The organism is Pseudomonas marginalis (genome assembly GCF_001645105.1).
Classification (GTDB): Bacteria; Pseudomonadota; Gammaproteobacteria; order Pseudomonadales; family Pseudomonadaceae; genus Aquipseudomonas; species Aquipseudomonas petroselini.
In genome coordinates this window covers 50,229-107,033 of sequence record NZ_LKEG01000022.1, presented here as the reverse complement: position 1 = coordinate 107,033, position 56,805 = coordinate 50,229, and the positions used below count along the sequence as shown (strand labels likewise).

54 protein-coding genes and 2 pseudogenes (1 of these 56 cut by a window edge) are annotated in these 56,805 nt (G+C 59.8%); 32 read left to right on the top strand and 24 right to left on the bottom strand.

Features of this window, described 5'->3' with window-relative positions:
• On the top strand, positions 1-469 hold the 3' portion of the coding sequence (locus tag AO064_RS02975) for a LuxR family transcriptional regulator (protein WP_012722917.1). The gene continues 296 nt to the left of window position 1, outside the view; only the last 469 of its 765 coding nucleotides appear in the window; its start codon lies beyond the left edge, outside the window; the stop codon is at positions 467-469.
• Between the two features lie 92 nt (positions 470-561).
• A complete protein-coding gene (locus AO064_RS02970) occupies positions 562-1,494 on the top strand; it encodes a proline iminopeptidase-family hydrolase (protein WP_012722916.1) in 933 nt (310 codons plus the stop codon).
• A gap of 115 nt (positions 1,495-1,609) precedes the next feature.
• Here the strand turns inward: AO064_RS02970 and AO064_RS02965 are convergent, their stop codons facing one another.
• Complete coding sequence (locus AO064_RS02965) at positions 1,610-3,112, bottom strand: nucleobase:cation symporter-2 family protein (RefSeq protein WP_012722915.1); 1,503 nt, start codon at positions 3,110-3,112, stop codon at positions 1,610-1,612.
• A gap of 158 nt (positions 3,113-3,270) precedes the next feature.
• Between AO064_RS02965 and AO064_RS02960 the strand changes: the two genes are divergently transcribed.
• On the top strand, positions 3,271-4,104 hold the full coding sequence (locus tag AO064_RS02960) for a hypothetical protein (RefSeq protein ID WP_064052327.1): 834 nt from the start codon (positions 3,271-3,273) through the stop codon (positions 4,102-4,104).
• Positions 4,105-4,217: 113 nt separating this feature from the next.
• Here AO064_RS02960 and punC read toward each other — a convergent pair whose 3' ends face one another.
• Positions 4,218-5,408 carry a purine nucleoside transporter PunC gene (gene punC, locus AO064_RS02955; protein ID WP_064052326.1) on the bottom strand — a complete coding sequence of 397 codons (1,191 nt, stop codon included), beginning with the start codon at positions 5,406-5,408 and terminating at the stop codon, positions 4,218-4,220.
• A 122-nt stretch (positions 5,409-5,530) separates the two neighbouring features.
• On the opposite strand from punC, the gene punR reads away from it, so the two are divergent.
• On the top strand, positions 5,531-6,445 hold the full coding sequence (gene punR / locus AO064_RS02950) for a DNA-binding transcriptional activator PunR (RefSeq protein WP_064052325.1): 915 nt from the start codon (positions 5,531-5,533) through the stop codon (positions 6,443-6,445).
• Positions 6,446-6,504: 59 nt separating this feature from the next.
• Here punR and AO064_RS02945 read toward each other — a convergent pair whose 3' ends face one another.
• Positions 6,505-7,674 (bottom strand): aspartate aminotransferase family protein, encoded by a 1,170-nt coding sequence (locus tag AO064_RS02945; protein WP_064052324.1) that lies wholly within the window; start codon positions 7,672-7,674, stop codon positions 6,505-6,507.
• Between the two features lie 102 nt (positions 7,675-7,776).
• On the opposite strand from AO064_RS02945, the gene AO064_RS02940 reads away from it, so the two are divergent.
• The gene (locus AO064_RS02940; protein WP_012722910.1) at positions 7,777-8,682 is read left to right on the top strand and encodes a LysR family transcriptional regulator; all 906 of its coding nucleotides are present in this window, start codon (positions 7,777-7,779) and stop codon (positions 8,680-8,682) included.
• Between the two features lie 275 nt (positions 8,683-8,957).
• Entirely contained in the window at positions 8,958-10,199 is a 1,242-nt protein-coding gene (locus AO064_RS02935) for a CyaA/EF/ExoY family adenylyl cyclase toxin (protein ID WP_244159462.1), read from the top strand.
• Positions 10,200-10,265: 66 nt separating this feature from the next.
• Here the strand turns inward: AO064_RS02935 and fabV are convergent, their stop codons facing one another.
• Complete coding sequence (gene fabV, locus AO064_RS02930; RefSeq protein WP_012722908.1) at positions 10,266-11,459, bottom strand: enoyl-ACP reductase FabV; 1,194 nt, start codon at positions 11,457-11,459, stop codon at positions 10,266-10,268.
• A gap of 310 nt (positions 11,460-11,769) precedes the next feature.
• Between fabV and AO064_RS02925 the strand changes: the two genes are divergently transcribed.
• The 5 genes from AO064_RS02925 (at position 11,770) to AO064_RS02905 (ending at position 15,489) form a co-directional block, all read left to right on the top strand.
• Positions 11,770-12,594, top strand: a complete 825-nt coding sequence (locus tag AO064_RS02925; protein WP_012722907.1) for an aspartyl/asparaginyl beta-hydroxylase domain-containing protein — start codon at positions 11,770-11,772, stop codon at positions 12,592-12,594.
• A gap of 150 nt (positions 12,595-12,744) precedes the next feature.
• Entirely contained in the window at positions 12,745-14,118 is a 1,374-nt protein-coding gene (gene ppnN, locus AO064_RS02920) for a nucleotide 5'-monophosphate nucleosidase PpnN (protein ID WP_064052323.1), read from the top strand.
• Positions 14,119-14,394: 276 nt separating this feature from the next.
• Entirely contained in the window at positions 14,395-14,652 is a 258-nt protein-coding gene (locus tag AO064_RS02915; RefSeq protein WP_064052322.1) for an AbrB/MazE/SpoVT family DNA-binding domain-containing protein, read from the top strand.
• A complete protein-coding gene (locus AO064_RS02910) occupies positions 14,649-15,044 on the top strand; it encodes a PIN domain-containing protein (protein ID WP_064052321.1) in 396 nt (131 codons plus the stop codon). The genes AO064_RS02915 and AO064_RS02910 overlap by 4 nt, the downstream gene beginning before the upstream one ends.
• 70 nt (positions 15,045-15,114) lie before the next feature.
• Positions 15,115-15,489, top strand: coding sequence for a hypothetical protein (locus AO064_RS02905; protein WP_046035083.1), 375 nt, complete (start codon positions 15,115-15,117; stop codon positions 15,487-15,489).
• Between the two features lie 7 nt (positions 15,490-15,496).
• On the opposite strand, the gene AO064_RS02900 is transcribed toward AO064_RS02905, so the two are convergent.
• Positions 15,497-15,826, bottom strand: a complete 330-nt coding sequence (locus AO064_RS02900) for a YXWGXW repeat-containing protein (RefSeq protein ID WP_064052320.1) — start codon at positions 15,824-15,826, stop codon at positions 15,497-15,499.
• 176 nt (positions 15,827-16,002) lie between these two features.
• A pseudogene (locus AO064_RS02895) lies at positions 16,003-16,502 on the bottom strand (LysR substrate-binding domain-containing protein).
• Between AO064_RS02895 and AO064_RS02890 the strand changes: the two are divergent.
• Positions 16,493-16,726: pseudogene (locus tag AO064_RS02890) on the top strand (NADP oxidoreductase); the annotation flags it as partial. The pseudogenes AO064_RS02895 and AO064_RS02890 sit on opposite strands and share 10 nt — an antisense overlap.
• Before the next feature lie 85 nt (positions 16,727-16,811).
• Here the strand turns inward: AO064_RS02890 and mqo are convergent.
• Entirely contained in the window at positions 16,812-18,458 is a 1,647-nt protein-coding gene (gene mqo, locus AO064_RS02885) for a malate dehydrogenase (quinone) (RefSeq protein WP_012722900.1), read from the bottom strand.
• A 381-nt stretch (positions 18,459-18,839) separates the two neighbouring features.
• Between mqo and AO064_RS02880 the strand changes: the two genes are divergently transcribed.
• Genes AO064_RS02880 through AO064_RS02855 form a run of 6 tightly spaced genes read left to right on the top strand, consistent with a single transcriptional unit; the run spans position 18,840 to position 24,653 of the window.
• A complete protein-coding gene (locus tag AO064_RS02880; protein ID WP_064052319.1) occupies positions 18,840-19,418 on the top strand; it encodes a fimbrial protein in 579 nt (192 codons plus the stop codon).
• 58 nt (positions 19,419-19,476) lie between these two features.
• Positions 19,477-20,175: a fimbrial biogenesis chaperone gene (locus tag AO064_RS02875; RefSeq protein ID WP_064052318.1), complete on the top strand. Its 699-nt coding sequence runs from the start codon at positions 19,477-19,479 to the stop codon at positions 20,173-20,175.
• A 30-nt stretch (positions 20,176-20,205) separates the two neighbouring features.
• Positions 20,206-22,782 (top strand): fimbria/pilus outer membrane usher protein, encoded by a 2,577-nt coding sequence (locus tag AO064_RS02870; protein ID WP_064052317.1) that lies wholly within the window; start codon positions 20,206-20,208, stop codon positions 22,780-22,782.
• 2 nt (positions 22,783-22,784) lie between these two features.
• On the top strand, positions 22,785-23,687 hold the full coding sequence (locus tag AO064_RS02865; RefSeq protein ID WP_244159461.1) for a fimbrial protein: 903 nt from the start codon (positions 22,785-22,787) through the stop codon (positions 23,685-23,687).
• Between the two features lie 10 nt (positions 23,688-23,697).
• A complete protein-coding gene (locus AO064_RS02860; RefSeq protein ID WP_064052316.1) occupies positions 23,698-24,168 on the top strand; it encodes a fimbrial protein in 471 nt (156 codons plus the stop codon).
• Complete coding sequence (locus AO064_RS02855; RefSeq protein ID WP_064052315.1) at positions 24,165-24,653, top strand: fimbrial protein; 489 nt, start codon at positions 24,165-24,167, stop codon at positions 24,651-24,653. The genes AO064_RS02860 and AO064_RS02855 overlap by 4 nt, the downstream gene beginning before the upstream one ends.
• Here the strand turns inward: AO064_RS02855 and AO064_RS02850 are convergent, their stop codons facing one another.
• From AO064_RS02850 to AO064_RS02835, 4 genes are all read right to left on the bottom strand, one after another.
• A complete protein-coding gene (locus AO064_RS02850; protein ID WP_064052314.1) occupies positions 24,654-25,301 on the bottom strand; it encodes a response regulator in 648 nt (215 codons plus the stop codon).
• Positions 25,301-28,216 carry a hybrid sensor histidine kinase/response regulator gene (locus AO064_RS02845; protein WP_064052313.1) on the bottom strand — a complete coding sequence of 972 codons (2,916 nt, stop codon included), beginning with the start codon at positions 28,214-28,216 and terminating at the stop codon, positions 25,301-25,303. Before AO064_RS02845 ends, AO064_RS02850 begins: the two co-directional genes overlap by 1 nt.
• A gap of 124 nt (positions 28,217-28,340) precedes the next feature.
• Positions 28,341-29,540, bottom strand: coding sequence for a response regulator cyclic di-GMP phosphodiesterase PvrR (gene pvrR, locus AO064_RS02840; protein ID WP_064052312.1), 1,200 nt, complete (start codon positions 29,538-29,540; stop codon positions 28,341-28,343).
• Positions 29,537-32,359: an ATP-binding protein gene (locus AO064_RS02835; RefSeq protein WP_064052311.1), complete on the bottom strand. Its 2,823-nt coding sequence runs from the start codon at positions 32,357-32,359 to the stop codon at positions 29,537-29,539. The genes pvrR and AO064_RS02835 overlap by 4 nt, the downstream gene beginning before the upstream one ends.
• Positions 32,360-32,515: 156 nt before the next feature.
• On the opposite strand from AO064_RS02835, the gene AO064_RS02830 reads away from it, so the two are divergent.
• Positions 32,516-33,703 carry an MFS transporter gene (locus AO064_RS02830; RefSeq protein WP_012722889.1) on the top strand — a complete coding sequence of 396 codons (1,188 nt, stop codon included), beginning with the start codon at positions 32,516-32,518 and terminating at the stop codon, positions 33,701-33,703.
• 193 nt (positions 33,704-33,896) lie between these two features.
• On the top strand, positions 33,897-34,553 hold the full coding sequence (locus tag AO064_RS02825) for a Wzz/FepE/Etk N-terminal domain-containing protein (RefSeq protein WP_064052310.1): 657 nt from the start codon (positions 33,897-33,899) through the stop codon (positions 34,551-34,553).
• Positions 34,554-34,927: 374 nt separating this feature from the next.
• Here the strand turns inward: AO064_RS02825 and AO064_RS02820 are convergent, their stop codons facing one another.
• The gene (locus tag AO064_RS02820) at positions 34,928-35,149 is read right to left on the bottom strand and encodes a hypothetical protein (protein ID WP_046035094.1); all 222 of its coding nucleotides are present in this window, start codon (positions 35,147-35,149) and stop codon (positions 34,928-34,930) included.
• 145 nt (positions 35,150-35,294) lie between these two features.
• Positions 35,295-35,585 carry a DUF6124 family protein gene (locus AO064_RS02815; RefSeq protein ID WP_064052309.1) on the bottom strand — a complete coding sequence of 97 codons (291 nt, stop codon included), beginning with the start codon at positions 35,583-35,585 and terminating at the stop codon, positions 35,295-35,297.
• A gap of 321 nt (positions 35,586-35,906) precedes the next feature.
• On the opposite strand from AO064_RS02815, the gene AO064_RS02810 reads away from it, so the two are divergent.
• A complete protein-coding gene (locus tag AO064_RS02810) occupies positions 35,907-36,149 on the top strand; it encodes a hypothetical protein (RefSeq protein ID WP_064052383.1) in 243 nt (80 codons plus the stop codon).
• A gap of 42 nt (positions 36,150-36,191) precedes the next feature.
• Here the strand turns inward: AO064_RS02810 and AO064_RS02805 are convergent, their stop codons facing one another.
• The gene (locus tag AO064_RS02805) at positions 36,192-36,482 is read right to left on the bottom strand and encodes a hypothetical protein (RefSeq protein ID WP_244159459.1); all 291 of its coding nucleotides are present in this window, start codon (positions 36,480-36,482) and stop codon (positions 36,192-36,194) included.
• A 66-nt stretch (positions 36,483-36,548) separates the two neighbouring features.
• Between AO064_RS02805 and AO064_RS29960 the strand changes: the two genes are divergently transcribed.
• Complete coding sequence (locus AO064_RS29960) at positions 36,549-37,274, top strand: LexA family protein (protein WP_082893855.1); 726 nt, start codon at positions 36,549-36,551, stop codon at positions 37,272-37,274.
• A 23-nt stretch (positions 37,275-37,297) separates the two neighbouring features.
• On the opposite strand, the gene AO064_RS30615 is transcribed toward AO064_RS29960, so the two are convergent.
• Positions 37,298-39,091: an NACHT domain-containing protein gene (locus tag AO064_RS30615; RefSeq protein WP_167355305.1), complete on the bottom strand. Its 1,794-nt coding sequence runs from the start codon at positions 39,089-39,091 to the stop codon at positions 37,298-37,300.
• 449 nt (positions 39,092-39,540) lie between these two features.
• Between AO064_RS30615 and dusA the strand changes: the two genes are divergently transcribed.
• Complete coding sequence (dusA, locus tag AO064_RS02790; protein WP_064052306.1) at positions 39,541-40,527, top strand: tRNA dihydrouridine(20/20a) synthase DusA; 987 nt, start codon at positions 39,541-39,543, stop codon at positions 40,525-40,527.
• Positions 40,528-40,779: 252 nt separating this feature from the next.
• On the top strand, positions 40,780-41,706 hold the full coding sequence (gene tal / locus AO064_RS02785; RefSeq protein ID WP_012722872.1) for a transaldolase: 927 nt from the start codon (positions 40,780-40,782) through the stop codon (positions 41,704-41,706).
• 188 nt (positions 41,707-41,894) lie between these two features.
• Here tal and rssC read toward each other — a convergent pair whose 3' ends face one another.
• Both rssC and rssB read right to left on the bottom strand, forming a co-directional pair.
• A complete protein-coding gene (rssC, locus tag AO064_RS02780) occupies positions 41,895-42,377 on the bottom strand; it encodes an anti-sigma factor antagonist RssC (protein WP_003172602.1) in 483 nt (160 codons plus the stop codon).
• Entirely contained in the window at positions 42,377-43,558 is a 1,182-nt protein-coding gene (rssB, locus tag AO064_RS02775; RefSeq protein ID WP_064052305.1) for a two-component system response regulator RssB, read from the bottom strand. Before rssB ends, rssC begins: the two co-directional genes overlap by 1 nt.
• Before the next feature lie 276 nt (positions 43,559-43,834).
• Between rssB and AO064_RS02770 the strand changes: the two genes are divergently transcribed.
• A complete protein-coding gene (locus AO064_RS02770; protein WP_012722870.1) occupies positions 43,835-44,131 on the top strand; it encodes a PilZ domain-containing protein in 297 nt (98 codons plus the stop codon).
• A 62-nt stretch (positions 44,132-44,193) separates the two neighbouring features.
• On the opposite strand, the gene AO064_RS02765 is transcribed toward AO064_RS02770, so the two are convergent.
• A complete protein-coding gene (locus tag AO064_RS02765) occupies positions 44,194-44,883 on the bottom strand; it encodes an MlaA family lipoprotein (protein WP_012722869.1) in 690 nt (229 codons plus the stop codon).
• Positions 44,884-45,078: 195 nt separating this feature from the next.
• Between AO064_RS02765 and pcrP the strand changes: the two genes are divergently transcribed.
• Together pcrP and AO064_RS02755 are read left to right on the top strand one after the other, a co-directional pair.
• Complete coding sequence (pcrP, locus tag AO064_RS02760; RefSeq protein ID WP_012722868.1) at positions 45,079-45,687, top strand: HAD superfamily inactivated hydrolase PcrP; 609 nt, start codon at positions 45,079-45,081, stop codon at positions 45,685-45,687.
• Positions 45,688-45,797: 110 nt separating this feature from the next.
• Complete coding sequence (locus AO064_RS02755) at positions 45,798-46,064, top strand: DUF4404 family protein (protein ID WP_064052304.1); 267 nt, start codon at positions 45,798-45,800, stop codon at positions 46,062-46,064.
• 62 nt (positions 46,065-46,126) lie between these two features.
• Here AO064_RS02755 and queF read toward each other — a convergent pair whose 3' ends face one another.
• Entirely contained in the window at positions 46,127-46,957 is an 831-nt protein-coding gene (queF, locus tag AO064_RS02750) for an NADPH-dependent 7-cyano-7-deazaguanine reductase QueF (protein ID WP_012722866.1), read from the bottom strand.
• 69 nt (positions 46,958-47,026) lie between these two features.
• Positions 47,027-47,539, bottom strand: coding sequence for a copper-resistant cuproprotein CopI (gene copI, locus AO064_RS02745; protein ID WP_043204967.1), 513 nt, complete (start codon positions 47,537-47,539; stop codon positions 47,027-47,029).
• Between the two features lie 154 nt (positions 47,540-47,693).
• Here copI and AO064_RS02740 point away from each other — a divergent pair, with 154 nt between their 5' ends.
• Both AO064_RS02740 and AO064_RS02735 read left to right on the top strand, forming a co-directional pair.
• Positions 47,694-48,374 (top strand): heavy metal response regulator transcription factor, encoded by a 681-nt coding sequence (locus AO064_RS02740; protein WP_012722864.1) that lies wholly within the window; start codon positions 47,694-47,696, stop codon positions 48,372-48,374.
• Positions 48,371-49,717 carry a heavy metal sensor histidine kinase gene (locus AO064_RS02735; protein ID WP_064052303.1) on the top strand — a complete coding sequence of 449 codons (1,347 nt, stop codon included), beginning with the start codon at positions 48,371-48,373 and terminating at the stop codon, positions 49,715-49,717. Before AO064_RS02740 ends, AO064_RS02735 begins: the two co-directional genes overlap by 4 nt.
• A 106-nt stretch (positions 49,718-49,823) precedes the next feature.
• Here the strand turns inward: AO064_RS02735 and AO064_RS02730 are convergent, their stop codons facing one another.
• The 3 genes from AO064_RS02730 to AO064_RS02720 all read right to left on the bottom strand — a co-directional run bounded on the left by AO064_RS02730 (position 49,824) and on the right by AO064_RS02720 (position 53,071).
• Positions 49,824-51,068 carry a lipoprotein-releasing ABC transporter permease subunit gene (locus tag AO064_RS02730; RefSeq protein WP_012722862.1) on the bottom strand — a complete coding sequence of 415 codons (1,245 nt, stop codon included), beginning with the start codon at positions 51,066-51,068 and terminating at the stop codon, positions 49,824-49,826.
• A 61-nt stretch (positions 51,069-51,129) separates the two neighbouring features.
• The gene (gene lolD, locus AO064_RS02725) at positions 51,130-51,813 is read right to left on the bottom strand and encodes a lipoprotein-releasing ABC transporter ATP-binding protein LolD (RefSeq protein WP_012722861.1); all 684 of its coding nucleotides are present in this window, start codon (positions 51,811-51,813) and stop codon (positions 51,130-51,132) included.
• Between the two features lie 7 nt (positions 51,814-51,820).
• Entirely contained in the window at positions 51,821-53,071 is a 1,251-nt protein-coding gene (locus AO064_RS02720) for a lipoprotein-releasing ABC transporter permease subunit (RefSeq protein WP_064052302.1), read from the bottom strand.
• Between the two features lie 94 nt (positions 53,072-53,165).
• On the opposite strand from AO064_RS02720, the gene AO064_RS02715 reads away from it, so the two are divergent.
• Entirely contained in the window at positions 53,166-53,750 is a 585-nt protein-coding gene (locus AO064_RS02715) for a PilZ domain-containing protein (RefSeq protein ID WP_012722859.1), read from the top strand.
• A 46-nt stretch (positions 53,751-53,796) separates the two neighbouring features.
• On the top strand, positions 53,797-54,519 hold the full coding sequence (locus AO064_RS02710) for a glycerophosphodiester phosphodiesterase (RefSeq protein WP_012722858.1): 723 nt from the start codon (positions 53,797-53,799) through the stop codon (positions 54,517-54,519).
• A 42-nt stretch (positions 54,520-54,561) separates the two neighbouring features.
• Here the strand turns inward: AO064_RS02710 and sthA are convergent, their stop codons facing one another.
• Positions 54,562-55,956: a Si-specific NAD(P)(+) transhydrogenase gene (gene sthA / locus AO064_RS02705; RefSeq protein ID WP_012722857.1), complete on the bottom strand. Its 1,395-nt coding sequence runs from the start codon at positions 55,954-55,956 to the stop codon at positions 54,562-54,564.
• Between the two features lie 260 nt (positions 55,957-56,216).
• Here sthA and AO064_RS02700 point away from each other — a divergent pair, with 260 nt between their 5' ends.
• Positions 56,217-56,750 carry a chalcone isomerase family protein gene (locus tag AO064_RS02700; protein ID WP_064052301.1) on the top strand — a complete coding sequence of 178 codons (534 nt, stop codon included), beginning with the start codon at positions 56,217-56,219 and terminating at the stop codon, positions 56,748-56,750.
• The last annotated feature ends 55 nt before the right edge of the window (positions 56,751-56,805 follow it).

Genomic DNA, 56,805 nt, shown 5'->3' with positions numbered 1-56,805 from the left:
CAAGGTCGACACCCCCCTGCAAAAGATCATCGATCCCTGCCACGCCCCGGTGTCGACCTACCTGCATGACCAGCAGTTGACCTGCGGCGTCAGCGTGCCGATCCACCTGCCACGCGGCGGCTTCGCCTCGCTGACCGGCTTGCGCACCGGCAAGGCCCACAGTGTGCTGCAGGATGCGCAGCAGACCTTGTCGGATTTCAGCCTGATTTCCCACGCCTTGCAGGAAGCGGCCTACCCGCTGTTCAGCAAGGAACTGCGCACTTACCCGCATATTCACCTGACCAAACGCGAACGCGAGTGCCTCAAATGGGCCGCCGACGGCCTGACCGCCGCTGAAATAGCCACGCAACTGAGCCGCTCATTGGCGGTGGTCACCCTGCACCTGGCCTCGGCGATGCACAAGCTGGGGGCCAAGAACCGCGTACAGGCGGTGGTTCGCGCCACTCATTACCGCCTGCTGGAGGACTGACCGTCCGGCAAAACCTAGCTGTTTTGCTAGTTACTTAAATTTCCGTGACGCCTTATCGTGTCCCTGATCCTTTTTTCAGAGCAGGGCACGAAATGGAATTCATCGAAAAGATCCGCGAAGGCTATGCGGCGTTTGGCGCCTATCAAACCTGGTACCGCGTCACCGGTGACCTCTCCAGCGGCCGCACCCCCTTGGTGGTTATCCACGGCGGCCCCGGATGCACGCATGACTATGTAGATGCCTTCAAGGACGTCGCCGCCAGCGGCCACGCCGTGATCCACTACGACCAGTTGGGCAACGGCCGCTCCACCCATCTGCCTGACAAAGACCCGTCTTTCTGGACCGTGGGCCTGTTCCTCGAAGAACTGAATAACCTGCTGGACCACCTGCAGATCAGCGATAACTACGCGATCCTCGGCCAGTCCTGGGGTGGCATGCTCGGCAGTGAACATGCGATTTTGCAACCCAAGGGCCTGCGCGCCTTCATCCCGGCCAACTCGCCGACGTGCATGCGCACCTGGGTCAGCGAAGCCAACCGCCTGCGCAAATTGTTGCCGGAAGGTGTGCATGAAACCCTGCTCAAGCATGAAGCCGCCGGCACCTATCAGGACCCGGAATACCTCGCGGCGTCGCGGGTGTTTTATGACCATCACGTGTGCCGGGTCAACCCGTGGCCGGAAGAAGTAGCACGCACTTTCGCCCAGGTCGATGCGGACCCGACGGTGTACCACGCCATGAGCGGCCCGACCGAATTCCATGTGATCGGGAGCTTGAAGGACTGGAAATCCATTGGCCGCCTGTCGGCCATCAACGTGCCGACGCTGGTGATTTCCGGCCGGCACGACGAAGCGACGCCGTTGGTGGTCAAACCGTTCCTGGATGAAATCGCAGATGTGCGTTGGGCGCTGTTTGAAGACTCCAGCCACATGCCGCATGTGGAAGAACGCCAGGCGTGCATGGGGACGGTGGTGAAGTTTCTGGATGAGGTGTGTTCAGTACCGCACAACGTGCTCAAGGCGGGCTGAATGCTCAAGCTGGATGCATTCCAATTGTGGGAGGGGGCTTGCCCCCGATAGCGGTGTGTCAGGAGCCAATCACTCAGCTGACACACCGTAATCGGGGGCAAGCCCCCTCCCACATTCAGGCCTCGCTAGCCTCGGGCTTGGTGACCTTCCTCGACACCTCCGCCACCAACGGGATCTCCCTGCCCTCGGCATCAAACAGCTTGCCGCCTTTGAAGTAATCCCCATCACGCAGTTCCGACACATCACGGAAGCACAAACTGCGCTCAGTCCCCGCCACAAACACCGATTGCTGGTCCGAATTACCCACGGTGAAATGGTTGAACGCCAGGTTCAGCAGGATCGCCATGATCGCCGAGGAGCTGATCCCCGAGTGAAAGATGGTCGCAAACCAACTCGGGAAGTGATCGTAGAAGCTCGGCGCAGCAATCGGGATCATGCCAAAACCGATGGATGTCGCCACGATGATCAAGTTCATGTTGTTGCGGTAATCGACCTTGGACAAGGTGCGGATACCGCTGGCTGCCACAGTGCCGAACAGCACAATCCCCGCCCCGCCCAGCACCGAGGTGGGCACCGCCGCGATCACACGCCCCATAAAGGGCAGCAGGCCGAGGACCACCAGGAACAGCCCGCCCGTGGCCACCACAAAGCGGCTCTTGACCCCGGTAACCGCGACCAGGCCGACGTTCTGGGCGAAGGCACTCTGGGTGAAGGACCCGAAGATCGGCGCAAACATACTCGACAGCATGTCGGCGCGCAGGCCATTGCCGAGGCGTTTGGAATCGACCTTGGTGTCGATGATTTCACCCACGGCCAGGATGTCCGCCGAGGTCTCGACCAGGGTCACCATCACCACGATGCACATGGAAATGATCGCGGCGACATGGAAGGTGGGCATGCCGAAATGGAATGGCGTGGGGAAACCGAACATCGGCCCCTGGGTCACGCCGGAAAAATCGGCCATGCCGAGGAACACTGCAATCACGGTGCCGATCACCATCGCCAGCAGGATCGACAAGCGCGAAATGGTCGCGCTGCCGATCTTGCTCAGCAGCAACACCAGCACCAGGGTCAATGCCGCCAGGCCGATATTTGACATGCTGCCGAAATCCGCGGCGCGGCTGTTGCCGCCCATGGCCCAGCGCGCCGCAACGGGCATCAGGGTCAGGCCGATAGTGGTGATCACAATACCCGTCACCAGCGGCGGGAAAAACTTGGTGATCCGCGAAAACACCGGGGTAATCAGTAGCCCGATAAACGACGCGGCCATCACCGCCCCGAGAATCGCCGGCACCCCGCCAGCGCCATCGCTGCCGACAATCGCCACCATGGTTGCCACACCGGCAAACGAGACGCCCTGCACCAGCGGCAACTGACAGCCGAAAAACGGCAGCCCCAAGGTCTGCAATAGCGTGGCCAAGCCACCGGCAAACAATGACGCAGCAATCAGCAAGCCGATGTCTGCCGGCGACAACCCGGCTGCCTGGCCGACGATCAACGGTACCGCGACGATACCGCCGTACATGGTGAGCACATGTTGCAGGCCGTAAGCCATGTTGGCGGCGACGCCGAGATTCTCATCTTCTGGCCGCTGCGGTGACGCCTTCGGGATAGTCATGGTGAGGGGTTCTCTGTTTTTGTTGTGCGGCCACTGTATGCAATGTTCAGACTGGATGTCCATAGAGTTGTATACAATCAATCGAACAAGATACCCTCCATCGGCGTTACAAAAACAATCCGGCCGAGATGAGCCAGAACGCCAAAGGACCTAGAACAATGAAAAAGGCATTACAGGGCGCCACCGTTGCACTCACGCTCCTCGGCGGTGGGGAGGCCGTCGCGCTGGAATGGATGAACAACAGCATAGGATTTCGCTACGGCCAGCAGTTCACCAACCCGAATAACCCCGACGCGTTCAGCAAGCGCATCTACAGCTTTACCCACGCCAGCGGCTACCGGTACGGCAGCAATTTCCTCAACCTTGATGTGTTCCTGTCCGACAGCCGCGACCCGCGCAAGGGCACCGATCATGGTGGGAGTGAGGTGTACGCGGTGTATCGCCACCAGTTGTATGCGTCGCGGATGTTCGATAGGCCGCTGGGCACCGGGCTGATCAAGGATTACGCGCTGACCCTGGGCTTCGATGCCAACCGCAACAACAACTTCGCCTCAGCCAATAAGCGCGCGCTGGTGATCGGCCCGACCTTGAAGTTCAACACCGTCGGCGTGCTGGACCTGAGCCTGATGTACTACAAGGAAAGGAACCACACCGGCATCCCCGGTGCAAAAGAGTCGAACCACACCTTCGACGACACCTACTTGCTCAACCTGACGTGGATGCGCCCGTTCGAAATCGCCAACCACGCGGCAAAATTCCAGGGTTTTATCAATTACGTCGGCGAAAAAGGCGAGGACTACCACGGCCGCGACACCGCGCCGGAAGCCCTGATGCGCACCGCGCTGATGGTGGCGGTGCGACCGGGCAAAAGCGTCAAGTCGAACCTGTACCTGGGGGTGGGTTACGAGTACTGGCATAACAAGTTCGGCGTGGATGGCGGCCGGGGTAGCCGCACCTCAACGCCGACGGTGAACATGGAAATCACGTTCTAACTGAAGATACCCAATCAAACTGTGGGAGGGGGCTTGCTCCCGATAGCAATGGGTCAGCCAGCACATCTAGTACTGAGACTCCGCCATCGGGAGCAAGCCCCCTCCCCCATTTTTCAGCGTATTGCGCTGGCCAGTTCCGACTGTTTCGCCTTCGGCCGCGCCAGCCAGTAACCCAACACCGCCAACGGCGCGGTCGCCAACATCACGATCACCGTAATCAGCAGCGGCTCATCGATCATCGACGACACTATCAGGCTCGCGAGAAAGCACAGCCCCAGTTGCAGGGTGTTTTGCAGGGCTGCCGCCTTGCCGGAATTTTCCGCAAAGGGCATCAGCGCATTCGCCACCACGATGGGGTAACTCGCACCGTTGCACAGCGCCATCAGGCAGAACGGTATCAGCAAGGTGGTGAGGGTCGGTACCGTCAACGTGGCGACCAGGTATAACGCCACCATGCTGATGCAGTACGCCAGCAGCAACCACGGCAGCAGCGTCTTGCCCTGAACGTGCTGCAGCGCGCTGCGGCAACTGTAGCCACCGACCAGAAAGGCCAAGGTCGGCAGCACGTAGCTCAGGCCAATGTCATTCGGGCTGTAGCCCATGCCACCGAGGATGAAGGGGGACGCCGTCAACCACGCGAAAAAGCTGGCAGAGCACGCGGCGAAGATCATGACGTTGCCGGTAAACACGCGCGAGGTGAACAACTGGCCATACCCCAAGCGCGAAGGTGCACCCTCCTGCGCCCGAGGTTTCGGCGGGGTACGCAGGAACAACGTCGGCAGCAGTAACAGCAGCGACACGCCCAGCAATACACCGAAGATCGCCTGCCAACCGAAGTGGTTCAGTACCATCGCACCCAGCAACGGCGCCAGCGCTGGCGACAATGACATCAGAGGCATGATGCTGGCGAACACACGGTGCGCCTTGTCGGCCGGGTAGCGGTCGATGACCAGCGCCTGCCAGCTCACGGCTGCGGCACACACGCCAATCGCCTGCATAAAGCGCAGCGCCAGCAGTTGCGGCGCCGTCTCGACCCAGAACATCCCCGCGCAGCCCAGCACAAACAGGCTCAGGCCGGCGAGCAGCACCGGTTTGCGCCCCAGGCGGTCGGACAACGGCCCCCACACCAGCTGGCCCAGCGCAAAGCCGGCGAGGAAAATACTCAAGCTGGCACCTACCGCGCCCGCGCCAATGTGCAGGTGCTCGCCCATGGCGCCGAACGCCGGTAAGTACATGTCCATGGCCAGGTAACCGAGCATGCTCAGCCCCGCCAGGTACCAGGTGAAACCAAAAGAATTTTTCATTGAAGCCTTGCTTAACCTGCCATCAAACTATTTGCTGACTGGCGCCCATTATGAAGCTGACAGTGCGTGTGTGAAGCGATAATAATTGGACACTCTTATCAATATTTTTGAAGGCACTTGCCATGTGGTCCGAATACTCCCTGGACGTGGTCGACGCCGTGGCGCGCCATGGCAGCTTCAGCGCCGCCGCCCAGGAATTGCACCGTGTGCCGTCCGCTATCAGCTATACCGTGCGTCAGCTGGAGGAATGGTTGGCGGTGCCGTTGTTTGTGCGCCGGCACCGCGACGTAGAGCTGACGCCCGCAGGTCGGCTGTTTATCGACGAAGCCCGTGGCGTGATGAAAAAAATGCTCGGCACACGGCGTTTGTGCCAGCAAGTGGCGAATGGCTGGAGTGGCCAGTTAAAAGTCGCGGTGGACTCCATCGTCAAACCTCAGCGTTGTCGGCAACTGGTGCTGGATTTCTATCGACAGTTTCCCGAGGTGGAATTGCTGCTGGAGTACGAGGTGTACAACGGTGTATGGGATGCCCTGGCAGACGAGCGCACCGATATTGTGATCGGCGCCACCAGCGCGGTGCCGGTGGCCAGTCACTTTACCTTTCGCGATATGGGCTTGTTGAACTGGCTGTGCGTGGTCAGCGCGCGGCACCCACTGGCGAGCATCGACGGGTTGCTGAGTGACGATCAACTGCGCCCTTTCGCGTCACTGTGCATGACCGACACCTCGCGCAACCTGCCCAAGCGCGACACCTGGACCCTGGATAACCAGCGGCGGCTGGTGGTGCCCAATTGGTCCTCGGCCATCGATTGCCTGCGCGACGGCCTGTGTGTCGGCATGGCACCGGCGCATCAGGTGTTGCGGTGGATCGAACTCGGTGAACTGGTGGCGCTGCAGCTGAGCCGGCCGTTTCCGGCCAGCCCGTCGTGTGTGGCCTGGGCGCAGAGCAAGCTGTCGCCGGCCATGGCGTGGTTGTTGGAGTATTTGGGGGATACCGAGACGATGAACCAGGAGTGGTTGAACGGAAACGGTCCCTGACAATCATGGAGATCCCCTGTGGGAGCGGGCTTGCCCGCTCCCACAGGGTGGACGTCATTTCAATCCAGCAGACGGGTGATGGCGCGCACGATCATCTCGACTTCCTTGGCATCCAGGGTCAGCGGTGGCAGCAGGCGAATGACCTTGCCCCGCGTCACGTTGATCAGCAAACCGTGCTCCTGTGCGGCACGCTGGGCCAGGTCACGATAGGGGTTCGCCAGCTCGATACTGATCATCAATCCCTGCCCCCGAATCGCCAGCACCTGCGGGTGCTCACTCAACTCCACCCGCAACCGCGCCAGCAAGCGCTCACCCTGCTGCGCCGCGTTCTGCAGCAAGCCTTGCTCTTCGATGATGTCCAGCACGGTGCACCCGACCCGACACGCCAACGGGTTGCCGCCGAAGGTGCTGCCGTGGCTGCCTGGTGTAAACAACTGAGCCACGGCGGCGCGGGCCAGGCAGGCGCCGATCGGTACACCGTTGCCGAGGCCTTTGGCCAGGGTCATCACGTCCGGGACGATGCCTTCATGCTGGAAGGCAAACCAGGCGCCGGTGCGGCCGATGCCGGTCTGGATTTCGTCGAGCATCATCAGCCAACCGTGGCGCGTGCAGTGATCACGCACGGCTTGCAGATAGCCCGGCGGCGCCGGCAGTACGCCACTTTCGCCTTGGATCGGCTCCAACAGCACCGCCGCGATACGCGTGCCAAATGCTTGTGTGATGGCTTCTATCGCGGCGATATCACCAAAGCCCACCTTGAGAAAATCCCCCGGCAAACGTTGGAAGCCCAAGCGCACCGATGGCCCATCGCTCGCGGCCATCGTGCCCAGTGTGCGGCCATGAAAGGCGTTTTCCATCACAACGACCAGCGGTGCTTCGATGCCCTTTTTCCAGCCATGCAGCCGCGCCAGTTTCAGCGCTGTTTCGTTGGCTTCGGCACCGGAATTGTTGAAGAAAGCGCGGTCCAGGCCGGACAGCTGGGCCAGGCGCTGGGCCAGCCGTTGTTGCCAATCGATGCTGTAGAGGTTGGAGGTGTGCAACAGCAAACCCGCCTGCTCGCTGATCGCCGTCACCAGCCTGGGATGCGAATGACCGACATTGGTCACCGCCACGCCGGCCACCGCATCCAGGTATTCGCGACCTTGCTGGTCCCACAGGCGCGTGCCCAGGCCACGGGTAAAACTCAGGGCCAAGGGTTGATACGTGGTCATCAGGCAGGCGGCAGTCATGGTGCGGGCTCCAGTGCATCGTAGTGATGGGAGCAGTATCGTTAACCACCTGAGCTGGATAAACTGCGCATTCCTGCAATGACTTTAAATCAGGGCTTGATAATGGACCTGTTCCAGGCAATGTCGGTGTACGTGAAAGTGGTCGAGGCCGGCAGCATGACGGCGGCAGCCCAAGCCTGCGGCATGTCCACGACCATGGTCGGCAACCACCTGCGCGCCTTGGAGCAACGATTGGGCGTCAGCCTGCTCAAGCGCACGACGCGCAAGCAAAGCCTTACGGAATTTGGCGGGCAGTATTACCAGCGCTGCCTTGAGGTGCTGGGGCTGGTGGCCGACTCCGAGCAGCTTGCCGAGCAAGCCCACAGCGACATCCCCAAAGGCACCCTGCGGATCACTGCGCCCCCCGTGTTCGGCACCGAACGCCTTACACCGGCCTTGAGCGAATTTTCCCGGCGCTACCCGCAGATCAACCTGTATGTGGTGCTAAGCAATGAGCGGATGGACTTGGTCGACAGCGGCTTCGACGTGGCCATCCGTCTTGGCGAACTGGAAACCTCCAGCCTGATCGCCAGGCCCATGCAGGACTACACCCTCACCCTCTGCGCGTCGCCAGCCTACCTGGCGCGACGCGGCACGCCTTCGAGCCCAGCAGAACTGCAGCAGCACGACTGCCTGGCGTTCGCCTACCCGGCGAATGACAACTGGCGCGATACCGAAAAACTGTGGCGCATGACCGGTGATGGAGGCGAGCTGGAGGTTCCGGTGTCCGGCTCATTGACCATCAACAGCTCGCAAGGCTTGCGCCAGGCGGCCGTAAACGGCATGGGCATCATCATGCTGGCCGATGCCCTGGTGCAACCGGACCTGGAGAGCGGCAAGTTGGTGGCCTTGCTGACCACCTATAAACTGCCCAGCCGCCCCATGCACCTGCTCTACGGCCAGGACCGTTATCGCCTGCCCAAGCTACGCGCCTTTGTGGATTTCGCCATGGAGAAATGGGCGCGCTAGAAACCGTGTGGCAATCGCTACATCGGTGACATCGCCACGAGTCAATGCGCGTAGGACTGTTCTGATAAATTTCCGATGTGCACACAACAAACCTAACCTCCCCCGCGTATTCGACCTTGAGCGTTCTTTCTCCAACTTTGTCTCATACAACCAGTCATACATTTCCCTCCCAGGCAAACAGAGACTTCTCTAGTGTTTCCTGCGTAACCGAAGGAATGCTTCAGTCAGGACGAAATCATCCGACGTATCGGTAAACCATGCCTTGGAGACATTCAATGACAAACTTACTCACCCCCGCTATTTCACCTTCCGCGCTCAGCTTGAACACGTTACAGCGCTCCTCAGCTGATCAACCGAACGACGCCACCCAAGAAACGAATGACCCGGTAATCGCCGCATTTGAGCGCGCAAGAGAAAACACAGGAATAGTCTCGAGCCACCTTCTTCCGTTACAGAAAGTCGCGGCGCAGACCAACTCCATCATCGGCATACGCCCAGTAGAAAACGTCGCAACCGGGCTGATCGAAGCGGGCCATCCCACCAAGGACTTTCATATCAAGGGAAAAAGCGCCAACTGGGGACCGCAAGCCGGGCTGATCTGTACTGACCAGGTGTTCAGCAAGCTTGAAAAGTTCAAGGACGATGCCCCCGAAAAAGTGACCAACGCGAATAAGCAAATCCAGGCGTGCATCCGCGACGGGCATGCAGTTGCGACCCCCCTGAAGGTCCCGCGCAGCCGTCTCGACGAATTGATGAAACTCGGCCTGATCAATGAGCTGGCAACGAAAGAGCACGGCGGCACACTGAGTTTCACTGCCCAAGGGCCAAGTCAGCATCTGTACGCCTTCGAAGGTAGACGCACATCGCCTTTAGAAGACAGTTATTTCATTAGCCATCAGGGCAAGCCGGTTGATGTCCTGGCGAAACACGTAGGAAAAGACGCAATTACGGCCGACTATGACCTGCACATGGTGGCGCCCCACATCAGCGACCTGGGCCCCCAGGACAGGCTTCCAGTACCCGATATTGCACACAGTGTTTTCACCACACGTGTCGATCACTACAGACAGCAACAACCAGACCCCAAGGCTTTCCTGGTGCCGGAAGCGTTACGCGCAGACTATGAAAGCGCCGAACATTTCTATCAAAAGGAAAATCCCGATCTGGGCAATGCCACACCGCGAATAGAGCAAATGATCAGACTGATCAATGACCGGCTGGTGACTCCCCCCAGTGAAGAGCGGGTGGTACACCACAATGCAGACTCCGGCAGCTACGTAACAGATGTGAGCGCCAACTATCCGGCGACTTTCTTCTTGCCCACCCAATTGGGGCGTTTCGACGAAATCTGCATCATCAACGACAGCAAAGAAATGGCGGAACTGATCAGAACAGCCAAAGACAGTGGTTATCACGTGCCGCTGAATCCGCTCTGGGAGAGCGAAGTGGTCAGTATCAAGCGCACCGGCTTTACCCATGCACAAGAGCGGCTGGCGTCAGCCTTGCGTCAAGGTTGAACGCCTGGCGCACACAAAAACAGCAGCCTGGTAACAGGGTTATCGAGGCTGCTGTCGGGCCCGCATTTATGCCGAGATCAGACCGTTGATCTTCACGGTAGGATTCACGTCAGCGTCGTAGTCCACGCCGTCGATTTCAAAGCCGAACAAACGCAGGAACTCCGCCTTGTAACCAGCGAAATCACTGATCTCGTTGACGTTGTCGTCGGTGACCTGGTTCCACAGCGCCGCCACGGCGTCCTGGACTTTCGGTTCCAGCTCGGCCAGGTCGGCACGCAGGCGGCCGTCGGCGTCGAGTTTAGGCTCGCTGCCGTACAGGCTGTCCTTGAACAGGCCGTAGACCTGCTCGATGCAACCTTCGTGGGTGCCCTGCTCTTTCATCACTTTGAACAGCAGCGACAGGTACAGCGGCATAATCGGGATGGCCGAGCTGGCCTGGGTGACCACCGCCTTGAGCACCGACACACGGGCGTCGCCCTTGAGTGCAGCGAGGTTGTCGCGCAGGGTCAGGACTTTCTTGTCGAGGTCTTTCTTGGCTTCGCCGATGGAGCCGTTCCAGTAGATGTCCTGGGTCAGCTTTTCACCGAGGTAGGTGAACGCGGTGGTCTTGGCGCCTTCGGCGAGGACGTCGGCGTCACGCAGGGCGTCGATCCACAGCTGCCAGTCTTCGCCACCCATGACTTTCACGGTGCCGTCGATTTCTTCCTGGGTAGCCGGTTCAAGGGTGGTGTCGACCACAACGCCTTTGTCGGTGTTGATACCGCGCAGGGTCACGGCCTTGCCGATGGGCTTGAGGGTGGAGGTGTGCACCACGCCTTGTGGGTCGGTACGGCGTGGCGCGGCCAGGCTGTAGACGACCAGGTCGATCTTGCCCAGGTCTTTCTTGATGGTTTCGATGGTCAGGCGCTTGATCTCGTCGGAGAACGCGTCGCCGTTGATGCTCTTGGCGTACAGGCCTTTTTCGACGGCAAACTTCTCGAACGCAGCGCTGTTGTACCAGCCGGCGGAGCTCAACTTGCCTTCTTCGCCTTCTTTCTCAAAAAACACGCCCAGGGTGTCGGCACCGCAGCCAAACGCGGCACTGATGCGCGCGGCCAGGCCGTAACCGGTGGAAGCACCGAGGACCAGCACCTTTTTCGGGCCACCTTCGATGACGCCGTGTTGAGTCACGTAGTCGATCTGTTCCTTGACGTTCGCTTCACAGCCAACAGGGTGAGCGGTCACACAGATAAAGCCACGAACCCGCGGTTTGATGATCATAAAATTTCTGCCTCTTCCAAGGTGTCGAAGGCCAGTGGTGGCCACTCAACTTCAATCGTACCGGTCTATGACGTCCGAAAAACCGAAGCGTCACGATAGTCGTAAATCTTCCGTTTACAAAATCCAATCCAATCAACGCATCGAGGGGTTAAAAACCGTGTAAGACCTTCACAATTTCGCACTATTTAAAACGCCTATCCCACGCAGAACGCCTTATTATGCGGTGGTTGTTTCAACATGTTTCAAAACCTAACCACTCGCGGCCACGGATCCGGACCTGTCGAATGGCGTCCTGCTGGAGCTGAGTTACATGAATATGCCTGCCTTGCGTAAAAAAGCGGTATCGGTCGCCTGGGTACTCGGCGTGTTGCTGATCATTGATGTGTTCCCCGAGACCACCTTGGTCTTTCTCGGCCTGGTGGTGGTCTGCGGTATCTACGACTTCCTGCGAAATGGCCTGTATGACGCGCCCACGATCAAGAAATACTTTATCGGCAGTGGCCGCAACACCTGGTTGCTGGCGCCGTTCAATACCTTGTTCGACCTGGTGAGCTCGCATAACCGCCATGTCTACACGATGCAGGACCTGCCACCCGCCTGGCGCGAAGACCTGCAACGGGTGATCGATGACGCCATGGCCCACAAGGACGAAATCATCGGCTACCTGGACGAACGCATGGCCGAGAAGAAGCGCGGCATGCTGTTTTTCCAGTGGTATGGCCACCCCATCGAGACCACCCTGGACATTCCGCAACTGCGCAAAAAACTCCCGTTCGTGAAAACCATTGGTGTGTCGGTGTTCAATGAGAACCGCTCGACCTCGTTTCACTTCGGCCCCCTGCGCATGATGTTCCGCGTGCTCTACAACATGGCCCCGGCGCCCCATCACGAGGGCGTCTACATCCAGGTGGGCAAGCACAAGCATTACTGGCACGACGACCCGCTGTTCATCTTCGATGACACGTTGATGCATGCGTCTTTCAACAAAAACGATGCCAAGCGTTACTGTCTGTTTATCGATATCGTGCGGCCGACCCCGGTACCCCGGGTTCTTAACGCCGTGATCGCTGGGTTTGCCGGCATGGCCTTTACCCTGCGTCGGGTTTTCTACAAAAACTGGAAGCTGATTCAGTGAGTTCTGCGGCATGATGGTGCTGGACGGTGTTTGCACTCGGCCTTGCGCCTGAGTTAAATAACCGTCTCGTGCGTCCGAATTCGGCGCCCATCATTCTCAAGCCATCGCAGCCCCTCGCGGGTGCGGTGGCTGCGCTTTCAAGGAATCAGAATGCCCCAACGTCAAGTCATCAACGCCTCCGTCAGCCCCAAGGGCAGCCTCGAAACCCTGTCCCAACGTGAAGTGCAGCAACTGAGCGAAGCCGGTACCGGCAGCATCTACACCCTGTTCCGCCAGTGCGCCCTGGCCATTCTCAACACGGGCGCGCATATCGACAACGCCAAGACCATCCTCGACGCTTATAAAGACTTTGAAGTGCGCATCCACCAGCAGGACCGCGGCGTGCGCCTGGAGCTGTTGAACGCCCCCGCCGATGCCTTCGTCGACGGCGAAATGATCGCCAGCACCCGCGAAATGCTCTTCAGCGCCCTGCGTGACATCGTCTACACCGAGAACGAGCTGGACAGCCAGCGTATAGACCTGAGCGATTCCCAGGGCATCACCGACTACGTGTTCCACCTGCTGCGCAACGCTCGTACGCTGCGCCCCGGTGTCGAGCCGAAGATCGTGGTGTGCTGGGGCGGGCACTCGATCAATACCGAAGAATACAAGTACACCAAGAAAGTCGGCCACGAACTGGGGCTGCGCAGCCTGGATGTGTGCACCGGCTGCGGCCCTGGCGTGATGAAAGGCCCGATGAAGGGCGCGACCATTTCCCACGCCAAGCAACGCATTACCGGCGGGCGCTACCTGGGCCTGACCGAGCCAGGCATCATTGCCGCCGAAGCGCCGAACCCGATCGTCAATGAGCTGGTTATCCTGCCGGATATCGAGAAACGCCTGGAAGCCTTCGTGCGCGTCGGCCATGGCATCATCATCTTCCCCGGCGGCGCCGGTACGGCAGAAGAGTTCCTGTACCTGCTGGGCATCCTGATGCACCCGGATAACCGCGACCTGCCGTTCCCGGTCATCCTCACCGGGCCCAAACACGCCGCGCCCTACCTGCAACAACTGCATGCCTTCGTCGGCGCCACCCTGGGTGAAGCAGCGCAAGCGCACTACCAGATCATCATTGATGACCCGGCCGAAGTGGCGCGCCAGATGACCGCGGGGCTCAAGGCGGTGAAGCAGTTCCGCCGCGAGCGCAACGACGCGTTCCACTTCAACTGGCTGCTGAAGATCGACGAAGGCTTCCAGCGCCCGTTCGACCCGACCCACGAGAACATGGCCAGCCTGCAGTTGAGCCACGCACTGCCGCCGCACGAACTGGCCGCCAACCTGCGCCGTGCGTTCTCGGGGATCGTGGCGGGTAACGTGAAGGACAAGGGTATTCGCCTGATCGAGCAAAACGGCCCGTATGAAATCCACGGTGACCCGGCCATCATGAAACCCCTGGACGAACTGCTACAGGCCTTCGTCGCTCAGCACCGCATGAAGTTGCCGGGCGGCGCGGCCTATGTGCCGTGCTACCGCGTGGTTCAATGAATTAGCCCCCAACCGTCCCTGCACAGCACAACGTCTTGCCGACTTAGACCGCGATCACATCGCCGGCGTGCTCGACAATGGCGTGCAGGGAAGGCGGATAATAGGGTGGCGGTTGGTCATGGTTTGTATCGCTTTAAACCCGGTGGAAGGGGGGCGAGCAAGGACAGTTGGGACTAGTGTTTTACCTATTCCAACTCACCCACACCCAATGAGCGACCTATGGACCAACGGATATTGTGCTCTGTCATTCCTTACCCTAGGGTAAGGAATATCACGATGGAGAACTTCACTATGGCAACCGCCACCCTGACCTCGAAAGGTCAAATCACCATTCCCGTCCAAGTCAGGACTGCCCTCGGCCTGGAAACAGGAGACCGGGTTGAATTTGTCGAAATGGAAAACGGACAGTTTTCCATCATTGCCGCGAGCAAGACGGTTCAGGACCTCAAGGGGCTGATCCGCAAACCTGCCAAGGCCGTCTCCATCGAACAGATGAACCAGGCCATCGCAGCGCAGGGAGCACACGCCGGATGATCGGGCTGGATACCAATGTGCTGGTACGCTACGTCACCCAGGATGATCCCGTTCAATCAGCCAAGGCGTCAGCGCTGATCGAGTCGCTGAGCACAGCCTCGCCAGGTTTTATCAGCATGGTTTCCATCGTGGAATTGGTCTGGGTGCTGCAAAGCTGCTACCAGTCGGCCAAGCGTGATGTAGTGACGGTACTGGAAACCCTGCTTCGCACCCGCGAATTGACCATAGAGCACGCAGAACTCATCTGGCAGGCGTTGCGCAAGTTTGTGGCGAACAAGGCCGACTTCGCAGACTGCTTGATCGAGCGCTGCGCCCACGCCGCCGGTTGCGAGTACACGGCCACCTTCGACCTCAACGCGATCAAGACAACGGGCATGAAGCGGCTGGCCTGAACCACAGCGTTGCGGCAGCGAGCGGGCTTTGGTAAAAACGGCTTATCACCTTGATCGAGAGAAAGACTACGTGCGCACGTTTCTACTCGCAGCGCTGGCCATCGCCCCCACCCTCGCCCAGGCAGACACCATCGCCTGGCCCGACCTGCCGGAAACCTGCTTTGTCAGTGGCCGCTCTGCCACCAGCACGGACGTCGACGCTGGCTGTGCGGCGTTCCTGATCAATGTAAAAGGCAAGGCCGCCGGCACGCCGATCAAGCTGGATATTCCGCAGTACGCCCTGCACATCGACGAAACCACCGGCAAGGAAACCCCGGTGATCCTCATCCAGGCGGAGGAGAACGGCGAGGTCAAGGCGGTGGGCTACAGGGAACTGGGCACCGATCAGCTCGGTGCCGCGCTGCTGCGGGAAGTTCGACTCCTGGGCACCCAGAAGCCGATTTAGCCGAGACTCAGCGAACCCAACCGCCACCCTGCCAGTGGTACCCATCACTACGCTGCACCCAATGCGGATGCACATAGCGATAGCCCTCGCGCACCGGCTCCCAATGGCCGTGCACCGCGACATAGCGCCCGCCTTCCCAGCGCCAGTAACCGCGTGACCATATGTAACCGTAGCGCACCGGTGGCTCGACTTCGATCACCTGCACCGGCGGCGGTTGCGGCGCGACGACTTCTACATACTCCCGTTGCACCGGCCTGCGCTCATGCACGACGCGCTCTTGCACACACCCGGATGCCGCGACGACCATGGCCGTCAATGCTGCATAACGTAGCCACATACAAACCCCTCGGGCGCTGACGCCCACCACTTACACTGCAAAAAATGCCCCCTTGTTGCAGCCGCTCTCCTGATCGGCCATGGGTCTTTTTTAACAGGTAGTGTCTGTCGGGTTGCTGAACCTGAGGGCGTTGCACTCAGGAACGCAGATGAAAGGCACCGTCAGCATTGGCCCACTCAAGCCGGCCCGAAACGCTCCAGCACCGCCTCCACAAACCGTCGTAACTTGGCAGTGCGCTGGCGATTTGCGGTGTAGAGCAAATGCATCGGCCGGCTCGGGGCCTCGAAGTTCGCCAGCACTTGCACCAATTCACCCCTCAACAGCGCCGGGCGCAGGAAGTCTTCGGGCCCCAGGACAATACCGAAGCCCTCCAGCGCAGCCGACATCAACGCCCTGATTTCGTTGATTTGCAGTCGGCTGGCAACCTGCACGCGGTAACGTGTCGGGCCTTGGTAGAGCACCCATTCACGATCGGCGCCAGGGAATCGGCTGCCTCGGCCTCCGTCAGGATGTGTTTGCAGCGCTCGTAGTACGCGCTACCCAACTCCGTCAGGCTTTGGCGACGCGTGGTGCGGTTGAGCAAGCGCGCGCCCAGGCGTTGCTCCAACGCACTGACATGCTTAGCCACCATCTGCGGTGACAGGTTCAAACGCTCGGCGGCGCGGGCGTCGAGCATTACCGGTGGCCGCGGACGACACGGCAGCGAAGGCACAGGTCATCACGTTACTCGACGAACTGGGTTTCGACGCCGTGGACGCCGGAGGCCTGGATGAAAGCTGGCGGCTGGAACGGGGCAAGCCTGCGTATTGCGTCGCGCTGGACCAAGCGGGTTTGAAGGCAGCGCTGGCGGCCGCCGAGCGCACGGTTGAACTGCCGCCTGTCGAGCGCTCCCGTATTTAAAAACACAAAAAAACCGCTGACCGTTACCGGTTCAGCGGTTTTTTCGTGACCGGTGAGATCCTGATCTCAGAACCTCGCCAGCGGCTTACAACGCCAGGTCAGATGCCGGCTTGCTCGGCTCAGCCGCAGGCTTGGCAGCCTCAGGCGCCTTCACAGCGGCCTTTTGCGGAATCACAGGCGGTGTTGGCAGTTGCAGGATATTGGCGGTGTAGGCCCATTCCTTGGCAACGGCCTCAGGGCTGTCGTTCAGCTTGGTGCCGTAGCTCGGTACGATCTGGTGCAGCTTGGACTGCCACTCAGGGGTCGCTACCTTGTCCTTGAACACTTTCTGCAGCACGGTCAGCATGATCGGAGCCGCGGTGGACGCGCCTGGCGATGCACCCAACAGGCCGGCGATGGTGTTGTCGGCGGAGCTGACCACTTCGGTGCCGAGTTTCAGGACGCCGCCCTGCTCTTCGTCACGCTTGATGATCTGCACGCGCTGACCGGCCTGCCACAGGCGCCAGTCGGATTGCTTGGCGTTCGGGAAGTACTCTTGCAGCGCCTTGAAGCGGTCGTCATCCGACAGCATCAGTTGGCCGGCGAGGTACTCGACCAGTGGGTATTCACGAATACCGACTTTGGTCATTGGCCAGATGTTATGGGTGGTGGTGCTGGTCAGCAGGTCCAGGTACGAGCCTTCTTTCAGGAACTTGGTCGAGAAAGTCGCGAATGGGCCAAACAGGATAACGCGCTTGCCATCCAGTACGCGGGTGTCCAGGTGCGGAACCGACATCGGAGGCGCGCCAACCGACGCCTTACCGTAGGCCTTGGCCAGGTGCTGCTCGGCGACGGTTGGGTTATCGGTCACCAGGAACGAACCGCCCACAGGGAAGCCTGCGTATTCTTTGGCTTCAGGAATGCCCGACTTTTGCAGCAAGTGCAGTGCACCGCCACCGGCGCCGATGAACACGAACTTGGCGTCGGTTTCAGTCTTGGTGCCGTCTTTGAGGTTTTTGTAGCTGACACGCCACGAACCGTCGGCGTTCTTGGTGATGTCCTGCACTTCGCTCGACAGTTTCAGGTCGAACTTAGGGGTGGTTTGCAGGTGAGCGACGAACTGGCGGGTGATCTCGCCGAAGTTCATGTCGGTCCCCAGCGGGCTCCAGGTGGCCGCGATTTTCTGGTTCGGGTCACGCCCTTCCATCATCAGCGGAACCCACTTGGCGATCTGCGCCGGGTCTTCGGAGTACTGCATGCCGGCGAACAGCGGGCTCGCTTGCAGGGCTTCGTAGCGTTTTTTCAGGAACTTGATGTTGTCATCGCCCCACACAAAGCTCATGTGCGGTGTGGAGTTGATGAACGAACGCGGGTTCTTCAGCACGCCCTGCTGGACCTGCCAGGACCAGAACTGACGGGAGATCTGGAACGCTTCGTTGATCTCGACCGCTTTCGGGATCTCAACGTTGCCGTTCTTGTCTTCCGGGGTGTAGTTCAGCTCAGCCAGGGCCGAGTGACCGGTACCGGCGTTGTTCCAGCCGTTGGAGCTTTCTTCGGCCACGCCATCGAGGCGCTCGACCATTTCCATCGACCAGCTCGGTTCCAGCTCATTGAGCCATACACCCAGGGTCGCACTCATGATGCCGCCGCCGATCAGCAGCACATCGACTTTCTTTGCCTCTTCCGCTTGAACGGACGTAATCCCCAGCGACAAAGCCAGCCCCAGCAGGGCAGTGTTTACTTTTTTAAACATCAGTAGCACCTATGATAAAACGCCATCCGCCCCACCGCCCCTGACTCTCAAGGCCGCAGGGTGAGCACACAAGGCCGATGTATCGACCTCACTTTTATGTCCCTTCTGCGCTGACTTCTTATCATTATTGGCTTCAGCTACCTGGGCGACAGCCAACCGCCGGGACGTATACGGATGTACGTACCAGAGAACGACCAGACCAAGATGGCGCGCAGAATATCACGGCCAGCGCCAGATATGGGCTCGCCGGTCGAATGGCGCCACTACTTCGCCATTTTTTTAAGATCCGTCTCATGTGCCTCACAACCGCCGCAATGCACCATGGATTGGCTCACTCACGCGTGAGCAGACAACCATCCATCTCTCTAAAGGGGCATTGCAATGCTGAACAAACTGAGCCAACTCACCCTCGCCTGCGGCGCTTGCTGGCTGCTGGCCGGCACCGCACACGCGGCCGATGGGCAGATCGAGTTCACCGGTTCCGTTACCGATAACGCCTGCACCATCACCACGGGCGACGTGAATAAATCCGTGACCCTGGACCCAGTACGTATCGCTGATTTCGCGCCCACCGTGGGTTCGGTGCTCACCGACAAAGCCAAACCGTTTTCCATCAGCCTGGACAACTGCAGCACCGCCACCCGCAACAGCGTCGCGATCACCTTCAGCGGCCAGCAAGACGTCACCGACCCGACCCTGCTCGGCCTGACCGGTGAAAACCAGGTGCGCGGTATCGCGATCCAGATCTCCGACGCCCGTAACGGTAACAAGCTGCCACTGAACACGCCGACCGCCGACTACGACCTGCGTGCGCAGTCCAACACCTTCGACTTTACCGCCGCCTACGTGCGCACCGTCGCCGACACGACCACCGGCGAAGGCGATACCGCCAAGACCACGTCCGGTATCGGCACCGGTCAGGTGCACGCCCTGGCCAGCTTCGACGTTACCTACAAGTAATTGCTCGTCAATACCGTGGGCCGTCCGCCGGCCCGCGGACTTCCAAAGGTCCCTCATCATGCGTTTTAAAGTGTACTTTTTGCTGGCCCTGTTCCCGCTCTGGCACAGCGCGGCAGCCAACGCCGCCGTCACGGTCGGCGCCACGCGGCTGATCTACGACGGCGCTTCCAGCGAAGCCAACCTCACGGTCAGCAATCGCGAAGACACCTCGCCCTACCTGGTGCAGTCCTGGGTCAGCCGCTTTGCCGGCGGCAATGAAGAAAGCGTCGACAGCTTTATCGTCACCCCGCCGCTGTTCCGACTGGATGCCAACAAGGAAAACATCCTGCGCGTCATTTTCACCGGCGGCACCGATGTGCCCCAAGACCGCGAAAGCCTGTTCCTGATGAACGTCAAGGCAATCCCGGCCATGAGCGACGACCAGAAAGGCAAGAACGTACTGCAGATTGCCCTCAAGACCACCATCAAGCTGTTCTACCGCCCGGCCGGCGTCAAAGGTTCGCTCAAGGACGCGGTGGCCCAGGTGGGCTGGACGTCCAAGGCGGGGGCATTGCATTTCAATAACGGCTCCAAGCTTCACGTGGTGGTCAGCGAACTCACGCTCAACGGCCTGCCGATCACCCAGGCGCCGGATGTGCTGCGCCCCGGGGAACAGCGCGAACTGCCGATCCAGGCCAAGGCGGGCGATGAAGTGTCGCTCAGCTATATCGACGACTACGGCAGCATCGTGACCGCCCCTCTTATCCGCATTCACTGATACACGCGCACGCCCCCACCAGGAACGCTCATGCCCCGTTCATTCCGATTCACGCGCCGTCGCGCCGTGAAGGCTTTCGGCTGCCCGCTCGCGGCGGCCATGGCCTTGCACTTGGCCCCCGCACACGCCGGCTACGAGTTCGATGCGTCGTTCCTCGAGATCGGCGGCGGGCAGAGTTCGGCGGCGGTAAAACAACAGGTCAGCGCCATGAGCGAAGGCCAGTTGCCGGGCATTTATCGGGTGGATGTGCGGGTCAACCAGCACGCGGTCGAGCAACGCGATGTGCGTTTCGTACGCGCCACCGGCACCGCGGACCGCTCGGCCACCGGGCTGTTTCCGTGCCTGGATGTCGAGTTTTTCCGCGCCCAGGGAGTGGCCGACACCGCCCTGCACAACAGAAGCGACGCCGACACCACCTGCATTGCCTTCGACCAGGGCCTGGCCGGGGTGGTCTACGACTACGACTTCAACCACCAATTGCTGTCGATCGAGATTCCCCAAGCGTACCTGGGCAGCATTCCGTTTGAGGTGCGCCGTCGACAGTGGAGCGACGGTGAGAACGTGGCGTTCACCAACTACAGCTTCAGCGGCAGCACGGCAGAGTCCGACAGCGGCCGCCGCCAGAACCAGTTCGGCAGCCTGCGCAGCGGCATCAATGCCGGGGCCTGGCGCCTGCGCAATTTCTCGACCTGGCAGAAAGGCACGGGCGACGCCGGGCGCTGGGAGTCGATGGAAACCTACGCCCAGCGGGACATGGGCAACATGATGGCGATTGCCACCCTGGGCGACGCCACCACCGAAGGCGACCTGTTCGACGCGATTCCCTATCGCGGTCTGGGCATCGCCTCGGACCTGGACATGCTGCCCGACCAGTCCCGTGAATTCGCGCCGGTGGTTCGCGGCATCGCCAATGGCCGCTCGCGGGTGATCATCCGCCAGCGCGGCTACGTGATCCATGAGCAATGGGTGCCCTCAGGGCCGTTTGCCTTGACCGATCTTTATCCCACCGCCAGCAACGGCGACATCGAGGTCACGGTGGAAGGCCCGGACGGCCAGCGCCAGGTCTACACCCAGTCGTTTTCGTCGGTGCCCTACATGCTGCGCGAGGGGCAACAGAGCTACTCGGTCTTCGCCGGCCAATACCGCCCGGCGCAGTCAGCGTTTGTGCAAGAGACCCCGACCTTCATCCAGGCCTCGCTACGCCGAGGCTTGAGCGGCAGTACCACGCTGTTCGGCGCCAGCCTGCTCAGTGATCAATACAACGCCGGCCTGCTGGGTTTCGCCCACGATTTCGCCGGCTTCGGCGCGATTTCAGTGGACGTGACCCACGCCCGCAGCGACGCCATGGGCCATGAAAAAACCAGCGCCAGCGGCCAGTCGTTCCGCTTTCGCTATTCCAAATCCCTGGCGGCCACCGACACCAATTTCAGCCTGATCGGCTACCGCTACTCCACCGGCGGCTACTACTCGTTCAACGAGGCGCTCAACAGCCGCAACGCCGGGCAAACCCTGGACACGTACCGCAGCGGCCATATGAAAAGCAACTTCACCGCCAACGTGTCCCAACAACTGGGCGGCTACGGCGGGGTGTACGCCAACGTGTCGAAAACCGCGTATTGGGACAAGGGCCAGGCCGACACCTCAATCCAGTTGGGTTACAGCGTGAGTTCCGGGAGCATTTCCTACTCCCTCGGGCTGGGCCTGAACAAAGGCGCCGACAGTCACGATCGCAGCCTGTCCCTGAGCATCAGCATGCCCCTGGGCGGTACACGCAACCAGCGGGTCACCGCCAACATGAACCAGAGCGCGCGCGGCGCGGCGTCACGCACCGCGACCCTCAGCGGCAACGCGTTTGAAGACGACACCCTGGCCTACAGCGCGGGTGTGTCACAGCAAGTCAACGGCGCCCAACGCCAGGCGGGCGGCACGTTCGCCGCCCAGTACGACGCGCCGAGCGCGATTGTGCGCGGTGCCTACAACGAGTCCACCGGCAACCGCCAACTGGACCTGGGCGTGGAAGGTTCGGTGGTGGCGTACGGCAGCAACCTGATGTTCAGCCAGCCGCTGGGCGAAACCAATGTGATCGTCGCCACGCCGGGGGCCGCCGACGTGGCGGTCACCAACAAGCGCGGGGTGCGCACCAATGCCAATGGCTACACGGTGGTGCCGTCCGCCCTGCCCTATCGCAAGAACCGTGTGTCGCTGGACACCCAGTCGATGTCCGCCGACGTCGACATCGCCGAACCGGTGCAGGACGTCACGCCCAATCGCGGCGCCTTCGTGCTGGCGGACTTCGACACCCGGCGCGGCAAACGCATTCTGTTCCGCATCCGCGACACCCAAGGCGAAGCCGCACCCTTCGCCGCGCGCGCCGAACTCTTCGCGGCAGACGGCCGTTCGCTGGGCAACACCCTGGTGGCGGACAAGGGCCGCGCGTTCCTGACCGGCGTGCCGCCCGAGGCACGCCTGTTGATCAGCGTGGACGGGCAACCGTGGTGCAGCCGCGAATTGAAACTGCAAGACGACGGTCCTGCCGAGGGTGGGATTACTCAACTGAACATTCAATGTGAGCGCGCGGCCGGTGAGTCGGGCGCCAAGGATTCGTGATCATGAATATCCTGGGCAAAACGCACGCTGGGCTGATGCTGGCGTTGGTGTGCGCCGTATTGAGCGGCCTGCCGCAATCGGCGCACGCCTTGATTGGTGGCAACCTCGAATGCTCAATGCCGGGCTACCCGAGCAATGGGTACCGGTTCACGCCGGGGCAGGAGATCGATATTGCCTATACCGGCACTTGCACCATTCGCCGGGCCTTCCCTTATGCGGCCGGCATGAATGCGCAGATCGCCTATATGTCCGGCGCCGATCAGGCCCGGTTGCGCTTTGTCGACCCATACAACAACACCTACATGCTTGAGTTGCCCCTGGGCCAATATGGAGGGAGTTGTCTGGGCGGGCCCTGCCGGCCGCTGCCGCTCAACACGGTGGTGCCCTATCGATACAGACTGGTGGGCACGGCGCCCCGTACTACGGGCCGGCGCTATGTCCAGCTGTACCTTGGCGTGACTTCGCATAATTACGCCAATTGGGCCGAATGGTTCATGCAATATCCGTTTAACTACACGGTCTACCTGCCCGCCTGCAGCTTGAGTTCACCGAGCAGCGTCGACCTATCGTTCGGCACCATCAGCAGTGCCGACCTCAGTAACCAGAAGCAATCCACCTCGGTATCAGTCACCTGCCCAGCCGCTGTACAAGCCACCGCTACGCTGGTGCCAAGCCAAGCGGTGGTCAGCGCCAGTAACGGCGTATCGCGCACCACCTTGGCGGGGCTGAACATGCAGGCACGCTGGGGGGATAACACGCCGGTAAACCTGAACAGCCCGCGCACCCTGCAGCTTCGCCAGGGCAGCAACAGCTTGGGGCTGGGTTTCACCCCACAATTGGAAAGCGGCCAATCCCCGGCCGGTGCCTTCCAGAGCCAATACACCCTGACCATCGACTATCGCTGAGACCATCGCCATGAAAACCTCACTGCTCGCCCTGGCGCTGCTCAGCGCCACCGCACAGGCCGCGGATACCGTGAACATCACCGTACGCGGCACCCTGACTCGTCCGCCGTGCGTGCTCAGCACCAGCACCACCCTCACCGCCGAATTTGGTGATGTACGCACCGACCAAGTGACTACGACCGCCACCCAGCCCATCCCCGTGCAATTGATTTGCCCGGCGGGCTCATCGATGAATGTCAGCTTCAGCGCCAATAACGGCACACATACGGCCACTGTCGCCAAAACCACCGTCGACAACTTGGGCGTGTCGCTGTTGTGGGCGGCCGACGATTCCTTGGCCAACCTCAACGGCACCACCAAGCGCTACACCAACCTGAGTGGCAACGTCGATATCAGCCTCAAGGCACAATTGATTGCGCGCGGGGCATTGACGCCCGGAGCCTTCAGTTCGTCCATGGTCATGACCATCAATTACTTATGAACAGGTTGCTTTGGATACTGCTGGCGATGACCGGCGCAGCCGCTGCCCAGGCAGCGGACCAAACAAAGGTCGACGTCACCGGCAAGCTGATCGCGCCCCCTTGCTCAGCGCGTTTTCCCAGTACGCAACAGGTGGACCTGGGCAACGTGAACCTCAACCAGTTGGCCGACGCCAGTGCCAGCGTCACCGACGTGCCGCTGGTGTTCGATTGCCAGCCCAACAGCCAAGTCAGCCTAACCCTCACGGCGGGCGTGGGCAGCGTTGACAGCCACACCCTGCTCACCAGCCGCCCGGCCCTGGGCTTGCAGCTTGGCTTGCTGAATAAAGGCGTGAAGGCTGATTTCAGCCTGGGAGAAACCGGCACCTGGCCGGTAACCGACGGACCGCTGGAACTGACCCTGCGCGTCAAGCCCGTGTCCGTGGGTGAACTGCCCGACGCGGGCAGCTACAGCGCAATGCTGTTGATGCACATCACCTACCGCTGACTACTGGAACTGCCGCGCCTCGATGCAATAGGTCAGCAACGCCTGGTCACTGTCCACGTCCAGCTTGCGCATGGCGGAGATTTTCTGCGCGCTGACGGTCTTGTTGCTGCGGCTCAGTTGCCGCGCGATATCGCTGACGCTCATGCCCGTCACAAATAAACGCAGCACCTCCATTTCCCGCGGCGACAGGCTCTGGAAGCGCTCCTGCACTTGGTACGCATTGCCCACCACCGACGTCGCCGCAGGCCTAGGCGCCTGGTAATTGCGCTGGGCACTGATGGCGCCCAGGGCTTTTTCGATTTCGTCGTGCAGGTGGTTTTTCTGGATCACGCCGGCCACGCCCAGTTCCTGCAAGCGGGTAAGAATCAGGCTGTTGGAAATCATGGTCAGCACCAGCACCTGGGTGTCGGGAAAGTGGCGCAGGATGTACTCGATCAGTTTCAGGCCATCGCCGTAGGTGTCATCACCCGGCATGTTGAAATCCGTGATCAGCACTTGCGGCCGATGCGCGCGCAACAGCTCGATCAACTGGCTGGAACTGACGGCCTCGCCCACCAGGCGATAACGTGAATCGCGCTGCACAATCTCGCGCACGCCCACCAGTACGATCGGGTGGTCGTCGGCGATCACAACGTTCATGTCTCGCATTATTCAGCTTCCTTGTTCTGGGCAGAAAGTTCTGCAAGCAAGCACTGCGCCACCGCCGTCAGCCGCGCGCACAACCCGCGGATCTGCGTGGCGGCGTGGTCATCCAGAGGGGCTTCGTACAGCGCGTTTTCCCATGCCTGACACGCACCGGATAAAACCCCGGCGCGCACGCTGGCCAGCGCACCGTTGAGGCTGTGCAGGCGCTGGCGCACCCGCTCGGTATCGCCGACGGCCAGGCCCTGCTCGATGTGCTGCACGTCCGCCAGCAAGGTGTTGCCCATCAATTGGCGCATGGCCGGGGACAACTCGATCCAGCCGTCGCGGTCGCGGTCCGTCGGGGGCACCGCCAAGGCATTTGCGCGGCGACAGTGCGCCATCAAGGCCTGGCGCAGCATGCTCATGCTCAACGGTTTGACCACCCAGGCGTTCATGCCCACCGCCAAGCAACGCTCGCCCTCCTCGCGCAGGGCATTGGCGGTGACGCCGATAATCGGCACCTGCACGCCCTGTTCACGCAGGGCGCGGGCCAGGTCGTAGCCGTTCAGGCGCGGCATGTTGATGTCGGTGATCACCAGGTCGAACGGCTGCGAGCCCCAGATTTGCAGGGCGTGTTCACCGTCGCGCGCCACGGTGGCTTGGGCGCCGAGGGCTTCGAGCTGTTCCTGCAGCACGGCTTGGCTGACCGGGTTGTCTTCGGCCACCAGCACCCGTACGTTCAGGCACGGCGCATCAAGACACGGCGGTGCAAACTCAGGGCTGGCCAATGAAGGGGCGCTGTTAACAATCGGCAAGGTGATGAACAGCGAAAAGCTGCTGCCCAGCCCAGGCTCACTGACCACGCGCATGCTACCGCCCATCAGCTCGCTCAGGCGCGAACAGATCGACAAGCCCAGGCCTGCGCCGTTGCCATCCTGGCCGTTGGCCACTTGGTAGAACGGCTTGAACAACTGGTCCAGGGCTTTTTCCGGAATGCCCACGCCGGTGTCGGTGACCTGCCATTGCAGGGCGACTTCATCCGCGAGCAGCGCCTGTACGGTCAACCGCAAACGCACGCGCCCCGACTCAGTGAACTTGATCGCATTGCCCAGCAGGTTATGCAGGATCTGCCGGATACGCCCCGCGTCGCCGAGCAATTGGCAGGGCACTTGGGGGTCGATCTCCGCATCAATCTGCAAGCCCTTGTTGCGCGCCGTGGCGGTAAAGCCCAGCACCGCTTCCTCGACCAATTGCTGCGGGTTGAAGGGCGCCGCTTCCACGGCCATTTGCCCGGACTCGATCTTCGACACGTCCAGAATATTGCTGATCAGTTGGAACAGCACGGTGGAAGAGCCCTGGATGATTTCCAGGTACTGGCGCTGGCGCTCGCTCATGGCGGTCAGGGCCATCAGTTCCAGGTTGCCGAGCACGCCATACAGCGGTGTGCGGATTTCGTGACTCATGGTGGCCAGGAACACGGTCTTGGCTTCGTTGGCGGCGGTGGCTTCCTGACGCGCCTGGTCGAGCAGCAGCGCTTCGTCCACATGCCGGGTGATGTCGTTGCAGCCGCACAGAAACACGTCTTCGCCCTCGTAGCGCGCGGCAACCACCACCACCTGCAGGTAGCGCCCCTGTACGGCCAGGCACATCTCGCCGGGGGTGTCCGGGCCGTTATTGGCGCGGAGTACGTCCACCAGCGGCGCGGTGCCGCCCAGCTGCAGGGCACGCTGGTTTTCCAGCAGCAATTGGCAGTCGCTGCGCCGCACCACGCACAGGCCGGCCGGGGCGTTGTGCAACATGATGCGGTTGAACGCTTCGCTCTCGAACAGACGCTCTTGGGCACGCTGGGCCGGGCTGACAATGCGGGTCTTGTACCAATGGTTGATCCACCAACCCAGCAGCACCGCCGCCAGAAATGTAAGGCCCAGGCCCAGCAGCGGCCATTTGGCGTAGCGCAGGAAATCCTGGTAGCTGATGGCGTACAAGCCGGTCCAGTGCTCGCCGCCCTCACTGATCATCTTGAAGCGCAGGCCCAGGCTGTTAAAGCTCAGCCCAAGTGGCGCCAAGTGTTCATCGCCAAGGCTGCCGAGCAATACATCGCCCTGAGGCGAGATCAGCGTGAACTGGTTGTAGACCGACAGTTGCAGCACCCGCTCGAACTCATCGACCTGAGACGTATCGACAACCGCCGCTAACGTCAGCAGGCCCTGAGGTTGGTTGGCCGGCAATACGGCGGCGGGCGCATCGAGGCCGATCATCGCGACGAGGCTGCGGGTGTTTGGATACAGCTGCAAGGGTGCGCGCATCCAGCGCACGCGCCTGTCAGTGAGCAACAGGTTTTGGCTCTGCTGCAACTGGTGCAAACGGCTCACCACGTCGCGGTAGCGCTCGCGCAACAACGGCTGATGCTGGCGCAGGCCGCCGATGCCAGGGACGGCCAGGCTGGCGACGTCATTGGGGGTAAACACGAACAGCTGCGGTGAGGCGTAGAACGAGCTGGCCCAATAGCCGCCGTAGTAGTCGGTCAATTGCACGCCAAACGCCAGCGCGCGGCGCGTGTCATCCGCCGTGAAATCCGCACCGTAAGACAACGTGAACGGCAACGACAGCGCGAAGCCCTTGGCCTGCACCACGACCTGCCCGGCCTCGTGCTGCAATTGCACGACCTGGGTGGATTGCACCACCGGCAGTGGCGGCGCATTGCTGCGGCTATAGCCGACCGCAACGTTGCGCAGGAACGCCTCATGCTCATGGATGATTTCCACCACGCGGGCGAAGTGAAACTCGACTTTTTCCTGTTCGGCATCGAGCAACCGCGACACCGCCCAGTAGCAACTGCTGGACAGCAACAAGGCGAGCCCGGTGAGCAACAACAGGGCTTTGTTCAGGCGCTGGGAACTTTGCGCGAGTTTATCCAGGCGCAAGCTTGCATGTTTCATCGTCAGTACCGCAGAAGCCTGAATCAGGACGTGGAGCCTATGCATGATCCCGGCATTGGCCAATAACGCCCGGCGAACCGGGCGACCCTTCCTTCGGGCTTCTTGACTGTGTGACCCTGGCCGCTCAGATAAGTGCTGGCGCAGGGCCATCTTCGATCAATAAAGCGCTGAATTTATCCGCCGTCACGCCCTGGGAGATCAGGAAACCTTGCACCTGGTCGCAGCGAATACGCCGCAGTACCGCCAGCTCCGCCTGTGTTTCAGCGCCTTCGGCCGTGGTGGTCAGCCCCAGCTTGCGGCCCAGTTCGACAATGCTTTGCAGGGCCGACGCCAGGCTTTCATTCTCGGCACAGCCGTGCACCAGCGAGCGGTCGATCTTCACTTCGTTGAACGGCGTGGAAACCAGGTTGAAGTAAGAGCTGAACCCCTTGCCAAAATCGTCCTGCGCCAAGCCAAAGCCCATCATGCGCAGGCGACATGCTCCAGCGTAGTAGCTACTGGGCAACCGTGTGGTGGAGCTTTCCATCAATTCGAAGGTGATTTGCCGAGGCTCGGCATCGCGCTGCTGAACCTGGGCCAGCAGGCGGTCGACCAGGTCGCATTGGTCAAGCAAGTGCGTGGGCAGGTTGATCGACACCGGCAACCGGTAGCCGAGCTGCGCCCACTGGGCCTGGGCGGTCAGGGACTGGGTGAGGATGCAGGTCAGCAGTTGGGTTTCCAGGCCCAGCCGCTCGATTTCACCGAGGAACTCACTGGGCAGCAACAACCCCTCCACCGGATGGACCCAGCGTGCCAACGCTTCGGCGCCGACGATGCGCCCGTCATGCAGGGACTTCTTGGGCTGGAACCAGGCCTGAATTTCACCGTTGGCCAAGGCGCGCACCAGGTCCTCCCGGGCCAGACCGACACCGCGATGGCAGCAGGGTGTGCGGGCCTGTTCGGCGAGTTTGTCGAGGCAATCGCGCAGGGTGCGCACCTGGGGCTCGCGCACCGGTTTGGAGATCAACCCCGCGACAGTGAGGCCCAGGTTATCCGCTACCTGGCCGGCGCCCACCAGCATGCGCCGCGAGGCCACGCTCATCAGTGCCAAGGCCGGTGGCGCCTGCAGGTGCGCCAGTTGCTGGATCAACTGCACGCCGTCCATGCCCGGCATCATCAAGTCGCTGAGCAACAGGTCATAGCGCTGGCGGGCCAGGCGCTGCAACGCGCTCGCGCCGTCCCAGACCACGTCGACGTCAAAGCCGCCGATGCCCTGGAACACGTTGATCAGGTACTCATGCTGAAAAGGATGGTCTTCCACAATGAGCACGCGATAGGCACTCAAAGCACGCTCCTCTGATAAGGCTGCAAGCACTGGTGAAGCACGCGCAACGTGAAGGGCTTGACCAGGCAGTGGTCCATGCCCGCGTTGAGGCAGCGCTCGGCTTCATCGAGCATGGCGTTGGCGGTGGCACCGATGATCGGCAAGGCGCAGCCCAGGCGCCGCAATTGCTCGGTGAGTTCGTAGCCATTCATGCGCGGCATGTTGACGTCGGTGAGAATCAAGTCGAACGCGGTTTCGCCCCACAGCGACAGCGCTTCAATGCCGTCGCCCGCGAGCACCACGGTGCAGCCGAGCTCTTCGAGTTGATCACGCAGGATCAACTGGTTGATCAGGTTGTCTTCAGCCACCAGCAGGCGCAGGTTGAGGTTGATCTCGGCCGGCACCTCGCAAGGCGTTGGCGACGGGTGTTCCTCGATACCCTGGGCGCGGCTGACCGCGCGATTGAGCGCCTGCAGCTGGTTCAGGCCGATCTGCCAGCAGGCACCCGGCCCTTGATGGACACCATGCTCATCGGCGGCCGCCATCACCCGAGGCCCGGACCAGCGCAGCCGTTGGCCGGGGTCGACCGGGCCGGGATACAGCTCCACCAGCACCGCGCCGGGGTCGGCCTCGACCGAGTGCGGCAGGCCCAATTGCGCCCGCGCGCCCCAACGCCGCAACCAGCCGCCAATGCTTTCGGCCAGCTCGCGTACCGGCGACACTACATAGACGCGTTCGCCCAGCAAGGGCAACGCCCACGGCTCATGCGCGTATTCGTCAACCTGCTCCAACGGCAAGGTGAAGGTAAAACTGCTGCCCAGTCCCGGCTCGCTGACCAGCCGCAGCGTGCCGTTCATCAGGTGCACCAGGCGCTTGCAGATCGACAACCCAAGCCCGGTGCCCGCCACCACATTGGCATTGCCGCTGGCCTGGAAAAACGGCTCGAACAAATACGGCTGATCGTGCGCCGCAATACCCTTGCCGGTATCGACCACTTGCCACTGCAACAGGGCGCGCTCGCCTTCGCGGCTCTCCAGGCGCAAGCGCAATACGATGCGCCCGCTCTCGGTGAACTTGAGCGCATTGTTGAGCAGGTTATTGAGGATCTGGCGGATACGCGTGACATCGCCGCGCACCTGGTCGGGCAGTTGCGGATCTATGCAGGCAAACAGCTGCAAGCCCTTGCTCTGGGCGGCGCCCGCGTAGCCTTGAATCACCTCCTGCACCAGCTCCAGCGGGGAAAATACGCTGAGTTCGAGGGACAGTTGCCCTGCCTCGATTTTCGACACATCCAGCACATCACAGATCAGTTGCAGCAAGTTCGCCGACGAGCCTTCGATGGCATTCAGGTAGCCGCGCTGCTGGCTGTTGAGGTCGGTGCGGGCGAGCAATTCCAGGGTGCCCAACACACCGTAAAGGGGGGTGCGGATTTCATGGCTCATGGTCGCCAGGAACAACGTCTTGGCCTCATTGGCCGCATCCGCCAAGGTACGTGCCTGCTGCAAGGCCAGCTCCACCTGTTTGCGCTCGGTGATATCGCTGAACGCGCAGATCAACACTTCTTCACGTTGATAACGGGTGGGTGCGAAGCTCAGGAACAAGTGGCGACCGTCGGCTATTTGCAGCTCATCGGTGTTGCTTTGCTCGCCGGCGTGAAAGGCCCGGCGAATCCAGTCGTGGCACAACTGCTGGCGCTCCTGCCCGTTGCCCAGCCATTGGCGCGACAAGGGATTCTCCAGCACCACTTCGCCGTCACTGCGGCGCAATACGCACAAGGCCACCGGCGCGATACGAATGACCGCGCTGCTGAACGCCTCGCTTTCTACCAAGGCTTCGATGCGATTGGCCGCCGGGATGATCAGCCGCTGATCGATACGTCGCACCAGCCGCATCATCAACAGGCTCGCCAATGCGCACAGCAGCAGGCACACCAGCAGCGGCAACGCCAGGCTGGGCAGCAACGAACTCAGCTCCAGGCTGTAAACGATCTGCCATTGGGAATAGCCCAGGTGTTTGCGGATGGCCAAGCGGTCCGGCAACCAGCGACTGCCCTCCCAGCCGAAACTGGCCGTGGAATGATACTGGCGCAGCACCTGCGCCGCCGCTGGTTGATCGGGCGTGCTGCTGAAAATCAGCTGGCCTGCGGCGTCGAGCAACATGAAGTCGCCAGCCTTTTCATGCTGCAGGGCGTTGATCAGGTCCGGCCCATCGACCTCCAGGCCGAGCCAACCCGAGGTGGGGCTGCGGTCATCCAGGCGGGTAAAAATATACAGCGGCGAATCCAGCCGGCTTTGCTCGGTGAGCCACAGCTCGTCGCTGACCGAGACCTTGCCGGTATCGACCGCCATCAGTCGCTGCAACACCGTCTCCGGCACTGCCTCCGGTGCCGGGCCGACGGTGAACAGGCGCTCCACGCCAGGCTCGGCACGCTGGGCCACATAAATCAGGTTGACCTGGTTCGCCTCCAGGTAGTCGAGCATGCGCCGGGTCAGCCACAGGCTCCAGATATTGCCCGCCTCCCCCAAGGTGATATGCACTTCCTCGGCGGGCACGTTATTGAGGTTGCCCACGGGCGGCGTCACATGCGGCACGGTGGACAGGCCGAGGCTTTTCAACAGCGTCTGGCGGCTGACAAAAAAACTCTGCGCATCGGAAATCGCCTCATTCATGTAACTGCGCCGCAACGAAATCTCCTCGCTGAACGCAGCGCGCAAATAGCTGTAGGCGCCCGCATACACACCCAACACCAACGCCAGGGCGAACAGGCGCAGCAGCTTGCGGGCGGCCTTGGGCGTGGAGAAGGTGGCGTCGAGGGGTTGCAGGAAATGTTTGAGTTTCATCACCGCAAGCCTACGGAGCGCAAGGGAGCGGGAGAATAAGACGGATCTCAAAGCGCCATTGAACTCTGCCGCCAAACGCTGTTCTAGACAGGTTCGCCGCGGCGTGCGTAGCATCCGCGGCGGTCTTTCGTGTTATTCATTCCAACAGAGCGATCCATGTCTATCCACCAAACTCCCGGGCACGTGCTGCCCGCGCGCAGTGCCGCCAAAATGGAAGCGGCCATGGCCGTGGGCGCTTTCGCTATCGGTACTGGCGAATTCGCCATCATGGGCCTGATGCCCGACATCGCGCAGAACCTGGGTTTAAGCGAACCCCAGGTCGGCCACGCCATCAGCGCCTACGCCCTCGGCGTGATGGTCGGCGCGCCGTTGCTGGCCATCCTTGGCGCCAAGCTGCTGCGCAAACACATGCTGCTGTTGCTCATGGGGCTGTATGCCCTGGGTAACCTGGCGACCGCGTTTACCCCCACCTTTGGTTCGCTGGTGGCCTTCCGCTTTATCAGCGGCCTGCCCCACGGTGCTTATTTCGGGATTGCCGCGGTAGTGGCGTCCAGCATGGTGCCCAACGATAAACGCGCCGGCGCCGTGGCCCGCGTCATGCTGGGCCTGACCCTGGCCATGCTGCTCGGCAACCCCATCGCCACCTTCCTCGGCCAACACCTGGGCTGGCGTTCGGCGTTTGCGTTGGTGAGCGTGATCGCCCTGTGCACCATCGCCCTGGTCTGGCAGTTCGTGCCGCACCGCCACGACGAACAACGCAGCGACCCGCGCAAAGAACTGCGCGCCTTCACCAAGCCTCAGGTGTGGATGGCATTGTCGATCGGTGCGATTGGGTTTGCCGGGATGTTCTGCGTGTTCAGCTACCTGGCGCCGACCATGCTCGAAGTGACCAAGGTGTCGCCACAGTGGATTCCGTTCGGCCTGGCCGCGTTTGGCGTGGGTGGGATTATCGGCAACATCGCGGGCGGCAAACTGTTTGATCGCATGCAGTTTCGTGCGGTGGGCCTGATATTGGTGTGGTCGATCGCCGTGTTGCTGTTCTTCCCCTTCGCCGCGTCCTCACTATGGGGCGTACTGCTGAGCATGGGCCTGGTCGGCACCATGGTGTCGTTGGCTGCGCCGTTGCAAATCCGCCTGATGGATATTGCCCACGAAGCACCGAGCCTGGCGGCGGCGTCCAACCATGCGGCGTTTAACCTGGCGAATGCGTTGGGACCGTGGTTTGGCGGGATGGCGATTACGGCGGGGTTGGGATGGACGAGTACCGGTTATATCGGTGCGGTCACGGCGTTGGTCGGGCTCGGGGTTTACCTCATCGCTCGTCGGATGCACGGCGGGCAATGAGCTACTGCCATATGAACGATTGTGCCGTAGAAATGATCCTAAGACTGGCGTACTGAGTCGGCGCGACTCTGAGTGTAGAGGCCCGCCGAACACACTATACAAGAACTATTCGCATCTAATACGAAGCGTACTTTTACGTGGCGCATTGTGTTTTTTTCTCTACAATTTGGGAACGCAAATAAAGGAATTTTTCGTGAGCAGTCCAACGAATTCAAACGCCCGTCCCCATGATGATGAAATAGATTTGATTCCGCTTATTCAGACACTGTGGAATAGCAAGATAACGATTATTGCAACCACCGTGGTGGGCGCGGTTGCCGCATTGACGCTCTCTGCGACCTCGCCTGAACAATGGACTGCCAGCACTTACATCACTAAGCCATCCCTCTACAGCTTATATAAAGAAATCAATGAAAAGGACGCGCCCGCCAAGGCGAGCCCACTGTCATTGGAAACCAAGCTGTACAGCACCATACAGAATGATATTTTCTATTCCGCCATGGGCATCATGGCCGCTAAATCCGTTGCCCTCAAAGACGCCCCTCCTAAATCGGGCGGGAATGAGCCAATAATTTATGTAGCCTCGACCACCGCGACGACGGCAGCATTGGCGTCTGCCCAGCTGAAATCCGCAATGGAGACAGCCAATACCGAAGCTATTGCGCTTAACTTACCGGCATTGGCTGCAGGGAATACGTTAAAAGCATTTAACACCCTTGATGAAATACAAACCTCCACCCAAAAAACCACCAAAAAATTCGCTTTTCTAGGCGCCTTTTTAGGGTTGGTGCTCGGCAGTATTTTTGTACTCGGCAGGTTCTTCATTCGACAATACAAACAGTCGAACTGAGCACCCGCGACGCTATAGGAGTTCTTCAGTCAGGAAACAAACAATGCAGACCAGCACGGAAACAATAACAACAATAAACAATTTCGCGGAAAATGTTGTTTTCATCAAGGGTACTTTAAGAAAGTAAAATAATGGCCTAGCGCCATTATTGCACCGTGTCTGGCTTTTTTCACGGTGATTTTTGCTGAAAGCAACACACGTCCCTCTCCCGAGCTAGGGAGCACCAGCATCCACTCCTCGACTGAAGGAAAAATCCGCCAACCCCGTGCCCGACGCGAGATTTTTCATAAAGGCACTGTCGTCACCACTTAACCCAGCCCCCTGTGGCGAGGGAGCTTGCTCCCGCTGGGCTGCGCAGCAACCCCAGTGCGACCTCAATCGTCGTGCAGTAACCCCGAACCATACTCACCATAACTACTGCCAAGCCCACTGCCGCCAAAATTCATCTTGGCGGCTTTGCTGGGGCTATGGTCACCAAACGCCTGGCATCCGCCCGAAAAGCACGGGTCGCTGTTCACGTTCGACGAACTCGACGAGCAAGCGCCCAAGAGCAATGTGCCGGCGATCATCATGGCTTTGGCGAGGTTTGAGATCATGTTTTCAGTTCCCTGTGGACTGGAGGCGCGGGCGTCCTCTCTTGAAGAGGATCGTAGACCTCAAAAGCGCCGGGAATGATGAAACTTGGCGGGGTGACAGGATGGGTTCAGGTTGCCGCCTTGGGTAAGGCGGCGGGGTTGAATGTCAGGCTGTGGCCAGGATGGCGGCAGGTGCAACTTGCTCCTGGGCTCGGTCGATGAGCAGAGCGCTTAGGTCGATTAGCTGCTGGATGCCCAGGACGATGGCGCGGTGCGGGTCTTCGAGGTCGAACGCCAAGGTGGCGGCCATTTGGTTAGCAGAGGCGAGGTTTTCGGCGGTGTTGGCCAGGAGGGTTTCGGTGTCGATGTTGGGGCTGACTGAGAACAGGTTGCCGGTTGGGTGTTCGTCGGGAGAACTGTTTTGATCGACATAAGGATTGCGTGATTTGTTAGGCATGGGCGAATCTCCAAATGTTTTCGGGAGTTAAAACGCCTTAGCAATACGGACTTCCACCTCCGGCCGCTGGGTTTGCAGCGGCTTGAGGAGCTTAGTGATGGGTGGTCTGAGGGGCAAGCCGAAAGAAGAGTGGGAAGTTTTCCCCGAGTGCCCTCAGACCCAATCGATAAAAGAGCACCTGGGGGGACCACGATGCCCTGCATTGAGGTTACAAAGAAAACGTAAATGAACAACTTCTGGATACACCTCGCGACGACCTGCTGGTTCAAGCCAACGGTCCACGGTGTAAGGTGCCCACAACCATCCACCATCGAGGTCGCCATGACTGGCATCTCCCTAAACCTGCCGGAAAACCTGTCCAACTCTCTCGCCGACCTGACCAAAACCACCGGCCAGACTGCGACCTACATGGCAATGGACGCTCTTCGCGACTACATCGAGCATGAAAAAACACTGACCACTCAGATCGAGTTGGCAGTGAAAGAAGCCGACCAAGGCAAATTCGCGACCGAAGACCAAGTGGCAGCCATGCGCGCTAGGCGCTGGAGTCGGAAGGAGGGTTGAGTCGCTTGAAAAAGCACTCAAAAATCTGGAAGACGAAGCGAATTATATCGCTCTCGAAAATCCAACGGCAGCTTTCTGCGGGGCCGATGCGTTAAGCAGCCAAGCAGCGTCAAACGCATTGCCCTTTTGCTCTGCAGCGGTCGCCAAAAGTTTTGCGTAGTGGGTTTCACCGGTGTAGTCGGTGCGTGGAAGGCTGGCAGGAAAGCGCCATTTATTGAGTGCTTGGTAACTCCTGTCACATACCTTGGCGGCGTCTCCGATGCCGCCTACTGCTTCAAATGCGAACGCGATGGCGTTCGAAAAATCTGCGGGGTCCAATATGGCAACCTCCATTTATCAACTCGCGATTGATATTAACATCAACTGACTATTGCGAACCTCCTGTGAGAGTACCAACTCATGGTTGATAAGAACGAGCTACGGGCAGCTTTCACGGCGCGCCTTCACGAACCACTCGACGACGCTGGTGTACGCACTCGAGGTCGTGGTGCGGATATTCATGCACATTTGGTGAAGGTTGGGGCTGAAAGAAGTCCCCAGGCCGTAAGCAAGTGGCTGAATGGTGATTCAATACCAGAGGCAGACAGCTTGGCTGTGCTGTGCTCGTGGCTAAATGTCAGGCGAGAATGGCTGCAGTACGGGGTACTGCCGAAAGAGCAGACTGGCGAGAGCAATGTCCATCAACTTGGCGCAGGTATTGAGAGTAATGTCAGACAGCTGACTAGGCGCTTTGGGAAGGTCCCATTGATTTCATGGGCCCAAGCCGGTGCATGGTGCGAGTCGAACTTTGAACAGCATGATGGAGAATCGTGGCTGTCCTGTTCCGTAACTATTAGCGAAAGTGGCTATGCGCTGAAAGTGCTTGGCGACTCCATGACAAATCCAGGAGCAGGCGAAAGTTATCCTACGGGATGCATAATCTTTGTAGATCCAGAAGTTGAGACCAAAACCGGTGACCGTGTGATTGCCAGAGTCCCACGCACAAATGAAGCCACATTTAAAATTTTAGTCGAGGACGCCGGCCGGCAGTTCCTTAGACCTATCAATCCGCAATATCCAATCATTGATATTACGGAAGAGACGCATATTTGCGGAAAAGTAGTCGGGTCCTTCATTCCTGAATAAACACGGGCATAGCAAACGTTTTACTATTTGCTCCCATCCAACAGGTCAAATAGGCTTTTTGCGTGATTTGAGTGTTTCTCTTTGAGCTCCTTATATAGATTAAACGCAGTCGTTAAGTAATTAATCCCATAAGAGGTTTCAGAATCACGAAGCAGTTTCAATACTTTTGGCTTCTCCCTCAAATTAGAAAACCGAAAAGAGAAATAATCTCCCTCCCCATTCAATTCCTTAAAAACAGCATCAGAAAGCGCGCGATACACTTCAGATGGAGCTTTACTCCATCTCCCACAGATAGTGACGGCGGTACCAATTATACCTAGAGCAATCCTTCGCTTACTTGAATCATCCATATGAAACATAAATGACAACTCGTTCTTATTTGCCTGGACCATCTCATACGATTTGCGAAGAAATTCAAAATGAGATTTATGCGTTACTTTGCTCACCACTCCAATATCTCTAAACGCTTTTTCCAAGTACGGAATTAACAAAACCCTTTCGACCAACGCAGGGTTTTGCTCGTACAGCAATGCAATAACGCTATCACTTCCGGTCGGCTCCCAAAAGCGATCTATAAGCTTAGTCTGCACTTCCAAGCTCTCACCAAGAATGTATAGCGATACAAAATACTCTTGAAATGACCTATGCGAATACGCCACCTGCAGCCCATCTTCGACGAGCATGCAGGTCGCTCCCAATAGATCGCTCAAAAAATCCTGACGATCAAAATCGGCGCCAAGGCGCTTTTTACTTTCCTCGATGAACTCTAAACAGTCCACCTTCGACATTCTGAAAATTCTATTATCATAAGTGAGTAATGAGAACAAAGAAAAAACCTTAGAAAAGTCAAGAATATCTAAACTAGTCGATCTACTCCGAGAGTACGCACCTTTAGTGGCATCGTGCTTTTGAAAAAGAGCCTCATAAGCCTGGCTATAAAAAACACTTAACTTTGACGGAACCTCTGCATTTTGGTGATAAGTCAGTAACATGATAGATAAAAGCAAGGGATTTGATAGAAAGGACTGGTGCTCCTCATATAGCCTCTCATCTAATTCCCTAAGAAACTTGTCTTTCACCTCCTTTTCTACTGGTAGTTTTTTCACTAATGAAATAGCTGCTTTCTTGCTAAGCGGCTCAACTGAGAAAACACTAAATTGATTCCATCCATTAAATCTTTCGTCAGGCCTTGATGAAACTATCACTGGACAACCGGAATAACGCAATGAAATCTCTTTAATATAGTCACCGACTTCATTCCGGCGGGGCTCAACCAACTCATCGAACCCATCAAACAAGAAGCAAAAATTACCGTACTCCATTGAACGGCGAACAAAGCTTCCTCCGACATCAAACCCTCCATTTTCCAACGTATAAAATACATGTTCATCAACGGTTCTTACAGAGTCATTCAAATCCCGCAACTCAATCAAAACAGGCACAAACCTCATCTGTTTGATACAGTCGAGAAACAAATGACGCATAAAAACTGATTTACCACACCCCCCAGTACCTGCTATAACGATTCGATCACTTTCATTCACGCAGCGTGAAATTCCAGGATTTTCTAAATACACCCCCCCACACGAAATTGTCGTCGAAACATAATAATCGTAGAAATCAGCGGGTTTATCTAATACAAAAAAAGATTTTGTTTTAGAAAGCTTACTTCGTGCATTCAATATATATCTTTGATAGGCCTGACCAATTTTTATTTTTCTCTTTTCATCATGAGACTCATACAACCCTCGGCCGAAGTTGAATAAATTTTCAAGTTGAGAATTTAGTAATTCTACAGCTATTTCCGCCTGGCTCATTCCAAACATCCCTTTTGAAAAATCAGGATGGCAGACTGCCACCCTCAAAAATTATGAAAATATACTCCAACGAAGAGAAAATTTTCACCCGCCCTGAAAAATCAACAGTCGGTTGTTGATTTTAGCCAGCCAATGGTTGATGTTTGCCTCGCTCTTCCACCACAGAGCGAGGCAACACCATGCACATCACAGCCACCCTGCACGTCCACCCGGCGGCCGCTAACCCCTCCCGCATCTTCGAAATCCGCCGCCTGGCACAAGACTTGGGCTGCACCTTCATCGGATATTAGGGTCAGACCACGATATGTGATGCATTGGCCGCCTACAGATACTGAGAGTATTCCGACAGCGTCTCCGGTTAGACGTGTTAAATGGCACAGCCCCCCCCAACACCCAATACCCATCCCTGATAAACTACGTCCTATTCGCCTCGCAAACTCAGATCCCCAATGCCCCTACAAACCGCCCCACTCTCCCGCCGCTTCTCCGTCGCCCCGATGATGGACTGGACCGACCGCCACTGCCGGTTCTTCCTGCGCCTGCTCTCCAAGCACGCGCTGCTCTACACAGAGATGGTCACCACCGGCGCAATCCTCCACGGCGATCACGACCGTTTCCTGCGCCACAACGAAGCCGAGCACCCGCTTGCACTGCAATTGGGGGGTAGCGTGCCCGCCGACCTGGCGGCCTGCGCACGTATGGCCGAAGCCGCAGGCTACGACGAAGTAAACCTGAACGTCGGCTGCCCCAGTGATCGGGTGCAGAACAATATGATCGGCGCGATCTTGATGGCGCATCCGGCGTTGGTGGCGGAGTGTGTGAAGGCGATGCGTGATGCGGTGTCGATCCCCGTGACGGTGAAGCACCGTATCGGGATCAACGGGCGGGACAGTTATGCCCAGTTGTGTGATTTCGTCGGGACGGTGAAGGACGCTGGCTGCACCAGTTTTACCGTGCATGCGCGGATTGCGATCCTGGAAGGGCTGTCACCGAAGGAGAACCGTGACATTCCTCCTTTGCGCTACGACGTGGCGGCGCAGTTGAAGCAGGACTTTCCTGAGTTGGAGATTGTGCTCAACGGCGGCATCAAGACGCTGGAGCAGTGCCATGAGCATCTGCAGACGTTTGATGGGGTGATGCTGGGGCGCGAGGCTTATCACAATCCGTATGTGTTGGCGGAGGTGGATCAGCAGTTGTTTGGCAGTGAGGCGCCGGTGATCAGTCGGGCTGAGGCGCTGGTGCAGTTGCGGCCTTATATTGCTGAGCATTTGGCGACCGGTGGCTCGATGCACCATATCACTCGGCATATTCTGGGGTTGGGCACTGGTTTTCCGGGGGCGCGCAAGTTCAGGCAGTTGTTGTCGGTGGATATTCATAAGGCGAGTGATCCGTTGGCGTTGCTGGATCAGGCCGGGGCTTTGCTGGAAGGGCGGTGAGTGTCCGTTCAGGTCCGGGGTGACTGGCCTGCCGCTATCGGGGCAACCCCCTCTCACATTTGGATTGTGGTGGTCATGCGGTGATTGGGTTGAACCTGCCGACTGTTTTGCCCTCCTATCTTGCAGCACGGCCGGTCATTCAAACGGCTGTTTTCAGGTTGTTGCCCTCGCAAACGATCGAACGCATTTGCGCCCTTGAGCGCCTGTCGGCGCTCGGGTAATGTCATCAGACCCACAGGACAGAGCACGCCCATGACTTCCAAGCTGGAACAACTCAAGCAATTCACCACCGTCGTAGCCGATACCGGCGATTTTTCTACCCTCGCCAAGCTCAAACCGCAAGACGCCACCACCAACCCTTCCCTGCTGCTCAAGGCTGCTTCGATCCCAGGCTATGCCAAGCTGCTCGATGAGTGCGTACAGGACTGCAATGGTGATGTAGGCCTGGCCAGCGACCGTTTTGCGGTGGCGGTGGGTCAAGAGATTCTCAAAGTGGTGCCGGGCCGTATTTCCACCGAGGTGGATGCCCGCCTGTCGTTCGACACTGACGCCGTACTCAAGCGTGCGCACCGTCTGATCGACCTGTACGACAAAGCCGGCGTTGGCCGCGACCGTGTGCTGATCAAGATCGCCTCCACCTGGGAAGGCATCCGCGCCGCCGAGCAGCTGGAAAAAGAAGGTATCCAGACCAACCTGACGCTGCTGTTCTCCTTCGCCCAGGCGGTAGCCTGTGCTGAGGCTGGCGTGTTCCTGATCTCACCTTTCGTGGGCCGTATCTACGATTGGTACAAAAAGGCCAACGGCAACGACTACACCGGTGCTGAAGACCCGGGTGTGCAGTCGGTGACGCGCATCTACAACTACTACAAGGCCAACGGCTACAAGACCGTGGTGATGGGTGCGAGCTTCCGCAACCTCAGCCAGATCGAAGAGTTGGCTGGCTGTGATCGCCTGACCATCAGCCCGGATCTGCTGGAAAAGCTGGCGGCGGATGAAGGCAAGCTGGAGCGTAAGTTGTCGCCAGGCCATGCCGGTGAAGCGCGGGTGCATCTGACTGAAGCGCAGTTCCGTTGGGAATCCAACGAGGATGCGATGGCGACTGAGAAGCTGGCGGAGGGGATTCGTCAGTTTGCTCGGGACCAGGAGAAGCTGGAAGCGCTGTTGTCGGCCAAGCTGTAAAAAGCGCAGGCGGCAAAAAGGGCGGTACCTTCGCGGGTACCGCCCTTTTTTTGCCTTTTGCCGGTCTCAAGCCGAGCAGCGTTCAAAGGTGGGAGGGGGCTTGCTCCCGATGGCGGTGGGTCAGTTATGAATTTACTGACTGTCACTCCGCCATCGGGAGCAAGCCCCCTCCCACAGTTGACCGTGGATCAGTGGCGTTCCAGCGCGTTCACGAGGTCGTGGAAGGCTTCACGGTTGGACTCGTTCAAGCCCATCAGGATCTTGTGCGCTTCCAGCACCTTGACCCGCACCACTTCCTCGGACTGGTCCTGGGACGGCAGGTCGGTCAGGCATTCCGGGCAGGGGATCGGGCGGTCAACGATGTTGAACACTTGGTCGAAGCCCATGGACTGCAGCAGACGGGTGATGTCTTCGTGGGTGGTGACGACCGTCGGCAACAGGCCAACCTTCTGCCGAGACAGAATGGACAACTTGGCCAAGAGACCCAGGGTGGTGCTATCGATGCTGCGGGTTTCGGTCAGATCGATCACGATCGCCGAGAAGTTCAGCGCTGTGAAGATCCGCTCAATCGTCGCATCCAGCGCCGAACACAAGGTCAGGCGCACTTCACCGACAAATTTCAGGACAAAGGTCCCGTCTTGCTCGGCGAATTGGATTCTTCCGGTACTCATCAAAGATTCCTGCTCAACACCAATAGGGCGATATCATCCGGCATCTCCCCTAGCGTGGCCAATCCAAAAACCTGCCGCAGGCCATCCAGGCTGCCGCCCGCCGACTTGACCTTTTGGGGCAAGGCGGCTTCTTTCTCTTTGAGTGTAGGCTCTGGAAGAAGGTCCAGGATACCGTCGGACATCAGCGTAAGGCTGAACGTCGGCGGTAACTCCAGAATGTGGTCTTCATAGGTGGCTTCATTGAACAAGCCCACCGGCAAACCACGCCCTTCCAGGTAACGCACACTGTCAGGAGTGTACAAAACCGGCATCGGCAGGTGACCGCCGATGCTGTAGGTCAAAAGACCGGTTTCTTCATCAATCACGCCGCCGACCATCGTCACGTGCTTGCCCAGCTTGCAGCTGATCAGGCCCCGGTTGATGTGGCCCAGCACCTGGGAGGGAGTGAACTCCGGCAAGGTGCCATTGCGTTTGGATTCGAACAGCAACCGTGTGGTCATGAACTTCAACAACACGGTGACAAAAGCAGAGGAAGCACCATGGCCGGATACATCGGCCAGGTAGAACGCGACACGCCGTTCGTCAACACGGAAGTAGTCGACAAAATCACCCGAGAGGTACAGCGACGGGATGATCTGGTGCGCAAACTGAAATTCGTCGATGGTCCAGGGGCTGACCGGCAGCATGTTCATTTGCACCTGGCGACCGGCGTTCTGGTCTTCCTGGAGCAGGTTGAGGCTGGCTTCGAGTTCGCGGTTGGCGGTTTCGAGCTTCTCGCGATAGCGCTGGTTCTCCACTAGCAGGCGGGCACGGTCCAGGGCACGGCGCACCGAGTGCTCCAGCACCGCCAGGTCTTCCAGGGGCTTGATCAGGTAATCGGCAGCGCCCAGGCGCAGGGCCTCGACGGCATCGTTCATCACGCCCGCGCCGGACACGACAATCACCGGGGTCTGCGACGCGCGCTCGGTCACCTGGCGAATCAGCTCGAGGCCGCCCATCTGGGGCATGCGCAGGTCGCAGATCACGAGGTCGGGCTGGTCGCGCTCGAATACCTGGAGACCCTGTTGGCCATTACTGGCCTGCAGGACGCTGAAGCCACTGTCTTCCAAATAGGCCGCGAGGCTCGCGCGCACTACTTCGTCGTCATCGATTATCAGCAGCGTGGCACTGGTTTTTTGCATGTGGGCAAACGGCGCCAGAATTAGGTTGGCGTAGGCGGCTCGGCAATGGCCGGACTCACGTACTGGATTCGCTTTCTAGCCTCTCTGTCCTACAAAGCGTTGGGATTTCGCCCATGCACAAAGGTAAAGCAGAGGTGCCCTTCTAAGGCGCAGACGGTACTCCCATCCGTGAGGGGTTTCAAGCTCATGCCGATGGTCGCCGGGCGTCTTTACATCGCAAATCACCGGGAGTTATAAGAACAGGCACGACCACAACACAAAGTAAGGATGGAACCTATGAGCGAACACGAGCGCGACTATGCCGAAAAACGCGATTTCATCCGCATGCGTGTGGATGCCGATGTGGCTTTGATCCATGCCGGCCAGGAGATTGCCGGGGTATGCGTGGACCTTTCCAGCTCCGGAATGCAGGTGCAGGCACCCCGCCAGTTCAACGTGGGAGATGAATTGACCGTACGCATCGATTCGGAGCATGCCGCCCTTGCCGGGCTGGAGGCGGATACCGAAGTGGTATGGACCAAGACGGCAGGCGAAGAGCAACAGCTGGGGCTTAAGATCTTGAAAATGCGCTGAAACCCGCGCACAAAAAAGGCGACCCCCAGGGTCGCCTTTTTTTCATTTCAAAACATCACAGCTTAAAAATCGTCAACCACCTTGCCATCCTTGACCTTGAACTCGCGGTTCTGCAGGTAGGCGTTGCGGATAAAGGTGTACTTATCGCCGGTGATCAGCTTCTCACTGTCGAGCAGGCTGGCACGGGTGTCGACAATGTTCAGGCCCATGGTGCTGTTGCGCCAGCCGATATCGTTCATATAGCGGTACGGTTGGGTGTAGCTGTCCACGTACTTGGACGGCGCATCACGCAGTGTGCTTGGGCCCAGCAGCGGGATCATCACGTAAGGACCACTGCCCACGCCCCAATAACCGAGGGTCTGGCCGAAGTCTTCATCGCTGCGTTGCAGCCCCATTTTGGTGCCGACATCGATAAAGCCCAGCACGCCGAACGTGGTGTTGACCAGCAAACGGGCGGTGTCGACACCGGCGTTATGCGGTTTGAGTTGCAGCACGTTGTTGGCCAGGTTGCCCACATCGCCGATGTTGCGGAAGAAGTTGTGGATACCGTCTTCGACAAACTGCGGGGTAATCCACTCATAGCCTTGGGCCAACGGCTTCAGGGCGTAGGTATCAACGGTGTCGTTGAAGGTAAAGATCGGGCGGTTGATGCTTTCCCACGGATCGTCTTCCGACGCTGCGTGTGCGGCAAACGGCGCCAGCAGTACAGTGGCACACACCGACAGCTGAGCGAAATAGTGGCTCCAGCGCATAGCTTTTGCTCCTTGAATGGTCTGTCATGGGCGCTATGCCCTGAATAAGGCCGTCAGTATATGACGGAAGTCGCCATTTAGGCAGCAACAAGGAAGCGCCTGACATTAAATGGACAAAATTCCTACAATTAACAATCCTGTCATCGACTTGTCATCCTGCCTCGATAGCGTTAGCGCTATTTCAGGGATGTCGACATGCCTCAACCCGAAATTGCCATCGCCAGCGCCCCCGCCTTGACTGCCGTTCTGTTTGGCCTGAGTGGCTGCCTGGTGGATTTCGGTTCCCGGGCGCGCACCGACTCACCCTCCCCCGACTCCCAAGCCACACCGGGTGCGCTGAAAATCCTGCGCAGCCTCAAGGAACAGGGTGTTCCCTGCGCCTGGCTGGATGAACTCCCCCCCGCCGTCACCACGCCCCTGGCCGCCACGCTGCCCGACTGGGTCAAGGCGGCATCGCCCTCCGCCATTCGCTGGCCCGCGCCCCATGCCTGCTGGCAAGCCTTGATGGAGCTGAATATCGAGCGCCTGGAAGGCTGCGTGTTGGTCAGCGGCGAACCGCGCCTGCTGCAATCCGGGCTCAATGCCGGGCTGTGGACCATCGGCCTGGCCTCCTGCGGCTCATTGTGCGGGATGGCGCCCGAGCAATGGCTGGCATTGAGCGAACCGGAACGCGAGCTCAAGCGCGGCAAGGCCACCCTCGCGCTGTACGGGCTGGGCGTGCACTCGGTGATCGATCACCTGGGCGAACTCGGCACCTGCCTGGCCGACATCAGGCTGCGCCAGCACAAAGGCGAGAAGCCCTGACACGGATCATGCACAGTCGACGCGAGTGGATTAATCTACAGGTCAGCCCGTAGACCTTTCTCGGCGTGCCGCGGTCTATGCCAGTGACTATCGATAAAAGGAAACATGTCATGCCTGATCGCAAAAAACTGGAAGAACAGGTCGAGATCCTGCGCGGGCAATTGGAACAGGATCCGCCGCTGTCGGACGAGAAGCGTGAAGCACTGGAGGCTTTGATTGCCAAGTTTGAGTTACAACTTGAACTTGAACCGGCGACTCAGACACCCAGTATTTCCGATGATGTGAATCAAGCAGCCATAGAGTTCGACGCCGAGCACCCGGTGATTTCCGGGACATTGCGCAATATCATGAACACGCTGGGCAGCATGGGGATTTAATCTGCGCGCCAGCCCAGCGCAGACCCCAATGTGGGAGGGGGCAAGCCCACTCCCACAGTTGTTTACTGGCGAGCCAGGCGCACATTCTGGAACGCGACATCCTCAGTACTGCGATACGGGTTGATATCCAGCCCACCCCGCCGCACATACCGCGCATACACCGTCAACTTCTCCGGCTTCAGCAAGCGCTGCAAGTCCAGGAAGATGCGCTCCACGCACTGTTCATGGAAGTCCGAGTGCTGGCGAAAGCTCACGATGTATTCCAGCAGGCTGGCGTGATCCAGCGCGTGACCACGGTATTCCACCACGACGCTGCCCCAGTCAGGCTGGCTGGTCACCGGGCAGTTGGATTTGAGCAGGTGGCTGTGCACGCTCTCCTCGACAACGCGCGCATCATCGCAACGCAGCAGTTCCGGGCGTGGGTGCTCGTAGTTGCTGACACTGATATCCAAATCATCGATGCACACACCGGGCAACGCCATTACGCCTTCAGCTTCACTTTCAGCCAAGGTGCGAATACGCACGGTCACAGGCTTGCCGGCAGCGGCGCTGAGGTCGGTGCGCAGGGTGGCTTCCAGGCTTGCCGTATCGGCAAACGCGGTCTGGTTGAGCGAGTTGAGGTAGAGCTTGAACGACTTGGACTCGATGATGTTCGGCGAGTCGGCCGGGATGCTGAATTCACCGATGGCCACCACCGGCTTGCCCGACGGCAGCAGCCAGGACAGTTCGAAGCAGTTCCAGAAATCCACGCCCTTGTAAGGCAGGGTCTCGGCGCTCAGGCCCAGTTCGGCCCATTTGGCCGCACGCGGGATCGGGAACAACAACGAAGGTGTGTAGGTGGAGATGTATTCACTGGACTTGCCCAGCGGCGAATGTTCGGCTGCGGGATGCATGGCGGAAACCTGGCTAAATAAACCGCGCCAGTCTACCAGCCTTTGCCCCCGCGCCTAAGCGCCAGCGGATCAATCGACGTTGAGCGTGCCGACCATGCCCGCCTGGTAATGCCCCGGCAGGTTGCAGGCAAACTCCAGGCCCGTGGCCTTGGTGAAGGTCCAGGTCAGCTCGGCGGTTTTGCCGGGCTCGACCAATACGCTATTGGGATCGTCGTGTTTCATATCACCATGGCCCATGGCGCTATGATCCATCTTGCCCATGCCCGTGGAAGTGAGCATGCCACTGGCCTGCATCTGCAACATTTCCTTCTGATGCTCGGCATGCATTGCCGCATCGCCCAGGTTGAATTCGTGCAGCAACTGGCCCTTGTTGACCAGTACAAAGCGCACCGTCTCACCGGCTTTTACGTCAATGGACTTGGGCGAAAAGGAAATGTCCTGCAGCGTCACTTCCACGGTACGCGTGGCCTTGCTCGCGGGTGCAGCCTCGCCGAACGCATAGGTGTGGGCGGCATCAGCCATCGCCTCAACACTCAACGCCAGCAGGCACGTCGCCAACAACAGGGGTTTACGCAATGCCATCATTCTTCTCCAAAATATCTGACTCACCTGGGGCACACTCTAAGCGTGCGCCGCTGCCAGCCAACTGACTGCTAGATTACAACTTTGTCAGGTTACCCCCCTGCCCTGGCACCCAGGGTATAAAGCCGTCGTCACCCGTTGCCAAGAGCCGCCCATGAAACTGCTGATCGTCGAAGACCAACCCAAAACCGGCCAGTACCTGCGCCAGGGCCTGACGGAGGCGGGGTTTACCACCGAACTGGTGGCCGACGGTACCAGCGGTCAGCACCTGGCACTGACCGGCGCCTACGACCTGTTGATCCTCGATGTGATGCTGCCGGGCCGTGATGGCTGGCAGATCCTCCAGGCCGTGCGCACGGCAGGCCTGGACATCCCGGTACTGTTCCTGACCGCCCGCGACGCCGTGGAAGACCGCGTGCACGGCCTGGAACTGGGTGCCGACGACTACTTGGTCAAACCCTTCGCCTTCTCCGAACTGCTGGCGCGCGTGCGCAGCCTGTTGCGCCGTGGCAGCAGCACGCCGCAGGAAACCGCATTGCAACTGGCCGATCTGCGCCTGGACCTGATCCGCCGTCGCGTCGAGCGGGACGGCCAGCGCATCGACCTGACGGCCAAGGAGTTTTCCCTGCTCGAACTGCTGCTGCGCCGCCAGGGCGAAGTGCTGCCCAAATCGCTGATCGCCTCCCAGGTGTGGGACATGAACTTCGACAGCGACACCAACATTATCGAAGTGGCAATCCGCCGCCTGCGCCTGAAAGTCGACGATAACTTCCCGAATAAATTGATCCACACCGTGCGCGGCATGGGTTATGTGCTGGAGGAGCGCGTCAATTGATCAAGCGCCTGTCCCTGGCCAGTCGCCTGGCGCTGCTGTTCGCGGCCTGCACGGCGGTGGTGTCGCTGATCGCGGGCGTGCTGTTCAACCGCGCCAGCGAGGCGCACTTCATTGAGCTGGACCAGCAACAGCTCGACAGCCAGTTGGTGGCGCTGCGCAGCACCTTGCAGGGTGTCGACTCGCCAGAATTGTTCGCGCAACGTGAAGCCCAACTGCGCGCCGAGCTCAATCGTCAACCCGAGCTGGCGCTGCGCGTCACCGCCCAAGGCCAGCGCTGGTTTGACGGTGCGCCCGGCGTCAATCTGCCCACCGGCCCCGGCCTGCACAGCCTGCAAAACGCCGGCACCGACTACCGCGTCTACAACACACCGTTGCGGGCAAACCAACCCGACTCGCCACAGTTGACGCTGGTGCTCGATATCACTCACCACCAGCATTTCCTGCAACGCATGCAGCATCTGATCTGGCTCACCGTCGGCCTGTCAGCCCTGGCGACCGCCCTGCTCGGTGCATGGGCCGCCCGCAGTGGCCTGCGACCGTTACGACGCATGGGGGAAGTGGCCGCGAGTGTGTCTGCCCACTCCCTGACGCAGCGCCTGCCCCAGCAGCACATGCCGGTGGAACTGGCCGAACTGGCTCAAACCTTCAACGCCATGCTCGGCCGCCTGGACGATGCGTTCCAGCGCCTCTCGGCGTTCTCCGCCGACATCGCCCACGAACTGCGCACGCCGTTATCGAACCTGCTGACCCAGACCCAGGTCATCCTCACTCAGCCACGGCCGCTGGAGGATTACCGCGAGGCGCTGCACAGCAACCTGGAAGAGCTGCAATGGATGGCGCAGTTGGTCAATGACATGTTGTACCTGGCCAAGGCGGATCATGGATTGCTGGTGCCTAAGCGCGAGCCTCTGGCGCTGGCAGATGAAGTGGAGGCGTTGCTGGAGTTTTTCGCGTTGCTGGCCGAAGACGCCCACGTCAGCCTGGTGCGCGAAGGCACAGCTCACACGATGGGTGATCGCGGCATGTTGCGCCGGGCACTGTCGAACCTGCTCGATAACGCCCTGCGGTTTACTCCAGCGGGCGGCGAAGTGCGGGTGCGCATGGTGGACGGCGTGACGCTCACGGTTGAAAACACCGGGGAAGGCATTCCAGCACAGTTGTTACCGAGGTTGTTTGATCGGTTCTACCGGGCGGACCCGGCGCGGCATGAAGGCAGCAGCGAGCATGCGGGGCTGGGGTTGGCGATTATCCAGTCGATTGTGCGGGCGCATGGAGGGAGGATTTATTGTGAGTCTGGGGCGGGGTGGACGCGGTTTGTGATTGAGTTGCCCGGCGGAGATTGATGCAAGCGGTACCGGCCCTATCGGGGGCAAGCCCCCTCCCACATTGTGATGCGTGAATATATTCAAACTGTGGGAGGGGGCTTGCCCCCGATAGCGGTCTTGAATCTTACGAATATCTCAAGGCATGCGCCGGCTCAATCTTCGCCGCCCGATACGCCGGATAAATCGTCGCCAAAAAGCTCAACACAAACCCGGCCGTGCAGATCAGCAGCACATCCCCGCCTTGCAGCTCCGAAGGCAGGTTGCTGACAAAATACACATCCGAACTGAAGATATGCTGCCCGGTAACCCGTTCCAGCCAGCCCACCAGCTCACTTACATTCAGCGCCGCAATCACACCCAGGATGCCGCCGATCAAGGTGCCGACGACACCGATCACGGTGCCCTGCACCATGAAGATCGCCATGATCTGCCGCGGCGTCGCGCCGATGGTACGCAGGATCGCGATGTCCGCGCCCTTGTCGTTCACCACCATAATCAGCGTGGCAATGATGTTGAACGCAGCCACGGCGACGATCATCAGCAACAGCAAGCCGATCATGGTCTTTTCCATTTTCATTGCGCTGAACAGGCTGCCCTGGGTGTGGGTCCAGTCATCCGGCTTGTAGCCGGCGCCCAGGCTGGCGGCGATGTCCGCCGAGACCTTGGGCGCCGCATACAGGTCTTTCACCGCCAGGCGCACGCTTTGCACCTGGTTCGGCTGCCAATGCTGGATCTCTGCGGCGTCGGCCATGTGGATCATGGCCATGGAGCCGTCCAGTTCGGCGCCGACCTTGAAGATCCCCACCACGTTCAAGCGCTGCATGCGCGGGGTGATGCCCCCCGGCGCGGTGCTGATTTCCGGCACGATCAGGGTCAACTTGTCGCCCACATTGAGGCGGAAGCGCCGGGCGGTGATTTCGCCGACCACCACGCCGAACTCGCCAGGCTTCAGGTCATCCAGTTTGCCGCGCACGATATGCTGGGCGACGATCGACACCTTGCCTTCCTGTGCCGGGTCGATGCCGCTGATCTCGATCGGCTGCATGGCGCCCTTGTAGGAGAACATGCCGTCCATCTGCGTGAAGGGCACTGCCGCGGTCACTTCCGGGTTCTTCATCGCGGCGGCGGCCACGGGCTGCCAATCGTTGATCGGGTTCACGCCGACGATGGTCGCGTGGGGCACCATGCCAAGGATGCGCGAGCTCATTTCGCGCTGGAAGCCGTTCATCACCGACAGCACTACGATCATCGCCAGCACGCCCAGGGCGAGGCCGATCATCGAGGTCATCGAGATAAACGAGACAAAACGGTTGCGGCGCTTGGCGCGGGTATAGCGCGTGCCGATGAAAATCGATAACGGTCTGAACATTCGCGGGCACCGTTGAAAAAATGAAAAAGCCCAGCGCTTAAGGCGCCGGGCTTGAAACGGGTCAGATGGCGACCAGATGACCTTCCTGCAGGTGCAACACGCGGTCCATCTGCCGGGCCATGCTCATGTCATGGGTCACCACCAGGAACGCGGTGCGCATCTGGGTGCTCAGTTCCAGCATCAAGTCCTTGATGCCCTGGGCGGTGTGGGAGTCGAGGTTGCCGGTGGGCTCATCGAGCATCACCAGGCCTGGGTTGTTGACCAGGGCACGGGCAATCGCCACACGCTGACGCTCGCCGCCGGACAGCTCCGCCGGCTTGTGCTCCAGGCGATGGCCGAGGCCGACACGCTCCAGCAGGGCCTGGGCACGCTGGCGGGCTTGCGGGATCGCGGTCTTGCCGATCAACAGCGGCATGCACACGTTTTCCAGGGCGGTGAATTCCGGCAGCAAATGGTGGAACTGGTACACAAAGCCCAACGAACGGTTGCGCAGTTGCCCACGAGCCTTCTCACCGAGGGCCGACAGCTCTTCACCGGCCAGCCACACGCTGCCCTGGGACGGCGTATCAAGGCCGCCCAGCAGGTTCAGCAAGGTGCTTTTGCCGGAACCGGAACTGCCGACGATCGCCACGCGTTCGCCAGGGTGCAGCTCAAGTTGCAGGTTGGACAACACCACTACCGATTCCGGGCCTTCCTCGTAGGATTTGCCCAGGTTGCGGCAGCTCAGGATTGCTTTTTCACTCATGCCCGATTCACTCATAACGTAAGGCCTGTGCTGGCTGGGTACGTGCCGCGCGCCAGGCTGGATACAGGGTGGCAAGGAAACTCAGGACCAACGCAGCGCCGCCCACCATCAACACGTCCTGGGCCTGAACCTGGGACGGCAAGTAGTCGATGAAGTAAACGTCGGCGTTGAGAAACTTGTGGCCGATCAGGGTTTCGAGGCCGGCGATGGCGGCACTCACGTTCAACGCAGCCAGAATGCCGACGGCCGTACCGATCAACGTGCCGACCACGCCGATCACGGTGCCCTGCACCATGAAGATCGCCATGATCTGCCCCGGCGTGGCGCCGAGGGTACGCAGGATGGCGATATCGCCCTTCTTGTCGTTCACCACCATCACCAGCGTGGAGATGATGTTGAAGGCCGCCACGGCGACGATCAGCAGCAACAGCAGGCCGATCATGGCTTTTTCCATGCGGATGGCCTGGTACAGGTTGCCGTGGGTACGGGTCCAGTCGCGGGCGTAGTACTGGCTTTCACCCAGGTGCTGGGCGATTTCCCAGGCGCCGCGCGGTGCGTCGAACAGGTCGTTGAACTTCAGGCGCAGGCCCTGCACCTGGTCCGGCTGCCAGCGATGCAGGCGCGCCAGGTCAGTGAGGTTCGTCAGGCCGAGGTAGCCGTCGATCTCGCCGGCGCCAACGTGGAAGGTGCCGACCACGGTAAAGCGCTTCATGCGCGGGAACATGCCGGCCGGGGTCACGGTGACTTCCGGCGCGACGAAGGTCAGCTTATCGCCGAGGCCCACGCCGAGCTTGGCCGCCGCCTTGTCGCCGATCACGATGCCGAAGCTGCCGGGCGCCAGGTCGTCGAGCTTGCCCTGCAACATGAACTTGTCGATGATCGAGACGTTGCGTTCCTGGGCCGGGTCGATGGCATTGAGCAGGATCTTCTGCACCTTGCCGTCATTGGTCAGCAACCCCTGCATCTGGGTGAAGGGCGCAACCGCCAGCACCTTGGGGTTCTGCTTGACCTTGGCCGCCAGGCTTTGCCAGTCGCTGATGGGCGCATCGCCCTCGATGGTCGCGTGGGGCACCATGCCCAGCACGCGGGTGCGCATCTCATGATCGAAGCCGTTCATGACCGACAGCACCACGATCATCACGACCACGCCCAAGGCGAGCCCGATCATCGAGGTGAGGGAAATGAACGACACAAAATGATTGCGGCGCTTTGCACGGGTATAACGCGTGCCGATAAATACGAAGAGAGGTCTGAACATGTCGGGGCTTGTTCGGAGGAAAAGAAGACGTCCCGGTGGCGGGGTCTGGTAAGCAGCTTTACACTCAGACCATTACCGTTACCTGGGGTTCGCCATGTCGACATTAGATGAAGAAGAGCGCCGCGAATACTACCGTATCGACGACATGATCGCACTCCAAATCAAAAGCCTGTCTGCCCCCGAAGCAGCGAGCAAGGAAGTGTTGCTGGATGATTCGCCACTCTTCAATCTGCTCAGCGAGTTGCACCTGAGTGAATTCGAGGCCCAGCACCTGCTACGCCAGCTCAGCGAGAAGGATCGCACCCTCGCGGCCTTCCTGCGTGTGCAGAACAAACGTGTCGACCTGCTCAGCCAGATCATGGCGCGCGGCTTGCTGGATGAGGTCGGCGCTCCGCAGCCGGTGATCATTTCCGAAGGTGGCATCGACTTCCAACACCCCACCCCCCTGCCGGCCGGCGCCCACCTGGCGGTCAAGCTGGTGCTGATGCCCCAGGCACTCGGCCTGCTGCTGCGCGCGCGGGTCACCCATTGCGATCCCAAAGGCACAGGCTTTGACGTCGGCACGGAATTCGAAGCCATGACCGACGCCCAGCGCCAACTGCTGGCGCGCTACATTTTGCAGAAACAGGCCCAGGAACGGCGCCTGGCGCGGGAACAAAGCGACGCCCAAGACACCTGAACTCTCGAATTCACCCCGCCGGACGACCTGGCGTAAAGGAGCAACTGTGACCCTGATCTACGGCCACCGCGGTGCCAAAGGCGAAGCACCGGAAAACACCCTGACCAGCTTCCAGGAGTGCCTCAAGCACGGTGTACGCCGCTGCGAACTGGATTTGCACCTGTCCATGGACGGCGAGCTGATGGTCATCCACGACCCGACCCTCAAGCGCACCGCCGACCGGCGCGGCAAAGTCGTCGAGTATTCAGCGGCAGACCTGGTGAAGATGGACGCGCGCAAAGGCGGCCCGGGCTGGGTCAAGCCCTGCCCGATCCCGCGCCTGGAAGAACTGTTCGAACAGTGCGACTTCGATCATTGGCAACTGGAAGTCAAAAGCGCTTCGCGCACCCGCGCCGCCACCACCGTGCTGGCGATCCGTGAGATGGCCGTACGTTTCGGTCTGATGGACAAGGTCACCGTGACCTCAAGCTCGCGGGAAGTGCTGAAAGCGGCGGTTGAACTCACCCCGGACCTGTCACGCGGCCTGGTCGCCGAATATGCCTGGCTCGACCCGTTGAAGGTCGCGCAGAACTATGGCTGTGAGTATCTGGCGTTGAACTGGACGTTGTGCACCCCGGAGCGCCTGGAAAAAGCCCAGCGCCAGGGCTTGCACGTGTCCGTGTGGACAGTCAACGAACCCGCGCTGATGCGCAGGCTCGCCGACTTCGGCGTAGATAGCCTGATTACAGACTTTCCCGGTTTGGCCACTGCCACTCTCGGGAATTACTGAAATCGGTCTCCCCGGCCGGCTCAGGCCACCGGCCGGAGCCGCTCAAAAAAGCCGGTTGAGGCCGTCGTAGGCCGCGACCCGATAGGCTTCCGCCATGGTCGGGTAGTTGAACGTGGTGTTCACAAAATACTTGAGGGTATTTTGCTCACCCGGCTGGCTCATGATCGCCTGGCCGATGTGCACGATTTCCGAGGCTTGGTAGCCGAAGCAATGCACGCCGAGGACTTCCAGGGTTTCACGGTGGAACAGGATCTTCAGCATGCCTTGCGGCTCGCCGGCGATCTGCGCACGCGCCATGCTCTTGAAGAACGCCTTGCCCACTTCGTAAGGCACCTTGGCCTTGGTCAGTTCGTGCTCGTTCTTGCCGATCGAGCTGATCTCCGGAATGGTGTAGATCCCGGTCGGCACGTCGTTCACGTAGCGCCAGCTGCCATTGTCGACAATGCTGCCAGCGGCCGAACGGCCCTGGTCGTGCGCGGCACTGGCCAGGCTCGGCCAGCCGATCACGTCACCGGCGCCGTAGATGTTGGTCACGCAGGTGCGGTAGTTCTCGTCCACCTCGATCTGGCCACGGCTGTTGACCTTGACCCCGATGTTTTCCATGCCCAGCTTGTCGGTGTTGCCAGTACGGCCGTTGCACCACAACAAGGCGTCGGCCTTGATCTTCTTGCCGGACTTGAGGTGCAGGATCACCCCGTTGTCCAGGCCTTCGACCCGCTCGTACTCTTCGTTGTGGCGCACGGTGATGTTGTTGTTGCTGAAGTGGTAGCTCAACGCCTGGGAAATTTCCGAGTCGAGGAAGCTCAGCAACTGGTCGCGGTTATCCACCAGCTCCACCAGCACACCCAGGCCGCTGAAGATCGAGGCGTATTCACAGCCGATCACACCGGCGCCGTAGATGATCAGTTTGCGCGGGGTGTGGCCCAGGCTCAGGATGGTGTCGCTATCGTAGATACGCGGGTGGTGGAAATCGATGTCCGCCGGGCGATACGGGCGCGACCCGGTGGCGATGATGATGTGCTTGGCCACCAGCTTCTCGACCACGCCGTTGGCGCAGACCACCTCGACGGTTTGCTCGTCGGCGAAGCTGCCGGTGCCGAAGAACAGGTCGACGCGGTTACGGGCGTAGTAGCCGGTACGCGAAGCAACCTGCTTGGAGATGACTTTCTCGGCGCTTTTGAGCACGTCCGGGAACGAGAACCAGCGCGGCTCACCAATGGCCCGGAACATCGGGTTGGTATTGAACTGCATGATCTGGCGCACCGAGTGACGCAAGGCCTTGGACGGGATGGTGCCCAGGTGGGTGCAGTTACCGCCGACCTGGCGACGGCTATCGACCATCGCCACCTTGCGCCCTGCTTTCGCGGCGTTCATCGCCGCACCTTCTCCAGCCGGGCCGGAACCCAGTACCACCACGTCGTAGTTGTAGACAGCCATGCGTACTCCTCAGAACAGGCCAGGCGTACGGTTGGACGCCGGGCTAAATCATGCCGCGGCCAGCGGTCATGAAGGACAATTTGGCTCAAGTGTGTGAACCGGGGCACAGTCTATATAAGGCGCAACGCCGCGCACATTAACCCTTGGTCGCGTCGTAGGCCAGTCTTGCCTTTACTACACAGCGCAGATTATCCCTGAACCCTGCCGCTGCCGGAAAATGAATTAACCTGTAGCCACGGATCTTTTCGGGACGGGCCATTATGCGGCATCTAGTTTTCTGTTTAATGCTGATGTTGTCGATCACCGCACACGCCAATGAGGCGGATCGGCTCAAGCAAGCCGACTTCCCGGCACAGTCCCAGGCATTGGTGCTGAAAAACCAGGCGGTGCTCACTTACCTCTGGGCGGATGTGTACGCGGCCGCGCTGTATGCCCCGGCGGACCTGAGTGCGAAGCAGGCGTGGGACCAGCAAAAGACGCTGCGCCTTGTGTTGTATTACTTTCGCGATATCGACCGCAGCGATGTGATCAAGGCGGCCACGGCCACCCTGGAGCGCCAGCAAGCCAGCGCAAGTTTGAAGCCCGAGCTGGACCAGTTGCACGCCAGCTTTCGTAACATCCGCAGCGGTGATCGCTACGCCCTGGATTTTCGTCCCGGCCGTGGCCTGAATTTGGAGATCAATGGGCAGGTGGTGTTCAGCAGCCGCAATGACGCGCTGGCAAGGGCTTACCTGGGGATATGGTTGGCGCCCAAGGGGTTGTCCGACAGCCTGCGCAGCAGGCTTGTGGACTGAGGGCCTCATCGGGGGATCGGTATCTACACAATTCTGGGTATGGCGTNTGGACCTG

Bases quoted from the DNA above. Each gene is read 5' to 3' on its own strand.
- AO064_RS02970 (WP_012722916.1), top strand. From the start codon at position 562: ATGGAATTCATCGAAAAGATCCGCGAAGGCTATGCGGCGTTTGGCGCC.
- AO064_RS02965 (WP_012722915.1), bottom strand. From the start codon at position 3,112: ATGACTATCCCGAAGGCGTCACCGCAGCGGCCAGAAGATGAGAATCTC.
- AO064_RS02960 (WP_064052327.1), top strand. From the start codon at position 3,271: ATGAAAAAGGCATTACAGGGCGCCACCGTTGCACTCACGCTCCTCGGC.
- punC (WP_064052326.1), bottom strand. From the start codon at position 5,408: ATGAAAAATTCTTTTGGTTTCACCTGGTACCTGGCGGGGCTGAGCATG.
- punR (WP_064052325.1), top strand. From the start codon at position 5,531: ATGTGGTCCGAATACTCCCTGGACGTGGTCGACGCCGTGGCGCGCCAT.
- AO064_RS02945 (WP_064052324.1), bottom strand. From the start codon at position 7,674: ATGACTGCCGCCTGCCTGATGACCACGTATCAACCCTTGGCCCTGAGT.
- AO064_RS02940 (WP_012722910.1), top strand. From the start codon at position 7,777: ATGGACCTGTTCCAGGCAATGTCGGTGTACGTGAAAGTGGTCGAGGCC.
- AO064_RS02935 (WP_244159462.1), top strand. From the start codon at position 8,958: ATGACAAACTTACTCACCCCCGCTATTTCACCTTCCGCGCTCAGCTTG.
- fabV (WP_012722908.1), bottom strand. From the start codon at position 11,459: ATGATCATCAAACCGCGGGTTCGTGGCTTTATCTGTGTGACCGCTCAC.
- AO064_RS02925 (WP_012722907.1), top strand. From the start codon at position 11,770: ATGAATATGCCTGCCTTGCGTAAAAAAGCGGTATCGGTCGCCTGGGTA.
- ppnN (WP_064052323.1), top strand. From the start codon at position 12,745: ATGCCCCAACGTCAAGTCATCAACGCCTCCGTCAGCCCCAAGGGCAGC.
- AO064_RS02915 (WP_064052322.1), top strand. From the start codon at position 14,395: ATGGAGAACTTCACTATGGCAACCGCCACCCTGACCTCGAAAGGTCAA.
- AO064_RS02910 (WP_064052321.1), top strand. From the start codon at position 14,649: ATGATCGGGCTGGATACCAATGTGCTGGTACGCTACGTCACCCAGGAT.
- AO064_RS02900 (WP_064052320.1), bottom strand. From the start codon at position 15,826: ATGTGGCTACGTTATGCAGCATTGACGGCCATGGTCGTCGCGGCATCC.
- mqo (WP_012722900.1), bottom strand. From the start codon at position 18,458: ATGTTTAAAAAAGTAAACACTGCCCTGCTGGGGCTGGCTTTGTCGCTG.
- AO064_RS02880 (WP_064052319.1), top strand. From the start codon at position 18,840: ATGCTGAACAAACTGAGCCAACTCACCCTCGCCTGCGGCGCTTGCTGG.
- AO064_RS02875 (WP_064052318.1), top strand. From the start codon at position 19,477: ATGCGTTTTAAAGTGTACTTTTTGCTGGCCCTGTTCCCGCTCTGGCAC.
- AO064_RS02870 (WP_064052317.1), top strand. From the start codon at position 20,206: ATGCCCCGTTCATTCCGATTCACGCGCCGTCGCGCCGTGAAGGCTTTC.
- AO064_RS02865 (WP_244159461.1), top strand. From the start codon at position 22,785: ATGAATATCCTGGGCAAAACGCACGCTGGGCTGATGCTGGCGTTGGTG.
- AO064_RS02860 (WP_064052316.1), top strand. From the start codon at position 23,698: ATGAAAACCTCACTGCTCGCCCTGGCGCTGCTCAGCGCCACCGCACAG.
- AO064_RS02855 (WP_064052315.1), top strand. From the start codon at position 24,165: ATGAACAGGTTGCTTTGGATACTGCTGGCGATGACCGGCGCAGCCGCT.
- AO064_RS02850 (WP_064052314.1), bottom strand. From the start codon at position 25,301: ATGCGAGACATGAACGTTGTGATCGCCGACGACCACCCGATCGTACTG.
- AO064_RS02845 (WP_064052313.1), bottom strand. From the start codon at position 28,216: ATGAAACATGCAAGCTTGCGCCTGGATAAACTCGCGCAAAGTTCCCAG.
- AO064_RS02835 (WP_064052311.1), bottom strand. From the start codon at position 32,359: ATGAAACTCAAACATTTCCTGCAACCCCTCGACGCCACCTTCTCCACG.
- AO064_RS02830 (WP_012722889.1), top strand. From the start codon at position 32,516: ATGTCTATCCACCAAACTCCCGGGCACGTGCTGCCCGCGCGCAGTGCC.
- AO064_RS02820 (WP_046035094.1), bottom strand. From the start codon at position 35,149: ATGATCTCAAACCTCGCCAAAGCCATGATGATCGCCGGCACATTGCTC.
- AO064_RS02815 (WP_064052309.1), bottom strand. From the start codon at position 35,585: ATGCCTAACAAATCACGCAATCCTTATGTCGATCAAAACAGTTCTCCC.
- AO064_RS02810 (WP_064052383.1), top strand. From the start codon at position 35,907: ATGACTGGCATCTCCCTAAACCTGCCGGAAAACCTGTCCAACTCTCTC.
- AO064_RS02805 (WP_244159459.1), bottom strand. From the start codon at position 36,482: ATGGAGGTTGCCATATTGGACCCCGCAGATTTTTCGAACGCCATCGCG.
- AO064_RS29960 (WP_082893855.1), top strand. From the start codon at position 36,549: ATGGTTGATAAGAACGAGCTACGGGCAGCTTTCACGGCGCGCCTTCAC.
- AO064_RS30615 (WP_167355305.1), bottom strand. From the start codon at position 39,091: ATGAGCCAGGCGGAAATAGCTGTAGAATTACTAAATTCTCAACTTGAA.
- dusA (WP_064052306.1), top strand. From the start codon at position 39,541: ATGCCCCTACAAACCGCCCCACTCTCCCGCCGCTTCTCCGTCGCCCCG.
- tal (WP_012722872.1), top strand. From the start codon at position 40,780: ATGACTTCCAAGCTGGAACAACTCAAGCAATTCACCACCGTCGTAGCC.
- rssC (WP_003172602.1), bottom strand. From the start codon at position 42,377: ATGAGTACCGGAAGAATCCAATTCGCCGAGCAAGACGGGACCTTTGTC.
- rssB (WP_064052305.1), bottom strand. From the start codon at position 43,558: ATGCAAAAAACCAGTGCCACGCTGCTGATAATCGATGACGACGAAGTA.
- AO064_RS02770 (WP_012722870.1), top strand. From the start codon at position 43,835: ATGAGCGAACACGAGCGCGACTATGCCGAAAAACGCGATTTCATCCGC.
- AO064_RS02765 (WP_012722869.1), bottom strand. From the start codon at position 44,883: ATGCGCTGGAGCCACTATTTCGCTCAGCTGTCGGTGTGTGCCACTGTA.
- pcrP (WP_012722868.1), top strand. From the start codon at position 45,079: ATGCCTCAACCCGAAATTGCCATCGCCAGCGCCCCCGCCTTGACTGCC.
- AO064_RS02755 (WP_064052304.1), top strand. From the start codon at position 45,798: ATGCCTGATCGCAAAAAACTGGAAGAACAGGTCGAGATCCTGCGCGGG.
- queF (WP_012722866.1), bottom strand. From the start codon at position 46,957: ATGCATCCCGCAGCCGAACATTCGCCGCTGGGCAAGTCCAGTGAATAC.
- copI (WP_043204967.1), bottom strand. From the start codon at position 47,539: ATGGCATTGCGTAAACCCCTGTTGTTGGCGACGTGCCTGCTGGCGTTG.
- AO064_RS02740 (WP_012722864.1), top strand. From the start codon at position 47,694: ATGAAACTGCTGATCGTCGAAGACCAACCCAAAACCGGCCAGTACCTG.
- AO064_RS02730 (WP_012722862.1), bottom strand. From the start codon at position 51,068: ATGTTCAGACCGTTATCGATTTTCATCGGCACGCGCTATACCCGCGCC.
- lolD (WP_012722861.1), bottom strand. From the start codon at position 51,813: ATGAGTGAAAAAGCAATCCTGAGCTGCCGCAACCTGGGCAAATCCTAC.
- AO064_RS02720 (WP_064052302.1), bottom strand. From the start codon at position 53,071: ATGTTCAGACCTCTCTTCGTATTTATCGGCACGCGTTATACCCGTGCA.
- AO064_RS02715 (WP_012722859.1), top strand. From the start codon at position 53,166: ATGTCGACATTAGATGAAGAAGAGCGCCGCGAATACTACCGTATCGAC.
- sthA (WP_012722857.1), bottom strand. From the start codon at position 55,956: ATGGCTGTCTACAACTACGACGTGGTGGTACTGGGTTCCGGCCCGGCT.
- AO064_RS02700 (WP_064052301.1), top strand. From the start codon at position 56,217: ATGCGGCATCTAGTTTTCTGTTTAATGCTGATGTTGTCGATCACCGCA.